The sequence below is a fragment of the Kosakonia sp. S57 genome (assembly GCF_016516575.1).
GTDB classification, from domain to species: Bacteria; Pseudomonadota; Gammaproteobacteria; order Enterobacterales; family Enterobacteriaceae; genus Kosakonia; species Kosakonia cowanii.
Window position 1 is genome coordinate 57,524 of record NZ_JACVUL010000004.1, and the last position, 54,896, is coordinate 112,419.

Sequence of the window (54,896 nt, forward strand, 5' to 3'; positions counted from 1 at the left end):
GACAATCCCGCCGTTCGCGCGGGATTTTGCTATCTGCCCCGCAATTTTGACCTCTCCTTTTGATGCAAAAGAAACGCTGTTTTATAAATCAGTGAAGCGAGTATTGGCACTCTTTGCATTTTTGCCAGATGGCGCACGTTGATGGCAGAAACAGAAAGGTTTCCCCTTGCGCATCCCCTTACTTTAGCCGTGTAAGAAATTCCTTTGACTCAGCCGGATCGTCAAAGGTCCCCCAAAATGAACAGGGTTGACGGCAATGAAAACACAAAAAATTGGACTGGCTAATTACCTGGCCTACGGGTCGGGCGATTTTCTGGGTGCAGGCACGACGGCGCTTACCGCCGCATGGTTACTCTACTTCTACACCACCTTTTGCGGCCTGACGCCGATTGAAGCGACCTTTATCTTCGCCGCCGCAAGGGTGCTGGATGCGGTGGTCAGCCCGCTGATGGGCTTCCTCACCGATAACTTTGGCTCGACCCGCTTAGGCAAGCGCTTTGGTCGGCGTAAGTTCTTTATTCTGCTCGGTATTCCCTGCGTATTTAGCTACTCAATCATGTGGGTAGGGGATATGAGTTTCTGGTACTACCTGCTCACCTATCTGCTGTTTGACGTGGTCTACACCATGATCCTGGTGCCCTATGAGACGCTGGTGCCGGAGATGACCGATGATTTCAAACAGAAAACCAAATTCTCCGGTGCCCGCATCTCTATGGCGCAGATGTCGGCGATCCTCGCCTCGTTCCTGCCTGGCGTACTGCTGACGCATTTTGGTAAAGACAACGCCGTCTCCTTCTTCTATGCCAGCCTGGTCTTCTCGGTGCTGTGCGCCATTATGCTCACTTTTGTCTGGATCTTTACCTGGGAGCGCCCGCGTGAAGAGTGGACGGAAGCGGCGCTGCGCGCTGAAGAGGAGAAGAAGAGTTTGACGCTCGGGCAGAGTCTGCGCCGTCTGGTGGTGGAACTGAGCTCGACGCTGCGTATTAAGATTTTCCGCCAGCACCTTGGCATGTATCTCGGCGGCTATATCGCCCAGGATGTGTTTAACGCCGTCTTCACCTACTACGTGGTGTTTGTGCTGATGCAGGAGGCGTCATTAGCCTCGAACCTGCTCGGCACGATGGCGATTTTCCAGTTCATCGCGGTGATCGCCATGATCCCGCTCTGTATCCGCTTCGGACCGGCCCCTTCCTACCGCATGGTGGTGGTGCTGTTTGGCCTGAGTGCCGTCTCCTACGCGGTGCTCTACTACGCGGGCTTAAGCGATGTCTACTCGCTGCTACTGCTGATCTCTGCCGTGGCGGGTCTGGGACGCGGGGGCATCAACTATGTGCCATGGAATACCTACACCTATATTGCCGATATCGATGAAGTGGTCACCGGCCAGCGCCGCGAGGGGATCTTCGCCGGGATCATGACGCTGACCCGTAAAGCCTCGCAGGCGGGGGCAGTGATGCTGGTGGGCATTGTGATGCAGGCCTCCGGTTTTGTCTCCGGGCAGAAAACCCAGTTGCCGGAAGTGAGCCACACCATTTTGATGGTTATGTGTTTCGGCACCGTCGCCGTGCTCTGCTGTGGTTTCCTCGTCTCCCTGCGCTTTAAGCTCAACCTGAAAACCCACAGCGTGCTGCGTGCTGAGACGGCAAAAATGCGCCAGAACGGCCGCGCAATGCCGGAGAACATCACGCCAGAGGCGCGTGAAACGGTCGAAATGCTGGCGGGGATGCCGTATGAGTCCCTGTGGGGTAATAACAACATTGGTTTCCTGAATCGCAATAAACCGGCTGCGCCCACGCTGGAAGAGGCGCATCTGAAATCGACTTATAACTGAGGTTAATACTATGAAGGTTTGGCCTGTCAAACAGAGCCCGTTACTGCGTCAGCCAGAGCGTTTTATCGCCCGTGATGAACTGAAAGCGTTGATCCGCAAGGTGACGCACAATCTCGTCAACATTCACGATGATAGCGGCGAATTTTTACTCCGTCTCGACGATGGTCGTGTGATTGACACTAAAGGCTGGGCCGGATGGGAGTGGACCCACGGCGTCGGGCTGTACGGGATGTATCAGTATTATCGCCAGACCGGCGATGAGTACATTCTTGGCGTGATTGATAGCTGGTTTGCCGATCGCTTTGCCGAGGGGGCAACCACCAAAAACGTCAATACCATGGCACCGTTCCTGACGCTGGCGTACCGCTATGAAGAGACGCGCAACCCGGCGTTTCTACCCTGGCTGGAGAGTTGGGCAGAGTGGGCGATGAGTGAGATGCCGCGCACCGATCACGGCGGCATGCAGCACATCACGCTGGCGGAAGAGAACCACCAGCAGATGTGGGACGACACGCTGATGATGACGGTGCTGCCGCTGGCGAAGATCGGCAAATTGCTCAACAAACCGGAGTATGTGGAAGAGGCGGTCTACCAGTTCCTGCTGCATGTGCAGAATCTGATGGATCGCGAAACGGGGTTGTGGTTCCACGGCTGGAACTACGAGGGGAAGCACAACTTCGCGAAAGCGCGCTGGGCGCGGGGCAACAGCTGGCTGACAATTGTCATCCCTGATTTTCTCGAGCTGGTGGATCTGCCGGAAAACAACGCGGTGCGCCGTTATCTGGTGCAGGTGCTGAATGCGCAGATAGCGGCGCTGGCGAAATGCCAGCATCAGAGCGGCCTGTGGCATACGCTGCTGGACGATCCCGACTCCTATCTGGAAGCCTCCGCCACCGCCGGGTTTGCCTATGGCATGCTGAAGGCGTTGCGCAAGCGTTATATCAGTGCCGATTACGCGCCGGTTGCGGAGCGGGCGGTGAAGGCGATTGTCGAAAATATCTCACCGGAAGGGGAGTTGTTGCAGGTCTCATTCGGTACAGGAATGGGCAGCGATCTCGAGTTTTATCGCCAGATCCCGTTAACCTCCATGCCTTATGGCCAGGCGATGGCGATGCTCTGTTTGACCGAGTATCTACGCAAATATTTTTGAGTGTGATGAAAAAGAAAACCCCGGCAAGCCGGGGTTTTTTATTGGGGATGTATTCCGGGCGTTATTGCCTGATGGCGCTTCGCTTATCAGGCCTACGGGCTATGAGGTCTGAAAGATCGCGTAGGCCGGATAAGGCGCAGCCGCCATCCGGCAATTACATACGCTCGACGGTTTCGATGCCCAGCGTCTCCAGACCCAGCTTCAGGGTTTTCGACGTCAGCAGCGCCAGCTTCAGGCGGCTGAGGCGAATCTCATCGCTTTCGGCGGTGAGGATCGGGCAGTGCTCGTAAAAGCCGGAGAAGAGACCAGCGACATCATAGAGATAAGCGCACATCACGTGCGGCGTACCTTCACGGGCAACCACGCTCAGGGTCTCTTCAAACTGCAGCAGACGCGCGGCCAGCTGCGCTTCACGCTCTTCGCGGATCGCCACCTGCGCGTTTTCCAGCACCTGCTCCTCAATGCCCGCTTTGCGGAACACCGACAGCACGCGGGTGTAGGCATACTGCATATACGGCGCGGTGTTACCCTCAAACGCCAGCATATTGTCCCAGTCGAAGACGTAATCGGTGGTGCGGTTTTTCGACAGGTCGGCATATTTCACCGCGCCAATACCAACAGCATTCGCCAGCTTCTCCAGCTCGTCCGCTGGCATCTCCGGGTTCTTCTCCGCCACCAGGCGACGGGCGCGCTCCAGCGCTTCGTCCAGCAGATCGGAGAGTTTCACCGTCCCACCCGCGCGGGTTTTAAACGGCTTGCCATCTTTGCCCAGCATCATGCCGAACATGTGGTGCTCCAGCGGTACCGACTCCGGCACATAGCCCGCTTTACGCACGATGGTCCATGCCTGCATCAGATGCTGGTGCTGGCGGGAGTCGATGTAGTAGAGCACGCGATCGGCATGCAGGGTTTCATAACGGTACTTGGCGCAGGCGATATCCGTGGTGGTGTAGAGGTAGCCGCCATCCTTCTTCTGGATGATGACGCCCATCGGTTCGCCCTCTTTATTTTTGTATTCGTCGAGGAAGACCACGGTGGCGCCTTCGCTCTCGACTGCTAGCCCTTTGGCTTTCAGATCGGCGACGATGCCCGGCAGCATCGGGTTGTAGAGGCTTTCACCCATCACATCGTTGCGCGTCAGGGTAACGTTCAGGCGCTCATAGGCCTGCTGGTTCTGGCTCATGGTGATATCGACCAGCTTGCGCCACATTTCGCGGCAATACTCATCGCCACCCTGCAGCTTAACCACATAGCTGCGCGCGCGCTCGGCAAAGGCGGCATCTTCGTCGTAGTGTTTTTTCGCTTCGCGGTAGAACCCTTCCAGGTCCGCCAGCGCCATTTCACCCGCGTTCTCCTGCTGCTTGAGTTCGAGGAAGGCGATCAGCATGCCGAACTGGGTGCCCCAGTCGCCGACATGGTTTGCGCGAATCACATTGTGACCGAGGAACTCAAGGGTGCGCACGGCGGCATCGCCGATGATGGTGGAGCGCAGGTGGCCAACGTGCATCTCTTTCGCCACGTTCGGCGCGGAGTAGTCCACCACAATGGTCTGCGGCTGCGGAACAGAGACCCCAAGGCGATCGGATTTCAGCGCCCGGTCAACGTTTTCAGCGAGAAACTCCGGCGCGAGGAAGATATTGATAAAGCCAGGACCCGCGATCTCGACTTTGTGGGCGATGCCGTCGAGTGAGAGGTGAGTCAGAACTTGCTCAGCGAGTTGTCGCGGGGCCATACCCAGTTTTTTGGCAACTGCCATCACGCCGTTAGCCTGATAGTCGCCGAACTGAACTTTTGCTGACTGCCGGACCTGCGCTTCGCACTCTGCGGGGGCGCCTGCCGCAATCATGGCCTGACTGACTTTTTCTGAGAGAAGTGCCTGAATATTCACCGGGATACCTTACATTTGCGACGCCGCGAAAGAGGGCGGCGTCCGGGTGTTTATGAAAGGCGGGAGTATACTGCAAATGCCCGGTGGCGTCAGCACCGCATAACACGGTAGATTATGCGCTTTGTTATGAGTTGCGAGCACTGTTATGCGCCATTGGCAAACTATCGAAGAGTTGCAGGATATCGTGGAAGATCTGCCGCGTTTTACCACGGATCTGCAAAATTTCACTTCCCGTCTTGGGCTCTCTATCGCACCCTTAGATGCCGACCATATCTCCCTGCGTTGCCATCAGAACGCCACGGCGGAACGCTGGCGGCGCGGGTTTGAGCAGTGCGGTGAACTGCTGTCGGAAAATATCATCAATGGCCGCCCCATCTGCCTGTTCAAGCTGCACGAGCCGGTCTGCGTTGAGCACTGGCAGTTCAGCGTGGTGGAGCTGCCATGGCCGGGTGAGAAGCGCTATCCCCATGAGGGGTGGGAGCACATTGAAATCGTCCTGCAGGGCGAGGTGGAAACGCTGAATGCCCGGGCGCTGGCGCTGCTGGGCGATGAAGGGCTGAGCCAGCCTGGGATTGCGGTGAAAACCAGCGCGCCAAAAGGCGAGCGCGAGCGGCTGCCCAACCCGACGCTGGCGGTGACGGATGGCAAAGTGACGGTGAAGTTTCACCCGTGGAGCATTGAAGCGATTGTTGCCAGCGAGCAGTAAAGGCACGAGGTGAGGCCACTCTGCCGGGCGATAAGAGGAGAAGGAGACGTGATGACATTACTGGAGATCTGCTGTTACAGCGTTGAGGATGCGCTTATCGCCGGGCAGCACGGCGCCGATCGAATTGAGTTTTGCGCCGCACCGAAAGAGGGCGGTCTGACGCCATCGTTTGGCGCGTTGCAGGCGGTGCGTGAGGCGGTGACCATTCCCGTTCACCCGATTGTGAGACCACGCGGCGGCGATTTTTGCTATCGCGATGATGAGTTTCGCGTGCTGCTGGCAGATATCGAGCGGGTGCGCGAGCTTGGCTTTCCGGGCGTGGTGACTGGCGTGCTGAATGAGGACGGTGAAGTCGATGTGGCGAGAATGGCGCAGATAATGCGCGTCGCAGAGGGGATGGCGGTGACATTTCATCGCGCCTTCGATATGTGCGCCGATCCGCACCAGGCCGTTGAAATATTGGCACAATCGGGCGTGGCGCGCATTCTGACGTCCGGGCAGCAGGCGACGGCGGAAAAAGGAGTTTCACTTATTACGGAACTAAATGCCCTTCCCGGTGTTCCAATCATTATGGCTGGCGCAGGCGTGCGTCCTGACAATCTTGAACTGTTTCTTCGCGCCGGAGTGAAAGAGGTGCATAGCTCGGCAGGACGCTGGACGGCGTCGCCGATGCGCTATCGCAATAGCGGATTATCGATGTCATCCGACGCGAGCGCTGATGAATATGCCCGCTACGGTGTCGACAAAGAGGCCGTCGCAGAGATGAAAGCGCTGATTGTTCACCACCGCCAGTAACCGTTTTTACCGCCGCATCATGTCGCCCAATGTGATGCTTGCTTGTACCAGGCCCCTGCCATTAACAGGGGCCTTTTTTTGTCTACGGTTTACGGGCAATCAGCACCGCGCGCAGCGGCGCGGGGTAGCCTTCCACCGTTTTAGTGCGATCGTTCGGATCGAGGAAGTCGGCCAGCGATTCGGTCACCATCCACGACGTGCGGCGCTGCTCGTCGCAGCTTGTCACATTGGCATCAACAATGCGCACATCGACAAAGCCGCACTTCTCCAGCCAGTTTTTCAGCGCCAGCGCGGAGGGGATAAAGTAGACGTTGCGCATCTGCGCGTAGCGGTCGCCCGGCACCAGCACGGTGTTTTCGTCACCTTCCACCACCAGCGTTTCCAGCACCAGTTCACCCTCTTTAACCAGCTGATCTTTCAACTGCCAGAGATGCTCCAGCGGCGAGCGGCGATGGTAGAGCACGCCCATGGAAAAGACCGTGTCGAAGGCATTCAGCGCAGGCAGTTGCTCAATGCCGAGCGGCAGCAGATGCGCGCGTCGATCGTCGCCTAACAACTTGCGCACCGCTTCAAACTGGCAGAGGAAAAGCTGCGTCGGGTCGATACCGACCGCCAGCTGCGCGCCCGCGCCAATCATGCGCCACAGGTGATACCCGCTGCCGCAGCCGACATCGAGAATAGTGCGTCCACGCAGGTCAGAAAGGTGCGGCAGAACGCGATCCCACTTCCAGTCCGAGCGCCATTCGGTGTCGATATCAAGACCGTAGAGTGAAAACGGCCCTTTACGCCACGGCATCAGGTTACGCAGCAGCGTCTCCATCCCCTTTAACTGCCCGGCGCTTAACGGTTCGGCGCTACGCGCGGTGACGCCATTGACGAAATCGATCGAGTCCGGCGTCAGGCTGGGCAGGAATTCCACGGCGTTGTTCCACTGCTTGAACTGCCCGTGCAGAGTCTCGCGCTGCCAGGCGGCAATTTGCGCCGGTAAGGTCTCCAGCCAGTGGGCGAGGGGCCCGGTGGCGATCTGCTGATAGAAACGGCCAAACTCGATCATGACTGCACCGCCTTCAGTGCCACCAGTGAACCGAAGTTAAAGCACTGGAACCACAATTCGCTGTGCTCAAAACCCGCGGTGCGCAGGCGCGCTTTGTGGGCCTCAACGGAGTCCGTCAGCATCACATTTTCCAGCATGCTGCGCTTCTGGCTAATCTCCAGCTCGCTGTAACCATTGGCGCGTTTAAAGTCGTGGTGCATGTTGAACAGCAGTTCGCCGACGGTGTGATCTTCAAAACTGAATTTCTCCGACAACACCAGTGCGCCGCCCGGGTTCAGCCCCTGGTAAACTTTTTGCAGCAGCTTCAGACGGTCGTCGGGTTCGAGAAATTGCAGGGTGAAGTTGAGCACCACCAGCGAGGCGTTGTTAATCTCAATATCGCGAATATCGCCCTCAATCACCTCAACCGGCGTTGGCGCTTTATAGGCATCAATATGACGGCGGCAGCGTTCAACCATCGCAGGCGAGTTGTCGACGGCAATAATTTTGCAATTTTCATGATGAATATTGCGGCGCACCGAGAGCGTGGCGGCGCCCAGCGAGCAGCCGAGATCGTAAACCTGCGTGCCGGGCTGCACGAAGCGCTCCGCCAGCATGCCGATCATCGAAATAATATTGGAGTAACCCGGAACGGAACGCTGGATCATATCCGGGAAGACTTCAGCTACCCGTTCATCGAAGGTCCAGTCGCCGAGGCGGGCGATAGGCGCGGAAAAAAGCGTGTCGCGGTGAGACATAGTGTAAATATCCGGGAAAACAAAGGGGCGTATTGTGCGCTAACGCAGGGAGAAAACCAACTCCCAGGGCATGTACCACACATTCGCCAGCACCATCAGCAGCAGGGAGCAGAGCGTTGCGCCCATCCCGTAACGCCGCCAGTAGGCCAGCCGGTGATGCAAACCGTAATAGTGCATCAGGCGGCCAACAATAAGCATCATGCCGCAGAGATGTACCATCCAGTTTTGCGCGCCGTTCATCTCCATAAACAGCAGCAGGATCATGGCAATGGGAATGTACTCAACGGCGTTGCCGTGAATACGCATCGCGTTCTGCAACTCACTAAACCCGCCGTCGCCAAAGCTCACACGGTACTGCATACGCAGACGAATCACATCAGAAGCAAATTTAACCAGTAATAACGCACCCAGCACGGCATACAACGCGCTTACCATACAAACTCCCTTTAAGGTTACGGCGATGGCTCATCAATGATAGGTGCTGCGCTTAAAAAAGAGAAGATTGTAACGGCAGGGAGGGGGCTTCACCGACGATCGGCATCGCAGTGCGAAGATCCTGCCACAGCGTCTCGACCAGCTCGGGAGCATGGGCAATATCAGGCGTGTGCAGAAACAGATAGGGCGTGGTGGTCTGCTCCCAGATGGGCAGCTTGTTTAACCAGACGGCGAAGAGTTCGCGGTTCTGCGCCATATCGTCACTGCCGATAAAACGCACCATCGGATGCTCAGCTGTGACCAGCGCGTGCACCGGCACTTTCGGCTTCTTTCGCTGGGCTTCGCGCACCGCTTCGCTGTGTGGTTTCGCGCTGTGCACCGGGCGGCTGTCGAGCATTACGCGGTTAACTTTACGGGCGTGCAGCCCCTGGTTAAGGGCTTTCTCCTCTTCGCCTTTTTCAAAGAAGGCGGGGTGGCGCACCTCGACACCGTAAGTAAAGCCTGCGGGCAGCGCATCAAGAAAAGACCACAGCGCAGGGAGATCGCGCGGGCCAAAGGTCGCTGGCAACTGGAGCCAGTACTGCCCAATCCTGCCCGCGAGCGGCGACATGCGGCTAAAAAATTCGTGGGTGAGATCATCACAGTTACGCAGCGCCGCCTGATGGGAGATGGTAGCGGGAAACTTAAAGCAGAAGCGGAAATCATCGCTGGTCTGATCGTGCCAGCGCGCGACAATCTCCGCTTTCGGTAGCGCATAAAGCGTGGTGTTGCCCTCGACACAATTGAAGTGACGGGCATACTCCTCAAGGGAGGTGATCCCAAGGCGCACCCATTTCGGGTGCGACCACTGCGGCAGGCCGATATAGATCATAACGCGGCGATAATCTCCTCGCTGCTGCGCACGCGACCGATACGCGGGAAGATGTTTTTCATGCTGCCCTGATGCTGCTCGGCATCGGCGGCACTGCAGGCATCTTCAGCGATGACCAGCGAAAAGCCCATCTCCCAGGCGTTGCGGGCGGTGGATTCGACGCCGATATTGGTCGAAATGCCGCACAGCACGATGGTGTCGATACCGCGACGGCGCAGCTGCATTTCCAGATCGGTGCCATAAAAAGCGCCCCACTGGCGTTTTGTTACCTCAATATCGCTCGCCTGTTTGCCAAGCGCTGCCGGGTAATCCCACCAGTTTTCCGGCAGGCCGTGACCGCCCATCGCGGCATCCACCGGTTGTTTCAGCGCTTCGGCAAAATCCGCCGACCAGCCGACACGCACCAGCACCACCGGCGCGCCGTTAGCACGAAACTTCTCCGCCAGCCGCGCCGAGCGCGCTACGACGTCCTGCGCAGTGTGTGGGCCACCAGCAAAGGGCAGAATGCCTTCCTGAAGATCGATAACCACCAGTGCCGTTTTCGCTGTGTTGAGTTCCAGCATGTTCACTCCTGAAAAAATAATCGCATTGGGGCGTTACTTTACGCGCTCTTTCTGCGCGCCGGGTTTACAATTTTTGTTAAATTTTGTGAGAATGCGCAATAAGCGCGCAGCAAACGTGCGTACAGTCGGTAGCGGGCTTATCGTGGGTCATTATTTCCAGTATAATAGCCCCCTTTTTTCATCCAGATGTGACATACGAAAATAGCTGCCCCCAGCGCGCCTGCGCCGCAGGTGGTGGGTGATGCGCAGCTAATTAAGGGATATCTCATGCGTACAGTATATTGCGGGCAGCTCAATCAGTCCCATGTCGGACAGCAAGTAACGCTTTGTGGGTGGGTCAACCGCCGTCGTGACCTCGGTAGCCTTATCTTTATCGATATGCGCGATCGCGAAGGCATCGTGCAGGTGTTTTTCGACCCGGACCGTCAGGATGCGTTCCAGCTCGCCTCTGAACTGCGTAATGAGTTCTGCATTCAAATTACCGGTACTGTTCGCGCCCGCGAAGGCAAAAATGCCAACAAAGAGATGGCCACCGGTGAAGTGGAAGTTTTCGCCACCGAACTGACCATCATCAACCGCGCTGACGCGCTGCCGCTCGATTCTAACCACGTCAACACCGAAGAAGCGCGCCTGAAGTACCGCTACCTCGACCTGCGCCGCCCAGAGATGGCGCAGCGCCTGAAGACCCGTGCGAAAATCACCAGCTTCGTGCGCCGCTTTATGGATGACCACGGTTTCCTCGACATCGAAACGCCGATGCTGACCAAAGCGACGCCGGAAGGCGCGCGCGATTACCTGGTGCCGAGCCGCGTGCATAAAGGCAAATTTTACGCGCTGCCGCAGTCCCCACAGCTTTTCAAACAGCTGCTGATGATGTCCGGCTTCGACCGTTACTACCAGATCGTCAAATGCTTCCGTGATGAAGATCTGCGCGCTGACCGCCAGCCGGAATTTACCCAGATCGATGTGGAAACTTCCTTTATGACCGCACCGCAGGTGCGTGAAGTGATGGAAGCGCTGGTTCGCCAGCTGTGGCAGGAAGTGAAAGGCGTCGATCTCGGTGAGTTCCCAATCATGACCTTTGCCGAAGCCGAGCGTCGTTACGGCTCCGATAAACCGGATCTGCGTAACCCGATGGAGCTGGTGGACGTTGCCGACCTGCTGAAAGCGGTCGAGTTCAAAGTCTTCTCTGGCCCGGCCAACGATGCCAAAGGCCGCGTTGCCGCACTGCGTGTGCCGGGCGGCGCGCAGCTTAGCCGTAAGCAGATTGATGACTACGGTAAGTTCGTCGAAATTTACGGCGCGAAAGGGCTGGCCTATATCAAAGTTAACGAAGCGGCGAAAGGCCTTGAGGGCATCACCAGCCCGGTGGCGAAATTCCTCAACGCTGAGATCGTCAGCGAAATTCTGTCGCGCACCGGCGCGCAGGATGGCGACATGATCTTCTTCGGCGCTGACAACAAGAAAGTGGTTGCCGATGCGCTGGGCGCGCTGCGTCTGAAGCTGGGTAAAGACCTCAGCCTGACCGACGAAAACAAATGGGCGCCGCTGTGGGTTATCGACTTCCCGATGTTTGAAGATGACGGCGAAGGCGGCCTGACGGCGATGCACCACCCGTTCACCGCGCCGCGCGACATGAGCCCGGCTGAGCTGAAAGCGGCACCGGAAACGGCGATCGCTAACGCCTACGATATGGTTATCAACGGCTACGAAGTGGGCGGTGGTTCCGTACGTATCCATAACGGCGAAATGCAGCAGACGGTGTTTGGCATTCTTGGTATCAATGAGCAGGAGCAGCGCGAGAAGTTCGGCTTCCTGCTCGACGCCCTCAAATATGGCACGCCGCCGCACGCGGGCCTGGCGTTTGGTCTTGACCGCCTGACCATGCTGCTGACCGGCACCGACAACATCCGTGACGTCATCGCATTCCCGAAAACCACGGCTGCGGCCTGCCTGATGACCGAAGCGCCGAGCTTTGGCAATCCGACCGCGCTGGCGGAACTCGGTATCTCTGTTATTAAAAAAGAGACGCCGGAGAATAAATAAGATGTCCTTTAAGCATCCCGTTTCTGTGCTGGTGGTGATTTATGCCGAAGAGACAAAACGGGTGCTGATGTTGCAGCGACGCGACGATCCCGAGTTCTGGCAGTCGGTTACCGGCAGCCTGGAGCCGGGTGAAAGCGCGTTGCAGGCCGCCGCGCGCGAAGTCATGGAAGAGGTCAATATCGATGTCGGCGCAGCGCCGCATCGTCTGATTGACTGCCAGCGCACGGTGGAATTTGAAATTTTTAGTCATTTACGTCATCGCTACGCGCCGGGTGTGACACACAACACCGAATCCTGGTTTTGTTTAGCGCTGCCCCACGAATGCCCGATTGTGTTTACCGAACATCTGGCGTACCGCTGGCTCGATGCGCCCGCTGCGGCGGCATTGACCAAGTCGTGGAGCAACCGGCAGGCGATTGAAGAATTTGTTATTAACGCCGCCTGAACGGCGGTTTTTTCTGGAGAATTTTTTATGGCAGGTCACAGTAAATGGGCCAACACCAAACACCGCAAAGCGGCACAGGATGCCAAACGCGGTAAGATCTTCACCAAAATTATTCGTGAGCTGGTAACAGCAGCACGTCTGGGCGGCGGCGATATCGCTTCTAACCCGCGTCTGCGCGCGGCGGTCGATAAAGCGCTCTCCAACAACATGACCCGTGACACCCTGAACCGCGCCATCGCACGCGGCGTCGGCGGCGATGACGACGCGAACATGGAAACCATCATTTATGAAGGTTACGGCCCTGGCGGCACCGCGGTGATGGTCGAGTGTCTGAGTGACAACCGTAACCGTACCGTTGCTGAAGTGCGTCACGCCTTCAGCAAGTGCGGCGGCAACCTGGGTACCGACGGCTCGGTGGCCTACCTGTTCAGCAAGAAAGGGGTGATCTCTTTCGAAGCGGGCGACGAAGACACCATTATGGAAGCAGCGCTGGAAGCGGGTGCTGAAGACGTTGTGACCTACGACGACGGCGCGATTGACGTTTACACCGCCTGGGAAGAGATGGGTGCCGTGCGCGATGCGCTGGAAGCCGCCGGTCTGAAAGCGGACAACGCTGAAGTGTCGATGATCCCCTCCACCAAAGCGGATATGGATGCGGAAACCGCGCCGAAACTGCTGCGCCTGATCGATATGCTGGAAGATTGCGACGATGTGCAGGAGGTTTACCACAACGGTGAGATCTCCGACGAAGTAGCGGCAACCCTGTAATCGCTGGCAGCTTACAGCCCGCAGGTCGTTGGCTCGCCTCGCGCCCCGGTCACAAGGTTAACCTGTGTGGCCGGGAACGCACTGAATTGTCTCCTTCCTGCGAACTGTTTTGAGTGTTTGGCATCATCAGGATTATTGCGTTAAGCGGAGAGAAATAATGGCGATTATTCTCGGGATCGACCCGGGTTCACGTATCACCGGTTATGGTGTGATTCGCCAGACAGGCCGCCAGCTGACCTACCTTGGCAGCGGCTGTATCCGCACGAAAGTTGACGATCTGCCGTCGCGCCTGAAGCTGATTTACGCGGGCGTGTCGGAGATCATCACTCAGTTTCAGCCGGACTTTTTTGCCATCGAACAGGTGTTTATGGCGAAAAACGCCGACTCGGCGCTGAAACTGGGGCAGGCGCGCGGCGTGGCGATTGTCGCCGCCGTCAATCAGGACTTACCGGTCTTTGAGTATGCCGCCCGTCAGGTTAAGCAGACGGTGGTCGGCATTGGTAGCGCGGAGAAGAGCCAGGTGCAGCACATGGTGCGCACGCTGCTGAAACTCCCCGCTAACCCGCAGGCAGATGCCGCCGATGCGCTGGCGATTGCCATTACCCACTGTCATGTCAGCCAGAATGCGTTACAGGTGAGCAGCACAAGGCTCAACCTGGCACGCGGACGGTTACGTTAAAAAGCGCCGGTTGCGGCGCTTTTTTATCGCTTCTGCTGTAACAGCAAGCGTATTTTATCCGCATCTTCCTCGCCCGAGGGGCTATAGACCACCAGCGTCAAATCGGGCTGTCCTTCAACGGAAAAACTGGAGTACTCCAGCGAGAGCCGACCTGCACTGGCGTGGAAAATTACTTTTGTGCCTTCCCCCATCACCTCGACATCATTGGTTTGCCACAGCCGGGCAAACTCCGGCGAGGCCGCGCTCAATTCATCGACCAGCGGCTGGACTTCAAGTGACGCACCGGCCCGCGTCGTTTCTGCGCGGAACGCCGCGACCAGAAAGCGCGTCAGACCCTGCCAGTCGGCCTGCGAAGCACGCGCCTGTGGGTTAAGAAAGATGCGGCGCAGGATGTTGCGCTCCTGCGCGGGAAGAGTGGCGTAATCGGCCAGCACCGCCGTGGCAGCCGCGTTCCAGGCAAGCACATCCCAACTGGCATTGCGGATCATCGCCGGGCTGTAGGGCATACTCCCCAGCACTTTCTGTAACCGGCCGGAGACCGCTGCGGCTGGCGCATACGCCACGCCCGGTGCTCGCCCCAGTGCCAGATGGAACACATACTCGCGCTCACGCCCGCTCAGGCAAAGCGCCTGGCAAATCCGCTCCAGTACCTCTTCTGAGGGCATCCCGCCGCGCCCCTGTTCAAGCCAGGTGTACCAGGTCGCGCTGATACAGGCCAGATGTGCAACCTCTTCACGCCTCAGCCCTGGCGTGCGGCGGCATGCGGTGTGAAAACCCAGTGTCTGCGGGTCGAGCTGCGCCCGGCGGGACTTCAGATAACTGCCCAGATCTTTTGCGCTCTGCATCCTGTTAGTCCTTATACCACGATAACGTCACTACTTTTCCCCATCGCGGATATTCAGCAGGATAGCGGCGCGAGTCAACATAAGGAGACACAGATGCATGTTTTTCTGACGGGCGCGACCGGGTGGGTCGGCGCAAAAGTAGCCGAGGTGTTATTAGCCGCAGGCCATCAGGTGAGCGGCCTGGCGCGTAATGAGGAGAAAGCCCGGGCGTTTATCGCCGCAGGGGGAAAGGCGGTTTATGGCACGCTTGATGACAGCCAGCTGCTATTTGATGCGGCGGCAAAGGCCGATGCGGTGATCCATACCGCGTTTAATCATGATTTCTCCCGCTTTGCAGAAAATTGCGCTCAGGATGAGCGCGCCATTACCGTGATGGGTGATGCGCTGCGCGGAAGTTCGCGTCCCTTATTGGTAACGTCCGGCCTTGCGCGGCTGGTAGCAAGACGCCCGGCGACAGAAGAGGACGCGCCCGCCAGCGGGCCGGATTACCTGCGCCGCTCAGAGCAGGCCGCGCTGGCGCTGGCGCAACAAGGTGTAAAGGCCGCCTGCGTGCGGCTGGCGCCAACGGTACATGGCGTGGGCGATCGGGGCTTTATTCCTTTCCTGATTGCGCTCGCGAAACAGAGTGGCGTTTCTGCCTGGCAGGAGGACGGGAGCAACCGCTGGGCGGCGGTACACCGCAATGACGCGGCAACGGTCTACCGGCTGGCGCTGGAGAGCGGTGTGACGCAACTGGTGTATCATGCGGTGGCGGAAGAGGGTATCGCGATGCGTGAGATTGCCATCGCAATCGGCAAGATGCTCGGGGTGCCCGCAGAGCCGCGCGAGGCGTCGCATTTTGGCTGGTTTGCTGGCTTCGCCGGTATGGAGATGTCGGCCGCAAGTGAACAGACGCGCAGGACGCTGGGATGGCAACCTGCGGGGCGTGATTTATTAACCGATCTGCACGATCCGGACTATTACGTGAATTCCTGAAGCGGGTTCGCGCTTTTTCCTGCATTATCGGCTGGATATTTATCCAGCCTTTTTTTATGATACAGCATTACTTTTTTAGCACTTAGCGCAGGAGCGTCACGTGATAGGCAGACTCAGAGGCATTATCGTCGAAAAACAACCCCCGCTGGTCCTGCTTGAGGTCGGTGGGGTAGGGTATGAAGTTCATATGCCGATGACCTGCTTCTACGAATTGCCGGATGCCGGCAAAGAGGCGACCGTCTTTACGCAGTTTGTGGTGCGCGAAGATGCGCAACTGCTGTACGGCTTTAACAACAAGCAGGAGCGCACCCTGTTCCGTGAGTTGATCAAAACCAACGGCGTTGGGCCGAAGCTGGCACTGGCGATCCTCTCCGGCATGTCGGCGCAGCAGTTTGTGAATGCCGTTGAGCGTGAAGATCCCGCCGCGCTGGTGAAACTGCCGGGCATTGGTAAGAAGACCGCTGAGCGCCTGATTGTCGAGATGAAAGACCGCTTTAAAGGGCTGCATGGCGATCTCTTTACTCCGGCGGCAGATTTGGTGCTGGCGTCGCCAGCAAGCCCCTCTACGGATGATGCTGAGCAAGAAGCCGTTGCCGCGCTGGTGTCGCTGGGCTATAAACCGCAGGAAGCGAGCCGGATGATCAGCAAAATCGCGCGTCCGGACGCCAACAGTGAAACCCTGATCCGTGAAGCGCTGCGTGCGGCGTTGTGAGGTAGAGGATGATTGAAGCAGACCGCCTGGTTGCCGCCGCCAGTACAATTGTAGAAGAAGTTGCGGATCGGGCGATTCGACCAAAGCTGCTGGCTGAGTATATCGGTCAGCCGCAGGTGCGCTCGCAAATGGAGATCTTTATCCAGGCGGCGAAACTGCGCGGTGACGCGCTGGATCATCTGCTGATTTTCGGCCCGCCGGGGCTGGGTAAAACAACGCTGGCAAATATCGTGGCGAACGAGATGGGCGTGAATCTGCGCACCACCTCCGGCCCGGTGCTGGAAAAGGCGGGCGATCTGGCCGCCATGCTCACCAACCTTGAACCCCATGACGTGCTGTTTATCGATGAAATTCATCGTCTGTCGCCGGTGGTGGAAGAGGTGCTCTACCCGGCGATGGAGGATTACCAGCTCGATATCATGATTGGTGAAGGCCCGGCTGCGCGCTCAATCAAAATCGATCTGCCGCCCTTTACGCTGATTGGCGCAACGACCCGCGCCGGTTCGCTGACCTCACCGCTGCGCGATCGCTTTGGCATTGTCCAGCGCCTGGAGTTTTATCAGGTGGCTGACCTGCAGCATATCGTTGGGCGCAGCGCGCGGTTTATGGGGCTTGAGCTGAGCGAAGAGGGGGCGCTGGAAGTGGCACGCCGCTCCCGCGGCACACCGCGTATTGCAAACCGTCTGCTGCGCCGCGTGCGCGATTTCGCGGAAGTGAAGCACGATGGCGATATCGACGCGGAGATTGCCGCCCAGGCGCTCGATATGCTCAATGTCGATGCCCAGGGCTTCGACTATATGGACCGTAAACTGCTGCTGGCGGTGATTGATAAATTCTTTGGCGGTCCGGTGGGGCTGGATAACCTTGCTGCGGCGATTGGTGAAGAGCGCGAGACCATTGAAGATGTGCTGGAGCCTTATCTGATTCAGCAGGGCTTTTTACAGCGTACGCCGCGCGGCCGCATGGCAACGCCGCGCGCCTGGGATCACTTCGGCATTACGCCGCCGGAAATGCCCTGACAGGCAGTGCCAGCGCCGGGCGGCGCTGGCAGAGGATGAGTATTTAGCTGGCGCTCTTTTTCAACATGCTGAAGATAAAAAGCACCGCAGCGCAGAGCACCACAGAGGGGCCAGCTGGCGTGTCGTAGAAGGCGGAGAAGGTTAGCCCGCCGGTGACGGCAATTATCCCGACGCCGACAGCTACTGCTGCCATCTGCTCCGGGGTGCGGGCAAAGCGCCGCGCCGTGGCAGCCGGGATGATCAGCAGGGAGGTGATAATCAGCGCGCCGACAAATTTCATCGCCACGCCAATGGTCAGGGCGGTGACCAGCATCAGTAGCAGCTTCACGCGCTGTAACTTCACGCCATCGACAAAGGCCAGCTCCGGGCTAATAGTCATCGACAGCAGGTTGCGCCACTGCCAGAGCAAGATCCCAACTACCAGCACCACGCCAAGGGCGATAACAATCAGATCCTCGGGCGTAACGGCCAGCAGGTCACCGAAGAGATACGCCATCAAATCCACGCGGATGTTGGACATCAGGCTGACCACCACCAGGCCAAGCGAGAGCGCGCTGTGCGCCATAATCCCGAGCAGCGTGTCGATCGCCAGATGGGGACGCTTCTCCAGCCAAACCAGGCCTGCGGCTAACAGTAACGTGACGGCAATTACCGCGTAAAACGGGTTAACATCCAGCAGCAAACCAAAGGCAACACCGAGCAGAGACGCGTGTGCCAGCGTATCGCCGAAGTAAGACATGCGTCGCCAGACGACAAAGGAGCCAAGCGGCCCGGCGGCGCAGGCGAGCATAACCCCGGCCAGCCAGCCGGGCAGTAAAAGTTCAATCATGAGTGTCCGTTACCCTGGCGTAAAATAATGCGGCCCTGAAGATCGTGGCGGTGATTGTGGTTGTGGCGGTAAATGCCAAGCTGCTCGGCGCCGCGATGGCCAAACATAGAGATAAATTCCGGATGCATGGAGACCACTTCCGGCGTACCGGAGCAGCAGATATGGTGGTTGAGGCAGAGCACCTCATCGGTCTTGGCCATCACAAGATGTAGATCATGCGAGACCATCAGCACCGCGCAATCCAGCTCTTTGCGCAACTCATCGATTAAATTGTAGAGCGAGACCTGGCCATTAACGTCAACGCCCTGGGTTGGCTCGTCCAGCACCAGCAGCTGGGGCTGATTGAGCAGGGCGCGGGCAAGCAGCACGCGCTGCGTTTCACCGCCGGAGAGTTTCTGCATCGGGGCATCGATCAGGTGGGCTGCCTGTACGCGTTTCAGTGCAGGGATGAGATCCTCTTTGCGCGTGCCTGGGCGCAGACGCATAAAGCGGCCTACAGTAAGAGGCAGCGTAGCGTCGAGCTGCAGTTTTTGCGGCACATAGCCGATGCGCAACGCTTTATCGCGCTTGATAACCCCCGCGTCGGGTGCTACCAGGCCAAGTACAACGCGCACCAGCGTCGATTTACCCGCGCCGTTAGGTCCGAGCAGCGTCAGAATTTTACCTGGACGCAAATTTAAAGAGATGTCAGAGAGCACGCGGCGTTGACCGAAAGCGACGCTGACATTTTCAAGCGTTATAAGATTCGTCATAGCATTTAAGGGGTTGCAGAAGTTGTCGAATGTTATAATATCACATTCCACACACTCATTACGATGAATAGACGCATTATGTTACATAAAAATACGCTTCTTTGCGCAGCGCTTTCCGCTGCGTTTCTCACCCTAACAGCACAATCCGCTAACGCCGCCGTCGTCACTTCGCTTAAGCCGCTGGGCTTTATTGCATCCGCCATTACAGATGGCGTGACCACCACCGAAGTTATCCTGCCAGACGGTGCCTCCGAGCATGATTATTCTCTGCGTCCTTCTGATGTAAAACGCTTGCAAAACGCGGACTTACTTTTTTGGGTTGGGCCGGAAATGGAAGCCTTCATGGTGCGATCTGCTCAGCAGGTACCTGCGCAAAAACAGGTGGTGATGGCGCAACTCGACGGCGTGAAATCGCAGCTGATGAAAGGCGCGGATGAAGATGAGCATGGGGGTCATGAAGGTCACGATCACGACGAAAATAGTGAGCATCATCACCATCATGGCGAATACAACATGCATTTGTGGTTAAGCCCAGAGATTGCACGGCTTTCGGCGGTTGCAATCCACGATAAATTAGTGGAAGTTATGCCGCAAAGTCGAGCCAAGCTGGACGCCAACCTGAAGGCATTTGAGGCATCATTAGCCCAGGCCGATAAGCAGGTCGGTAACGAGCTGGCACCGCTGAAAGGGAAGGGGTATTTCGTTTTTCATGACGCCTACGGCTACTTTGAAAAACAGTACGGTCTGACTCCGCTGGGTCACTTTACCGTCAACCCTGAAATTCAGCCTGGTGCGCAGCGTTTACATGAAATCAGAACACAGTTGGTTGAGCAAAAAGCGGTCTGCGTTTTTGCTGAGCCACAGTTCAGGCCAGCGGTCGTTGAAGCTGTTGCACGAGGAACCTCCGTTCGTATGGGAACGCTGGATCCACTCGGCATCGGTATCAAGTTGGGTAAAGAGAGCTATCCCCAGTTCCTTACACAACTCTCTTCCCAGTATGCGAGCTGCCTGAAAGGAGAATAACGAGGAAGTGAACACGTGCAACAGATAGCCCGCTCTGTCGCCTTGGCATTTAACAATTTGCCGCGACCCCATCGCGTGATGCTGGGGTCGCTCACCGTACTGACCCTCACGGTCGCCGTCTGGCGGCCCTACGTTTATCACCCCGAAAATAACGCGCCGATTGTCAAAGCCATCGAGCTGCCTAAAAGCGAAATCCGCTCGCTGCTGCCTGAAGCCAGTGAACCTATCGACCAGTCCACGGCGGATGACGTTGACGATATTCCGCAAGATGAGCTGGACGAGAAAACCGCCAACGAAGCTGGCGTACACGAATATGTTGTCTCGACCGGCGATACGCTCAGCAGCATTCTGAACCAGTACGGCATTGATATGGGCAACATCAGCCAGCTTGCCGCTGCGGATAAAGAGCTGCGTAATCTGAAAATCGGCCAACAGCTCTCCTGGACACTGACTGATGATGGTGATTTACAGCGTCTGACGTGGGAGATGTCGCGCCGCGAAACCCGCACTTATGACCGCACCGAAAACGGCTTCAAGATGTCCAGCGAGATGCAGCAGGGCGACTGGGTCAATAAGATGATGAACGGCACCGTTGGCGGCAGTTTTGTGGCCAGTGCGAAAGAGGCCGGCATGAGCAGCGGCGAAATCAGCGCCGTCATCAAAGCGATGCAGTGGCAAATGGATTTCCGCAAACTGAAAAAAGGCGATAAATTTTCAGTATTGATGTCCCGTGAGATGCTTGATGGTAAGCAGGAGCAGAGCCAGTTGCTCGGCGTGCGTTTGCGCTCTGACGGTAAAGATTACTACGCGTTCCGCGCCGAAGATGGCAAATTCTACGATCGTAACGGCACCGGCCTTGCGAAAGGGTTTATGCGTTTCCCGACCGCGAAGCAGTTCCGCGTCTCCTCTAACTTCAACCCGCGTCGCCTTAATCCGGTCACCGGGCGCGTTGCACCGCACAAAGGCGTCGACTTTGCCCTGCCGCAGGGGACGCCGGTGCTGGCCGTCGGTGACGGTGAAGTGGTGATTGCGAAGCGCAGCGGCGCGGCGGGTAACTATGTTGCTATCCGTCACGGGCGTACCTACACCACGCGTTACATGCACCTGCGTAAACTGCTGGTGAAACCGGGGCAGAAAGTGAAGCGTGGCGATCGCATCGCGCTCTCGGGCAACACCGGGCGCTCCACCGGGCCACATCTGCACTATGAAGTATGGATCAACCAGCAGGCCGTGAACCCGCTGACCGCTAAACTGCCAAGAACGGAAGGGCTGAGCGGTTCGGATCGTAAGGATTACCTGGCGCAGGTGAGAGAGGTATTACCTCAGCTGCGGCTGGAGTAATTCGCGTAATAATCAGGCGTTCAAAGCCGGTGCTTGCTTAGCATCGGCTTTTACTTTTGTGCGAAAGATAACGCATCGCTACACTATCCCCCTATCTTGTTGAGATTTTTGACCAGCGGACGATGCATGGAAACCAAAAAAAATAATAGTGAATACATTCCTCAGTTTGAGGGCGAGTTTCGCCATCCGCTTCACTGGGGCGCCTGGCTTGGGGTGCTGGCTTTTGCCGGCGTCGCCCTGATCCCGCCCTCTGTTCGCGATCCGCTTCTGGCGAAACTGGGGCGTTTTGCCGGACGACGCGGTAAAAGTGCCCGTCGTCGTGCGCAGATCAACCTCTACTACTGCTTCCCTGAAAAGAGTGAAGCCGAGCGCGAAGCGATCATCGATCATATGTTTGCTACCGCACCGCAGGCGATGGTGCTGATGGCTGAAATGGCGCTGCGCGGCACGGAAAAAGTTGCCTCCCGTATTGAGTGGCAGGGCAAAGAGATTATCGACGAAATGCACCGCAACGATGAGCGAGTCATTTTCCTCGTGCCCCATGCCTGGGGTGTTGATATTCCTGCGATGCTGATGTCCTCTCAGGGCAAGCGCATCGCGGCGATGTTTCATAATCAGGGCAATAAAGTTTTCGACTATATGTGGAACAAGGTTCGCCTGCGTTTTGGTGGCCGCTTACATGCGCGCAATGACGGCATCAAGCCCTTTATCCACTCGATACGCAACGGCTTCTGGGGATATTACCTGCCGGATCAGGATCACGGCCCCGAGCAGAGCGAATTTGTCGACTTCTTCGCCACTTACAAAGCGACGCTGCCGGCGATTGGTCGCCTGATGAAAGTGTGCCGTGCCCGTGTGGTGCCGCTTTTCCCGGTTTACGATGCCGAAACGCACCGCCTGACGATTCTGGTGCGCCCGCCGATGGACGATCTGCTGACGGCGGATGACACCACCATCGCGCGGCGGATGAATGAAGAGGTGGAGAACTTTGTCGGCCCGCATCCGGAGCAGTACACCTGGATCCTGAAGCTGCTGAAAACGCGCAAGCCGGGTGAGATCGAGCCCTATAAGCGCAAAGAGCTCTACAAAAAGAAATAGCCAAAAAAAAGGCCTCTCACTGTGAGAGGCCTTTTACTTTCTGAGAATCCGTTATTCGACGGTCAGAATGCGCGTGGTGTTAGTGGTACCGATGGTGCTCATCACGTCACCCTGCGTCACAATCACCAGATCGCCGGAGAGCAGGTAGCCTTTATCACGCAGCAGGTTCACCGCGTCGTTGGCTGCGGCAACGCCGTCGTTATGGCTGTCGAAATAGACCGGCGTCACGCCGCGATAGAGCGCGGTCAGGTTAAGAGTGCGCTCGTGGCGGGAGAGGGCAAAAATCGGCAGACCGGAGCTGATACGCGAGGTCATCAGTGCGGTACGACCCGATTCGGTCATCGAGATGATCGCCGTAACGCCTTTCAGGTGGTTGGCGGCATACATCGCTGACATGGCGATCGCCTCTTCGACATTGTCGAACTGAATATCGAGGCGGTGCTTGGAGACGTTAATGCTTGGGATCTTCTCTGCGCCCAGGCAGACGCGCGCCATCGCGGCAACGGTTTCGGAAGGGTATTGCCCGGCTGCGGTTTCCGCGGAGAGCATTACCGCATCGGTGCCGTCGAGCACGGCGTTCGCCACATCCATCACTTCCGCGCGGGTCGGCATTGGGTTGGTGATCATCGACTCCATCATCTGCGTTGCGGTGATCACCGCACGGTTCAGCTGACGCGCGCGACGAATCAACGCTTTCTGGATGCCGACCAGTTCCGGGTCGCCAATTTCAACGCCGAGGTCGCCACGGGCAACCATCACTACGTCGGATGCGAGGATCACATCGTCCATCGCATCCTGGCTGCATACCGCTTCCGCACGCTCGACTTTGGCGACAATCTTCGCATCGCAACCTGCATCACGCGCCAGACGACGTGCATAGTTGAGATCTTCACCGCAGCGCGGGAAGGAGACGGCAAGATAATCGACGCCAATCAGCGCGGCGGTAACGATATCCGCTTTATCTTTATCGGTCAGCGCTTCTGCAGAGAGGCCGCCGCCCAGTTTGTTGATGCCTTTGTTGTTGGAGAGCGGGCCGCCGACAGTCACTTCGGTGAACACCTTCATGCCCTGAACTTCCAGCACTTTGAGCTGCACGCGGCCATCATCCAGCAGCAAGATGTCGCCCGGCACCACGTCAGCAGGCAGGCCTTTATAGTCGATACCGACTTTCTCTTTATCGCCTTCACCTTTGCCAAGGTTAGCGTCGAGCAGGAATTTGTCGCCGATGTTAAGGAAAACCTTACCTTCCTTAAAAGTCGAGACGCGAATCTTCGGTCCTTGTAGATCGCCAAGGATAGCAACATGACGTCCCAGTTTTGCCGCAATCTCACGCACTTTATCCGCGCGTAATTTATGATCTTCCGGTGTTCCGTGTGAGAAGTTCATCCGCACCACGTTAGCGCCAGCAGCGATAACCTTTTCGAGGTTGTTATCGCGGTCAGTGGCCGGACCTAAAGTGGTGACGATTTTGGTTCTGCGAAGCCTTCTGGACATGTAATACTCCGTTGACTGAAATAACGAGGTGTTGCGTGAACATGAATTCGGGTTACGCGCGCCGTGACAGGCAAGGCCGCTAACCGAATAGCGTAAGTAACTACCGTTTTTGTTATGGTCTCTTAATGATTATCGTCTTTGATAAGCAGTTCCTTATCAAAGCGCGATTCTTTGAGCGCTTCTTTGACTCGCTTCAAGTTATCCCGGAATTTTGCGCCGCGGCGTAATGTGAACCCGGTCGCCAGCACATCAATGACCGTCAGTTGCGCAAGACGGGACACCATCGGCATATAGATATCTGTATCTTCAGGGACATCCAGCGTGATAGCAAGGGTTGCTTCACGCGCCAGCGGCGTACCCGCCGAGGTCAGCGCGATCACCATGGCATCGTTTTCACGCGCCAGATGCGCCAGCTCCACCAGGCTTTTCGTGCGGCCGGTGTGGGAAATCAGCATAACGACGTCATCATCGCTACAATTCATACAGCTCATGCGTTGCAGCACAATGTCATCGGAGTAGACCACCGGCACGTTAAAGCGGAAAAACTTGTTCATCGCATCGTGGGCGACGGCCGCAGAGGAGCCCAGACCAAAGAAGGCGATTTTTTTCGCCTGGGTGAGCAGATCGACAGCGCGATTAACCGCTGCCATATCAAGAGACTGACGCACGTGATCGAGGCTCGCCATCGCCGACTCGAAGATTTTGCCGGTGTAGGCTTCTACACTGTCATCTTCATCGACATTTCGATTAACATAGGGCGTGCCGTTGGCGAGGCTTTGTGCCAGATGCAGTTTAAAGTCGGGAAAGCCGCGCGTGTCCAGGCTGCGGCAAAAGCGGTTTACCGTCGGTTCGCTGACCTCCGCTTGTTGCGCAAGCGCGGCGATGCTGGAGTGGATAGCCAGCTGCGGCGCGGTGAGGATCACTTCCGCGACTTTTCGTTCTGATTTGCTAAGGTGTTCCAGTCGGGACTGGATTTTTTCCAGCATATTCATAGGCGTTAATGCGCTCCTGGTGAAACGATTACACTGATTGCGCGAATCGTTACGCAGTTTGCGTCGATATTACGCCTGCGCAGGGTAGAAAGGTAAGTGATACGCTGAAATGTTGTTGTTTTTTTTCATAACATGATCAGAGTCGGATTTTCGCCAGCGGCTGGTGGGCAAATAAGCCGCGCAATCGGCGCAAATATGCGCATTTTTCATGACAACCCAATAACGCACTTCCTGACAAGGCCTGATAGTTTCGGGAATTACGTAAAAGCAGTACAGTGCAGTGTAATAAAATTACAACTGAAGCGGATGACAGCTTCAGGATAGCTAACTGAGGAGAGTGACATGGCGGTAGTCCAAACAGCCCAGGCGTGTGACCTGGTCATTTTCGGCGCGAAAGGCGATCTCGCACGCCGGAAATTGCTGCCTTCCCTGTACCAGCTGGAAAAGGCCGGTCAAATTCATGAGGAGACGCGGATTCTCGGGGTCGGCCGCGCCGACTGGGACAAAGCAGCCTATACCAAAGTGGTCCGTGAAGCGCTCGAAACCTTTATGAAAGAGAAGATCGACGAAAGCTTGTGGGACAAGCTGAGCGGTCGTCTCGATTTCTGCAATCTTGATGTAAACGACACGCCTGCCTTCAAACGCCTCGGCGCGATGCTGGATCAGAAAAACCGCACCACCATCAACTACTTCGCGATGCCGCCGGATACTTTTGGTGCCATCTGTAAAGGGTTGGGCGCTGCGAAGCTCAATGCCAAACCGGCTCGCGTCGTCATGGAAAAACCGCTCGGTAACTCTCTTGAGACCTCCCGTCAGATCAACGATCAGGTGGGCGAGTATTTTGAAGAGTGCCAGGTTTACCGTATCGACCACTATCTCGGTAAAGAGACGGTGCTCAACCTGCTGGCGCTGCGTTTTGCCAACTCCCTGTTCGTCAATAACTGGGATAACCGCACCATTGATCATGTCGAGATCACCGTGGCGGAAGAGGTGGGTATCGAAGGGCGCTGGGGCTATTTCGACCAGGCCGGGCAGATGCGCGATATGATCCAGAACCACCTGCTGCAGGTGCTCTGCATGATCGCGATGTCACCGCCGTCCGATCTCACTGCCGACAGCATTCGCGACGCGAAAGTAAAGGTGCTCAAATCCTTGCGTCGTATCGATCGCACCAATGTGCGGGAAAAAACCGTACGCGGTCAGTACACCGCCGGTTTCGCCCAGGGCAAGAAAGTGCCGGGCTACCTGGAAGAAGAGGGCGCGAACAAGTCGAGCCATACCGAAACATTTGTTGCGATCCGCGTTGATATCGACGACTGGCGCTGGGCCGGTGTGCCGTTCTACCTGCGTACCGGTAAACGTCTGCCAACCAAATGTTCTGAAGTCGTGGTCTACTTCAAAAACCCGGAACTCAATCTGTTTAAAGAGTCCTGGCAGGAGCTGCCCCAGAACAAGCTGACCATTCGCCTGCAGCCGGACGAAGGGGTGGATATCCAGATCCTCAACAAAGTGCCGGGGCTAGATCATAAACACAATCTTCAGACCACGAAGCTTGATCTGAGCTACTCCGAAACCTTCAACGAAACCCATCTGGCGGATGCCTACGAGCGCCTGCTGCTGGAGTCGATGCGCGGCATTCAAGCACTGTTTGTGCGCCGCGATGAAGTGGAAGAGGCGTGGAAATGGGTCGACTCCATTACCGAAGCCTGGGCTGCGGATAACGACTCACCGAAACCGTATCAGGCCGGTACCTGGGGTCCGGTAGCCTCGGTTGCAATGATCACCCGGGATGGCCGCTCCTGGAACGAATTCGAGTAACCATCGAGATGCATGTTGCGCAATTTTACCGGTAACATGATCTAACACAGCTCTGCGAACAATTTTTCTTTTTCAAAGCCCTGCTGGATTCACCCGCGGGGCTTTTTTTATTACACTGGCTGCAGTGATTTTGCCTTTGGGGCGCGGCGCTCAGGTGTTTTCAGCTTGTTACGCATAATGAAACGCACGGTTAGCACGCTCTCCCCGAACAGATAAATTTCAGGAGCCTCTATGAATCCAGTAATGTTACGCGTAACAAATCGCATTATTGAACGTTCACGCGAAACCCGCTCAGCCTACCTGGCGCGCATTGAGCAAGCCAAAAGCAATACCGTGCGTCGTTCGTCGCTGGCCTGCGGGAATCTGGCGCACGGTTTTGCCGCCTGCCAGCCCGACGATAAAGCCTCGCTCAAAAGCATGTTGCGCAACAACATCGCCATTATCACCTCCTATAACGACATGCTCTCCGCGCATCAGCCTTATGAAGTCTATCCCGACATTATTCGCAAAGCGCTGCACTCGGTGAATGCGGTCGGCCAGGTAGCGGGTGGCGTACCGGCAATGTGCGATGGCGTGACGCAGGGTCAGGATGGGATGGAGCTCTCGCTGCTGAGCCGCGAAGTGATCGCCATGTCCGCGGCGGTGGGGCTCTCTCACAATATGTTCGACGGTGCGCTCTATCTTGGCGTTTGCGACAAAATTGTCCCGGGGCTGGCGATGGCGGCGCTGTCGTTTGGTCACTTGCCCGCGCTGTTCGTGCCGTCAGGCCCGATGGCGAGCGGCCTGGCTAACAAAGAGAAGGTGCGTATTCGCCAGCTCTACGCGGAAGGCAAAGTCGATCGCATGGCGCTGCTGGAGTCGGAAGCTGCTTCCTATCACGCCCCAGGCACCTGTACTTTTTACGGCACCGCCAACACCAACCAGATGGTGATTGAGTTTATGGGCATGCAACTGCCTGGCTCCTCCTTTATTCACCCGGATGCGCCGCTGCGTAAAGCGCTGACCGAAGCCGCTGCCCGCCAAGTAACGCGTTTGACCGGTAATGGCAACGAGTGGATGCCGCTCGGCAAAATGATCGATGAAAAAGTGGTGGTTAACGGCATCGTCTCTCTGCTGGCAACCGGCGGCTCCACCAACCACACCATGCACCTGGTGGCGATGGCGCGCGCGGCGGGCATTATCATCAACTGGGATGACTTCTCCGAACTCTCTGAAGTGGTGCCGCTGCTCGCGCGCCTCTATCCAAACGGCCCGGCAGACATCAACCACTTCCAGGCGGCGGGCGGGGTGCCGGTATTGATGCGCGAACTGCTGAAGGGCGGTTTACTGCATGAAGAGGTGAATACGGTGGCCGGTTTCGGTCTGACGCGCTACACCCAGGAGCCGTGGCTGAATAATGGCGAACTCGACTGGCGTGAAGGCGCGGCGGCGTCGCTGGATGATTCGATTATCGCCACCATTGATAAGCCGTTCTCGCAACATGGCGGTACCAAAGTACTGAGCGGTAACCTTGGGCGCGCGGTGATGAAGACCTCCGCCGTGCCGGTAGAGAACCAGATCATTGAAGCGCCAGCGGTGGTGTTTGAGAGCCAGCATGACGTATTACCGGCCTTTGAGGCGGGTCTGCTGGATCGTGATTGTGTAGTCGTGGTGCGTCATCAGGGGCCGAAAGCCAACGGCATGCCAGAATTACATAAACTGATGCCGCCACTTGGTGTATTATTGGACCGCCGTTTCAAAATTGCCTTAGTTACCGATGGACGGCTGTCAGGGGCATCAGGTAAAGTGCCGTCGGCAATCCATGTGACACCTGAAGCTTACGACGGTGGGTTGCTGGCAAAAGTGCGTGATGGCGACATTATCCGGGTTAACGGGCAGACAGGTGAGTTGACCCTGCTGGTTGCTGACAAAGAACTTGCCGCACGTCAGCCGCATATTCCTGACCTTAGCGCAATGCGCGTGGGCACAGGCCGTGAAATGTTCGGCGCGCTGCGAGAGAAGCTCTCCGGCGCAGAGCAGGGCGCAACCTGTATCACTTTTTAAGACGACAAGATTTCATTCTGGCGAGAGAAAAGATTGATGAAAAACTGGAAAACAAGTGCAGAAGCCATCCTGAAAACCGGCCCGGTTGTACCGGTGATCGTGGTAAACAAACTGGAGCACGCTGTTCCGATGGCGAAAGCGCTGGTTGCAGGTGGCGTTCGCGTACTGGAAGTGACGCTGCGCACCCCATGCGCGATTGACGCTATCCGCGCCATTGCAAAAGAAGTCCCTGACGCCATTATCGGCGCTGGCACCGTGTTGAATCCGCAGCAGCTGGCGGACGTTACCGAAGCGGGCGCGCAGTTCGCCATCAGCCCGGGTCTGACCGAGCCGCTGCTGAAAGCTGCCACCGAAGGCACCATCCCGCTGATCCCGGGCATCAGCACCGTTTCTGAACTGATGCTGGGCATGGATTACGGCCTGAAAGAGTTCAAATTCTTCCCGGCGGAAGCGAATGGCGGCACCAAAGCGCTGCAGGCGATTGCCGGTCCCTTCTCCCAGGTGCGTTTCTGCCCGACTGGCGGCATCTCTCCGGCTAACTACCGCGATTACCTGGCGCTGAAAAGCGTGCTCTGTATCGGCGGGTCGTGGCTGGTTCCGGCCGACGCGCTGGAAGCAGGCGATTACGATCGCATCACCACACTGGCACGCGAAGCCGTTGAAGGTGCGAAGCAGTAATCAGCAGGCAGGTTGATAAAAAGCCCGGACGCACTGCGCACCGGGCTTTTTTTTATCCGTTGACCTGCACCGCGTTAGCTGAGGCCACCGCGCGGGCGACCGCACTCTCAACATCCTCGGCTATCGCCAGCGCCACGCCCAGACGGCGCGATCCTTCAATCTCCGGTTTACCGAACAAGCGCAGCTGCACGCCTGCGTCAACCGCGTGGTGGAGATTATCAAAGGTGACGTTCTGGCTGTGCAGCTGCGGCAAAATCACCGCCGAGGCGGCCGGGCCGTACTGGCGGATCGCGCCAATTGGCAGGCCTAAAAAGGCGCGCACATGCAGGGCAAACTCGGAGAGATCCTGCGAAACCAGCGTCACCATTCCCGTATCGTGCGGGCGCGGGGAGACTTCGCTGAAGATCACCTCATCGCCGCAGACAAAGAGTTCGACGCCGAAAAGACCATGTCCTCCGAGCGCCAGCACCACCTCACGGGCAATCTGCTGAGCGCGCTCAAGCGCTGCGGCCGACATCTGCTGCGGCTGCCAGGACTCACGATAATCACCATCCTCCTGGCGGTGGCCAACCGGTGCGCAGAAGTGAACGCCATCCACCGCGCTGATGGTCAAAAGGGTTATCTCAAAATCAAACTTCACCACGCCTTCGACAATCACGCGACCGGCACCGGCGCGACCACCCTGTTGCGCATAGGCCCACGCGCTGGCCAGCTGGTCGGCAGATTTGATAAAGCTCTGCCCTTTGCCCGAGGAGCTCATTACCGGCTTCACGATGCAGGGCAGGCCGATTTCGCTCACCGCCTGGCGGAAGCTCTCTTCGCTATCGGCAAAACGGTAGCTCGACGTGGGAAGCTGCAACTCCTCTGCCGCGAGGCGACGAATCCCTTCCCGGTTCATCGTCAGTTTTGTGGCGCGCGCGCAGGGAACCACACGCTGCCCGGCTGCTTCCAGCTCAATCAGCGCGTCGGTGGCGATAGCCTCAATCTCCGGCACAATAAAGTGCGGCTTCTCCTCGGCGACCAGCGCTTTTAACGCCTCGCCATCAAGCATGTTAATCACATGGGATCGGTGCGCGACCTGCATCGCGGGCGCGTCCGCATAGCGGTCAACCGCAATCACTTCGATACCGAGCCGCTGACATTCGATAGCCACTTCTTTGCCCAGCTCGCCTGAGCCTAATAACATCACACGCGTGGCTGCCGGACGCAGCGCAGTTCCTAAAAGAGTCATAGCGAAGTACCATTAGAAAAAAAGTGGGCGCAGTATAACGAAAACGTTTGCGTCTGTCTTTTTCACTTGCGGTGGTTTTTTCATCGCGCTATTATACTGTACAAATACACAGTAAAACGAGGCTGCATCATGGCGGTAGAAGTTAAATACGTAGTCATTCGCGAAGGTGAGGAAAAGATGTCTTTTGCCAGCAAAAAGGAAGCCGATGCTTACGACAAAATGCTCGACCTGGCGGAAGTGCTGGGCGACTGGTTAGGCACCGGTCCGGTAGCTCTGGAAGAAGAGACCCGTGAACGCATGGCGATGTGGCTCGCCGAGCAAAAAGATGCGCTCAACGGCATTCTGAAATCCGGCAAACTGCCCGGTACAGAGAGCGAAGAGGGCGCACCCTCGGCAAAAAGTGCTGAAGATGAATCTTCTGACGCGGTCGACATTAAAAGCGCCAGCAAGCGGGCGAAAGTTGCCTGATCTTGCACCGCCGGCAATTTGTACCATGCTTTGAATGGGTATTAACCAGGAGATAAGCATGAAAATAGCAGGGGTAGTAACCGGTCTGTTTTTGCTGGCGGGCAGTATAGCGGCTCATGCCGCCGCACAGAAGGTCGTGAAGTTTCCTTCCTGTGAAGGGCTTAACGCTGAGGGCATCGCCGCCAGCGTTAAGCGCGACTATCTGCAAAACCGCATTGTGCGTTGGGCAGACGATCAGAAAAAAATTGGTCAGGCGGATCCGGTGGTATGGGTTAATCCGCAAGAGGTGACTGGCAAAGGTGATAAGTGGACGGTGCCGCTCACCGTGCGCGGTAAAAGCGCCGATATTCACTACCGCGTAATGGTCGACTGCCCGGCGGGCAGCGCGGCGTACAAATCGCAGCCATAGCGCCGAAATTTTCCTGATCTTTCCAGATACAGACACTTCCTGACATCTCCCTCGCTTACTCTTGCCTGACGAAAGCGGTTAAGCGAGGGAAAATCATGAACTGGTTAAATCAATTACAGTCGCTGCTGGGTCAGAAAAGCGGTGCATCGACATCCTCCTCTTCCTCCTCAGAGGGCCAGGGCTTAAATAAGCTGCTGGTGCCGGGAGCACTGGGCGGTCTCGCCGGGCTGCTGGTTGCCAACAAATCATCACGCAAACTGCTCGCCAAATATGGCACTGGCGCGCTGCTGGTCGGCGGCGGGGCGGTTGCCGGTACGGTGCTGTGGAACAAATACAAAGACCGCATTCGCGAAACCCATCAGGATGAACCGCAGTTTGGCCAGCAGCAGTCGCCGCTGGACGTGCGCACCGAGCGTCTGATTCTGGCGCTGGTCTTTGCAGCGAAAAGCGACGGCCATATTGATGAGCAGGAACAGGCGGCAATTGAGTCTCAGTTGCGCGAGGCGGGCATCGAAACCCAGGGGCGTGAGCTGGTGGCGAAAGCGCTGGAGCAACCCCTCGATCCGGCGCGGCTGGCACAGGGTGTCAAAAATGAGGAGGAGGCGCTGGAGCTCTACTTCCTCAGCTGTGCGGTTATCGACATCGATCACTTTATGGAGCGCAGCTATCTTAACGCGCTGGGCGATGCGCTGAAGGTGCCGCAGGACGTCCGCGAGGGCATTGAACAGGATCTTCAGCAGCAAAAACGCGCCCTTACATCCTGAGCGCGATAACGTTTCGCTTGCAACGCGCGTTTGTTTTGCCACCCTTATAGGTATGGAAAACAGAAAAAAGATAAGTGCTATGTTGCCGAAAGCAAAACAGATCCCCCACGCCATGACCGTTCATGGCGATACCCGCGTCGATAATTACTACTGGCTGCGGGACGACACGCGCTCTCAGCCAGAGGTGCTTGATTATCTGCATCAGGAGAATGATTACGGGCGTGAAGTGATGGCCTCCCAGCAAGCGCTGCAGGATGACCTGTTGCAGGAGATCATCTCCCGCATTCCGCAGCGCGAAGTCTCCGCGCCCTATATTCGTAACGGCTATCGTTACCGGCACATTTATGAGCCGGGCAATGAGTACGCCATCTATCAGCGCCAGTCGGTGCTCAGCTCTGAATGGGACGACTGGATAACTCTTCTCGATGCCAACCAGCGCGCCTCGCACAGCGAGTTCTACACCATGGGCGGCCTCGACATCTCGCCCGACAACACCATTATGGCGCTGGCGGAGGATTTCCTCTCGAGGCGGCAGTATGGTCTGCGCTTCCGCAATCTGGAGACCGGCAACTGGTACCCGGAGGTGCTCGATAACGTCTCGCCAGATTTTGTCTGGGTGAATGACTCCGAGACCGTCTACTACGTGCGTAAACATGCCACCACGCTGCTGCCTTATCAGGTCTGGCGCCACACGGTCGGCTCGCCGACGCAGCAGGATGAACTGGTATACGAAGAGAAAGATGACACCTTTTACGTCGGGCTGAGCAAAACTACCTCGCAGCACTACATCACCATTCACCTTGCCAGCGCCACCACCAGCGAAGTGTTGCTACTCGATGCTGAACTGCCGGATGCGCAGCCGCTCTGCTTTTTGCCGCGGCGTAAAGAGCATGAGTACAGTCTCGATCACTACCAGCACACCTTCTATCTGCGCTCCAACCGCGATGGCAAAAACTTCGGCCTCTATCGCACCAAAGTGCGCGATGAGCGGCGCTGGGAGGCGTTAATTCCCGCCCGCGATCACATTATGCTGGAAGGCTTCACGCTCTTTACCGACTGGCTGGTGGTCGAAGAGCGGCAGCGTGGCCTGACAAGCCTGCGGCAGATCAACCGTAAGACGCGGGAAGTGGTCGGCATCGCTTTTGACGATCCGGCTTACGTCACCTGGCTTGCCTACAATCCCGAGCCGGAAACCTCGCGGCTGCGCTACGGTTACTCCTCAATGACCACGCCGGATACGCTGTTTGAGCTGGATATGGATACCGGCGAGCGGCGCGTGCTGAAGCAGACGGAAGTGGCGGGCTTTGACGCCAGCGACTATCGCAGTGAGCATCTTTGGGTGGTGGCACGTGACGGCGTTGAAGTGCCTGTCTCGCTGGTTTACAACCACAACCATTTTCGCAAAGGCGAGAATCCGCTGCTGGTCTACGGCTACGGCTCCTACGGGGCAAGTATCGATGCGGACTTCAGCAGCAGCCGACTGAGCCTGCTGGATCGCGGTTTTGTCTGCGCGATAGCGCATATTCGCGGCGGCGGCGAACTGGGTCATGCCTGGTACGAAGAGGGGAAATTCCTCAACAAGCAAAACACCTTCAATGACTTTATTGATGTCACCGACAGTTTGCTGGAGCAGGGCTACGGCTCGCCGCAATACTGTTATGCGATGGGCGGCAGCGCGGGCGGCATGCTGATGGGCGCGGTAATTAACATGCGTCCCTCTCTCTACCATGGCGTGATCGCCCAAGTGCCGTTTGTCGATGTGGTCACCACCATGCTTGATGAGTCGATCCCTTTAACAACCGGCGAGTTCGAGGAGTGGGGCAATCCGCAGGATGAGACCTATTACCACTATATGAAAGGCTACAGCCCGTACGACAACATTGGCGCACACCCCTATCCACATATGCTGGTGACCACCGGGTTGCACGATTCGCAGGTGCAGTACTGGGAGCCGGCGAAATGGGTGGCGAAACTGCGGGAGTATAAAACCGACGATAATCTGCTGCTGCTCTGCACCGATATGGATTCCGGGCACGGCGGTAAATCAGGGCGTTTTAAATCCTACGAAGGGGTGGCGCTGGAGTATGCGTTTCTGATCGCGCTGGCGCAGGGGACACTGCCCGGCAAAGGGTAATTACCCCTCGCCAAGGTAGTGTTTAAGCGTTAAACGCAGTTCCGGGCTCATGCTGTTGAGGTTGTTAAACAGCCAGCGCAGGTAGCCCGGATCGCGGTCAGCGATCTCGGCAACTGGTTTGCCGCGGTATTTACCAAAGGTAAAGGTGGTCATCAGCGCCGGGCGTCCGGTGATGGTGGCCATCTGCTCAGCGCTCCAGCCAGAGACCTGCATAATGTCAATCAGCAGGGCGGCGGTGATATAGCAATCATAGAGCGCGCGGTGGTGATGCAGACCGGCTGGCGTCTCTACGCTGAGCTTGCGGGAGTTATAGAGCGCCATATTGCTGTATTTGATCCCCGGCCATAAACGCCGCGCCAGCTTCATGGTGCAGATCCACTCGCCGGACATCTCTGGCAGCACGCGGCGGTCAAAGCTGGCGTTGTGCGCCACATACCACTCACTGCCGTGATAATAGGGGACAATCTCTTCGATCCACGGCTGATCCGCCACCATCGCTTCGGTAATGCGGTGGATGGCCATCGCCTGCGGGCTGATGGGACGGTCGGGGCGCACCAGGTGGCTCTGGGGATTAACGATTTGCCCGTCCACCACGTCCACCGAGGCAATCTCGACGATACCGCCCTGCAAATCGCAGGTTTCTGTATCGATAACACGTAACATAGTCGGCTCCATTATTTCATTTTCGGCTCATAGGGGAGGCGAGAGAGCGAGACGGAGGCGAGCCGGTGGGCAATCAGACGTTCACGAAACCAGCCGCGCAGATGTTCGGGCTGTTCGCGCTCAACCGCTTCGGCAATAACCGGCATATTGTAGCGCTCTTTGAAGGCAACGCCTGCGGCGGCCAGATCGACATTCACCTTATCCATCTCTTCTTGTTCGAGCTGCGCAAGATTGGTCATTATGAAATTCTCCTCAGTTCAGGCGGCAAAAGTTACTAAGGCTGTCGCAGAAAGACAAGCGTGGCGGCGATGAGACTCGACTCAACTATTGTACAGGTTTATCCTCTATATCGTATGCATAACAAAAAGGAATGCTTCTATGCTTATCTCCCCGACGCAACGCTTACGCACTTTAGCCCTCATTACCACCCTTTTTGTCACCCCGGCAGTGCTGGCGCATGCCCACCTCAAAGGCCAGTATCCGGCTGCGGATGCCGATGTGACGGCAGCGCCGCAGGCGCTGACGCTCAACTTTTCAGAAGGGATTGAGCCGGCGTTCAGCGGCATTAAGGTGACAGACGCGCAGCAGAAGGCGATCAAAACCGGGGCGGTTAAGCGCAATGAAAAGGATAAGACCCAGATGATTGTGCCGCTCGAACAGCCTCTGACAGCGGGCAAGTACACCGTTAGCTGGCATGTGGTCTCAGTCGACGGCCACAAAACTCACGGGCAGTACAGCTTTTCTGTGAAGTAATATGCTGTCATCGCTCTTTGTTGGGCTGCGATTTATTCATTTCGCCGCCTTGATGCTGTTATTTGGCAGCGCGCTGTTCAGCGCCTGGCTGGCACCGCGCGATCTGCGCCGGACACTCACCCAACACTTCCTGCCGCTGCAACGCGTGTGCCTGATCCTTACGGCATTGAGCGCGCTGTTGCTCTATGCGGTGCAGGGCGGGATGATGGCCGGTGGCTGGCCGGAAGTGTGGCAGCCCGCGATCTGGCGTGCGGTTGCCGGTACGCAAGCAGGTTCACTGCTGGCCTGGCAAATCATCCTCGCGCTGCTGACCCTCTTTGCCGGGCTGTTGCAGCCAGCGCAGCAAAGGAAGTTGCTGCTGCTGACGGCGCTGCAGTTTCTGTTGGCGGCGGGGCTTGGTCACGCAGCGATGCGCGAAGGGCTGCCCGGCGTGCTACAACACATCAACCATGCGCTGCATCTGCTGTGCGGGGCGATGTGGCTGGGCGGCCTGCTGCCGGTGCTGTTTTGTATGCAGCTTACGCGTGAGGGGAGCCACCCTGCGGCTATTGGCGCGATGATGCGCTTCTCCCGTTATGGTCACGTAGCGGTGGCAGGCGTTATCCTTACCGGCATGGTTAATGCGGTGTTGATTCAGGGGCTGGGGTGGCCGTGGCAGAGCGCCTGGGGGCGCATGCTGTTGCTCAAATGTGCGCTTGTCGCGCTGATGGTGGCAATCGCGCTTGTGAACCGGTATGTTCTGGTGCCACGCTTGAGCCTGGTCGATAACGGAGCGCGGCAGCGCTTCATAACGTTAACCCGGGCAGAATTGATAATCGGTGCGCTGGTGCTGGCGGCGGTAAGCCTGTTTGCCACCTGGGAGCCTTTTTGAATAAATCTGGTGAAAAGAATGAAAAAGAGTGTGATTGCAGTATTAATGCTGACCAGCTCAGCCGCCGCGCTGGCTGCGCCGCAGGTTATTACCGTCAGCCGTTTCGAGGTTGGCAAAGAGAAATGGGCCTTCAATCGCGAAGAGATAATGTTGACCTGCAGGCCGGGCAATGCGTTGTTCGCCATTAACCCGAGTACGCTGGTGCAGTATCCGCTCAATGATATCGCGCAGAAACAGGTCGACAGTGGGAAAAGCACCGGTCAGCCTGTCAGCATCATTCAGGTTGACGATCCAGCACATCCCGGGCAGAAAATGAGCCTCGCCCCCTTTATCGAGCGCGCGAAATCCCTCTGCACGGGCTGATGAAAATCACCTGATTCAGCATAAAAAAACGCAGGTCCGGTTAACACCGCCTGCGTTTTTTTATGATAAACGTGACAATTACCGGATTTTTCTGACCACATTTGTCGCGGACTGGAAAAGCTGGTGTCGTCATCTATTCTTAAGGTGCAAGGCGACTAAGCCTGCATTAATGCCAACTTTTAGCGCACGGCTCTCTCCCAAGAGCCATTTCCCTGGACCGAATACAGGAATCGTATTCGGTCTTTTTTTATATTATTGAATACTAAGGATTTTTTAGGCATTCACACTAAAATCCACCAAAATTCCACCAATTCCTTGTATTTAGTCTAAACCGTAACATACTCAGCCCCACGGGAGTCTAGGTATTTTTTGGTCATTGATAAATTTTTATGACCCAACAGCCGCTGCGCAAATTCTTCGCCTTTTTCCTTCTCATAAAGCCTACTGGACAGACTTCTAATTTCGTGAAAGGACGGCGGGTAAGGGCCAAATTTCAACACAGTGATATCACGGGTATCTGAAAATGCCTGGGTTAACCCATCTGGCGTCAGTGGTCCGGGCTTTCTTCCACCCCGACGCACCGGCGAGTAAAGCAGGAACTCAGATGGATTGTTCACTCTGCAACGTTCTATCACTTCTTTTAAATGAAGATCGGCTGCTTCCAGTTTCAGGTCTAAAGGGATGGCTAATTTATTCCCTGTTTTCTCCTGTATGACAAACAATCTGTCTTCCCGGATGTCAGTGAATTTCATCATGGCTATATCCTCGCGTCGCTGAGCCGTGACCAGCGCAAGATCAAATGCATTTGCCGCCCATACTGAATTAGCTGCTGCTGTTTCTCGTATCGTAAAATACGCTTCAAGCAGTAGACGTTCCCGCTTAACTTTTGGTGCCGGTGTGCGAGTGGGTTCTGCCGGGTTCCTTTCTATATGGCCTTCCACGAGCGCCTCTCTGAATACATCGAGTAGTACAGATCTCAGACCTGCAGCCATGCTTTTTTTATCGCAGGCAATGTATGTTTCCAAAAATTCCGCAATGTCTTTTGTTGTAACTGCGCTAAGAGCGATGGTGCCGAACTCTTTCCTGATCGTCTCCATCTGGTTCCTGCGAACTTTCATTGTGTTTGGTTTTAATTCCCTTCGCTCGAGAATAACGTCATACCTCTCCAGCCATTTAGCCATAGTCAGGGTGGGCGTTTCTTTTATGCGCTGAAGTAGACTGGAGGGGATATAGTTCTGATCAAGATAGCTGTTGGCTTCAATGGCCTGGGCTATCGCTTCCCTGCGATCAATGCGGCCCAGATAGATTACCTGGCCGGTTATTGGGTTGCGCCAGGAATAAAGCTTATCTCTCTTGCGAAAGGTCAGGTTACGGGGCAGGTTAGCGTCGTAACGGGCTGGCCTCTGCATTCTGTAATCTCTCCAGTAAAGTCCCTTTGGACGGAATTTTTAGATGCTGTGGTTTTAAGCGCAAATTCTTCTTGCTCGGATCAACATAGATAGCATCCGGGCGGAGCTTATACTCTTTACCGTGTAGCTCGGGGGCAGGATAGATCTTGCCTTCACGTACCCATCTGCGAAGAGTAGAAAGTGATGGCGGTGATGAATACACTTCAGCGGCCCATTCCTGCAAATTAAGAAGCTTTGCCATTCTGTTCTCCTGCGCCTACCACCCGATTATAGGGACGGAGGGCGCTGTTTGATGATAATTCGATATCAAGACATCCGGCCGGCGAGGGCACGCAGACGCCGAGCGCCCATGATCGCTGTGGCCACGTAGCTGGTGCTGCGGTTTTCTACCTCTACCGTTACCTTCATTCCGTCCACCAGCACTGTGTATACGCTGGTCATAGCCCGGCTGGCATAATCACCGAACCGTTCAACATGCTGGGCCAACGCTGCATCGCACGCCCTGCGGGCCATCGGGGAATCTTTCCTGCTTCGGTTAATAAGTCTCATTCGGCACGCTCCGGGTCAAACACGTCCCAGCAGTTTCGCTCGATATTCGCCAGCAGGCGGCGATCTTCTATCTCGGCCAGCGGGCGGCCGGTTAGCTCTGCCACTTGCTGGTTGTTATACGTCAGCAACATGTTCAGCTCTTCAACACTCCAGCGGGCTTGTTTCTCGCTCATCTCATTACCGAGAGGGTTGCCCCTCCCGCCTCCCTCATGCCACGTATTCGGGCTTCATATCGAGCAGGGTAACGGCAAACTGGTCATACAGCTCGTCGCCCAGATGGCGCTTCGCAGCAGCCAGTGCCTGCTCTGCTTTGGTGAACTGCTCTGCAGCATCCGGTTCGTCAGGCTGGGGCAGGGAGTTGATCGCCGCTTCCACCTTGTTGCGGGCGTCTACCAGGTAGTAGCGCCGTACGGCTTTGTTTTTCAGTTCAGTGAACAGCGCCGAACCGAGAGTAGTTTTGGCCGCTTCAATATCAACCCGCACGGCTTTGGCCTGGTCCACGGATTGAGCTGCTTCAATGCGATCGCGGAACTCGTCGGCCATGCCATCAATATTGGTACCGGACTCCTGCGCACTGTTAGTTGTCGATTCAGCCGGGATATCAGCAACGCTGACGCGCTGCTGCGGGGCTGGGTTGATTTCTTTTTCCTGACGATCTTCAAGCTCATCAGGTGTGTAAACGCCCAGGATCACATCCGGACAGAACAGACGCGCCCAGCGTTTTACTGCCAAATAGGCGAGTTGCTGGCGGGGATCATCAGCCCACAGTGTCGAATTACGGGTGCGGGCCTGAGCCAGCAGCAGATCCAGCTCACGGGGGTGATCTTCGCCTTTGAGCGTTGCGCGGATGATAATGCCGATACCTGCTTCGTCCGCCATGGTCCAGCCCGGAACCCGGTATTCGCCTTTTTCACCTTTGCGGATGTGAAATTTTCCGACCACTTTTTCCCATGGGCCGTACCACTCATACTCAAAGCGATTCGCCAGCACGCCGCTGCGTGAAATCACTGCGTTTACCAGCTGGGCCTCATATCCCAGCACGCCGTTAATCAGATGGGTTTTCTGCGCCACGGCGAAAGGGTTCATTTGCCACTGCGCCGCCTGCATTGCAACGGCCATACAGTCGGCTTGGTTGCCCTGAAGGTGTTTCGGTACTGTCGCCGCACCCTGCGCCATAATCTGGGCGAAAGTGCTGATGGCATTAAGGTACTGTGAATCGAACAGCGCGATGTTTGAGTTAACGACAGTGTTCTGGTCGGCTACTGCTACGTTTGTGTTCTGCATTCTTGTTCTCCTTAAGCCGCGCGCAGCGCTTCAAGTCGGCGCAGATCGTACTCGGTGAGTTCGTCGGTGTAGTCGGTGGTGATCGGCGCTGGCCACTCGCCGGTATCGAATGCGTTGGCAATGGCGCGCATAGTGGCGCGGTACTCCAGGATACCCAGCTCCACCAGCTCCTGCGAAGCCTCAACAATGGCAATCCAGTGATATCCCTCGTCCTTGTTGACGAAGATCCAGAAGAACTGGTCGAGGCTTGCCGTCTCCATGTACATACCGGCGCTCAGGTGGTAATCGCGATCGATGATTTCACGGTGCAGCTTCGCCCGCAGACCTGACTGCTTGATGTTCCACATAGAAATCGTTTTGAGGTCGGCACCGATGCGCACGCCATCTACGTCCAGCTCAAGGTCAGGGCGCACACGGATTTCGAGGCCGGTCTCTTCGTCGATGCCGAAATAGCTCGTCTCAACGGCGCGATCAGGATGCTGCAGCAGCTTTCCGGCGGTCGGGTGCGCATGCAGCGCTTTCTGGATAGCCAGCGCGGTTTCCAGCTGCTGGCGGGTCACCAGCACCTTGCCTTCCGGGTTCTCGCGCCAGGCATCCAGCAGCTCGTCGGCAAACACAGCATCTGGTTTGACTGCCTTGACGGCCTGAATCAGGTCGGCTTTCGTACCCGAAACTTTCAGGGGCTGTGGCTTCTGCGCTTCCTGCGCTACCAGGTCAGGATTAATGATTGCCAGCTGCTCCAGCAGCGCGTCACGGCTGCCGCTGGTTTTCACCGGAGCGGGCAGGGTGGCGTTGTACTCTTTTATGCAGGCTTTCATAGCTGCAGCGGTCTGCTTCTTATCAGCCTCGATGCGCTGGAACTCTTCCGGCAGCGCCATATAGCTTTCTGCGGTTTCGTCTACTGCTACACCCAGCGGCAGCGGCATGGGCAGGGTGGCGTTATGGGCCTCCAGCAGCGCTTTGATATCATCAGCGCTGAGCTGCGACGGCAGGCTGTCGTTGTACTCGTCAATACACTCGCGGATCGTCGCCGTGGTGGTGAGCGCACCTTCCGGGATCTCCGGCTCAATGCTGAACTCAGCGGCCAGCATCTCCGGCTGCAACGCAAGCGCATGCACCAGATTGCCCATGTCGAGAACCTTCGACCGCTCCTTCTGGATGGTCTTGGAGACGTGGCGCGCTTCGAAATACATCAGGGAGACACGGGCATCCTTCACCTGGGTGCTGCTGATGCCGTTCGCGGCATGGTAAACGTCGTTTGGCAGACCTTCATAACGGCCTGGCTCGAAGTAAGCTGGCCATTCCTTAGCAGCAGCCTCTGGCTCGGAAATATCCGCTACCGGTCCTATTTCTGTCGTTTCTGGTTCGGTTGGAGGTAATTCCGGCTCATCCTGGCTAAGAGCATCAATATTCTGGTCCAGATCGGCGGCAACGTTGCTCGTCAGTTCTGGTGTGGCAGCGGCGAGGATATCCGCCGGGCTTACGCTAATTGTTTGCGCAGCAACTTCATTAGCGACTTCGACTGCTGGTAACGCATTACCAGCTTCGACTTTGCTCGGGTCAGTCTCTTCCATCTGCACACTGCCAACGATCTCCACTTCCTGTTTTGCGACTTCGTTTGAGGGGGTAATGATGACCGGGTTTGCTTTTTCATCCAGCAGACCATCGATGGAGAACATGCCGCCGCCGAGGTTGGATACTTCTGGCTGAGGGGTGGCGACGAGCTGGTGTGACAGCTCGGTGCACTGAATGACTCCGGCATCCACGGCCGCGCTATCAATCTGACGCGCAGCGGCGAGGATTCTGGCCTCAGGTGTATCATGCTTGTATTCATTGAGAGTCGCGCTGATATAACCAGTCATGCGATCCGGGAATGTTGTTATGCCTGAGGACGCTTCGCGGATGAGCGCAAAAATTGCAGCGCGCGAGTAATCCAGGATACCTGCAGTTTTACGTAGTGCTGTGGACCACTCTTTCCAGGGACTTTCTCTTGCAGCAACAATGTCTTTAGCCCTGCGGTGAATAGAGCCGGGGATATTGTAGATATCAAAATCCATCGGCAGAGTTGCGCACGCGATCTCAATATCCAGTGTGTCCAACGTATGCTCATAGTCTGCATTACGGTCTGTTTTGATGCCGCCGCCCGCGTTCGTGCCGGTGTCGGTGCGCTGAATGGTTGAAACCCGGTTACCGTTAATCCATTCCTTAGCGAGCAGGCCGCGATCGATATAGTCCGTCGTTTTCCAGGCCTTCATGAACTGGAGCATCAGGGATAAATCAGGCGTCGCTTTGTCAGAAGGAAATACGCGCTTAACAGCATCGGTAAGCCTCCAGAACTCGAAGTCACGAAGATTTTTCATCCCCTCGACATTCTCGGCGGCCAGCAGCAGGTTTTGCACGTAGGAGTTATCGGTGTCCATTTCCAGCTGGCGCACAGTATTCAGTTGTTCATTGTCAATGTGGTACGCGTATTCCTTCTCGGTAATAAACTGTGCGAGGAGGCGGTGACGGAACGACAGCGTAGGAACAGCGTGCAGTTCAGTAATGTCCCTATCGCGGAATGCCTGTACCTGAGACTGGGCCTGGGCAACTTCTTCAGGCGTAGCTTCCTGCCGAACTATTTCACTGGAAGCAAGCGCATCTTCACCAGGTTCGCTGGCGTCGGCGAGTTCAGTGGCGGGCAGTTTGCCGCCGAGCCAGTCTTCGACCAGTTGGGCACGTTCGCCGACCTCTGCTTTAACCCAGCTCGACATGAAAGCAGCCAGCAGCGCGGGTTCGTGTTCTTTATCCTGCGAGAAAACGTCTTTGACAGCCTGCACCAGTTTCCACTCAGCGTGAAGGCTGAGTTCGCTCATATCAGGAACTTCATTTTTGGCCTGCAGCAGGTTCTGGAAATAAACATTTGCCTCATCCATAGCCAATTCGTTAGCGACGATCTGCTGTTCTTGGCTGATCTCCGAATGGTATTTGTCGCCCAGCAGATGGACGGCTAAGCGGACAGACGGGGTGCGATTTTCAAGCGGGGAGGTGTTGCCCGCATCAGCGGTATCCGTAGCCGTTACCAGCGCGGCAGGGAGATCTGCATCGTTGATGGTGCTGGCTTGGGCAAGGTCGGTTTCATCATGTGCCGCGGCGCCGGGGATCACGTTCCAGGTACGCTGGTCGTCAGCCAGTTGATAGCGATCGCACCAGGTGAAGTCGACGACGCCTTCTTCAGGCAGGTCGTTAACAATCGGAAAATCGGTGCGGATCGGTTTGGCATAGTCTTTACCGCGGCCAGTTTCGATACCAGCCTCTTCCAGCTCAACATCGAGCGTCAGGGCGGCGCGTGCTTCGCTTTTCGCAGTGAACCAAATCACTGCATCTTGCTTAGCGGATTTCTGAGTGGCCTTAACCACGTAGAAAAATTCCATGTCAGATCCTCATTTTTGGATGTAAGATCCCCGGGCCAGAGATAGCGCCCATTGGGTGAACTTTGGCTTTTTAAGTAGTTTTCCGGTGTAACTTTGGTCGGGAGCACCGGACGTACGGGCCGCCTTGCGCGGCTTTTACGTTATGCCTCGTGGGCCATTTGGTCGTACGAAGCACAACGTTCAGAGCAGTATTCTTTTTCTTTGCGCGCCAGCTGTGCGCCGTTGCGATAGAGAAGGGGACTTTTGACTACTTCCCCCGGTTCAACCGGCTTGCCGCAGTACCAGCATTTTGTTGAGTTACACATCTGGATTCCCCTTTTGCGCCAGCAGATAGCACAGGCGGCGAAGAATCACCTCGAAGAAGTTCAGCTTTACGGCCTGCTGCCGTCCTGGTTTGCGTGCGAAATCAATCATTCTCACCCTCGTTTGCCTTATCGCCGGCCAGCGGAACGTTTACACCTGATGCGCGTTATTAACTCCACCTCATCCGACTATTCGTATGCCGTCGGCGGCTACTTCGTGGGCTCCATGCCTGGGTGGTTCGTGGTGCGTCTTGGTGATAAAGATTAAACACAATGTTTAAACCAATGTCAACATAATGAGTATTTTTGATTAAACAAAAAGTTTATTTGTGGTTTTTTTGAGGGCGTTACGTGATAGGAGGCAAAAAAATCCCGACGCTATGGTCGGGATCAGGAAGTTCGATGCAGACGCCTGAAGGCGTGCAGGTGTGTGGCAGCATAAAAAAAACGGCTCGGTTGCCGGGTTATTTGGATTTTGAAAAATTGAAAATCTGTATGAGAAGCATACCTATATGTACTAATGAAGCAGCTGAGAGCCCAATGGCAAAAGATGGCAGCATAGGTATAGGGGTTTTGCTTGTTGCTAACAAAAATATGCCATTAAAAAAAATGATGCCGAGCTCAACGAATGTGAAAGCATACAATGTAATGACTGATGTCATGTATCCGTAAGCTTTTAATTTATAGATGTTTCTTCCACCTATGCCCATCATAAATGTTAGCGCTGCAATCAAAATTGCGATAGTTGTACCTGAATACGTTGCTATTGCAGCACCAAGAACATCGCGATGTTCGCTAAATGCAGTTCCGGGAAGCATGTAACGAAATAAGTAATAGCCCCCAACAATGAAGGGGAATGGCAAAAGAAATAAAATGATCGCAGGGGCTATCCTGTGCTGTTTTTTCATTAAGCCCTCCTAAAGTGTCAGAATGATAGCTCATCCCCGAACATTTTATTATAACTTTCAGCTATAATCGGTTTCATTTTTATGTAGCAGGTCGACATTTCACTTGCGAGTTCATCATTAGATGATTTGTACAAATTTGCACCAATGTGTCCTTTGCTCGAAAGATAAAAGTCAGTGAGTAAGTCTGCCGCTTCCTCTTTCCCTTTCAAAAGAATGCTCTCATGTTGCTCATCTACATTCTTAATAATTTCAGTGGCTAAGGATTTGATATTTTTTAATCGTTTTGGTTTTACTGTTATTTCTAATCCTTCAAGGAGTTCTTCATCAATCGTTTCAGCACCAAGAGCTCGTAATAATGGGCTAAATAATTTTGAATCGGTCTCCACTCTAACTGTAGTGCGACCAATGAACTGCATGTCTAATGCGTCATCTTTGGTGATGTCTCTCATTAATGGTTCAATGACTAACTTATAGCCAGAAGGGATATAGCATTTACCATTAATATATGAAGCTAAATCTCGAGTTCGTGGACCATACAGAGTATTAGCAAAACCAATAACATTATTCCGAACTTGAAGGAAAGATGGAAATCCTAAGGACTCATCAGAGCTTAGCGCATTACGCAATTCATCTACGGATAGAGTCTTGCGGTTGATCTTTTTCACGAGTTCCGAGTCAAAGGTTTTAGTGAGCAAGAAAGTGGCGTCAGAGATATGGTGGGCAAAAACAAAGTAGTCATCAATCTGTTGGGCATGATTTTTTGCGTCAATTACCTGAGTTCTGAACGCGGAAAAAAGATCAAGTGACACCTTGGATTGACTTTTACTATCCTGCAAATACACGGCATAAAAATTAAGTTTCATGTAGCCCCTAAAATTATTAGTTTAATTGAATAAACACTAGGCGCAGCGTTCTAGTTTCTACATTTAGGTGCTTGACCTCTCACTTTGCGGATCTTGTTTTTTTAAACCCTTGAGTTTAATACCTCAATCCTTCTGCGATCTGATCCGCCCCTTCATGTACCTCTCATACGGCTCATCCAACTCCTCCAGGCGAAGTGAGAGCTTGCGGAGCATGTTTTGTTGCTATTCTTCCGGCAGCTGGCGAACAATATACCTTTTATATCAACACCATCACTGTCACCACTACGAATGCTATCAACAGCATTGCCATAACGATGATCGCAAAAGTTGTCGAGTCCTTAAAGTAAGTCTTTTCCTGGCCACTTACAGGACCAACGAGCATGATCCAGATGAAAATGAAGGTAAAGCATAGAACAGCGATGGAAATTAAAAACGCGCCAGTTTTCAATCACGCCCCTCGTCATTTGCATCAGATGTTTCTTACTCAGCGTCACCCTTGATTCGTCTGCTCATGTATTTTTCATACAACTCATCCAGTTCCTTCAGGCGAAGCGCGAAGATGCGGAGCATGTTCTGTTGCTCTTCTTCCGGCAGCTGTCGATAGAGCTCGAGTAAGCGCTGTTCGTCAGTTTTAAGTCCACCTACCTCATCTACTTTTTGCCCTAAAAGCCAGGCAAGACTAACTCCAAGCGCATCCGCCAGTTTAATCGCAGAGCTTTTACCTATCGTCCCGCGCACGAACCAGTTGTTTACAGACTGGGAACTGACACCGCAAATACGCGCCATGTCAGCTTTAGAAATACCTTTTTGCTCAATGATTTCATTGAGTCTGCGCACTTGTGGGTGATCCGTCTGATGAGTTTTCTCTTTCATAACAAGATTCTAAACCATATGTTTATTTGCTCAACGCTCAAAAAGTTGACATTAATATAAACATAATGTTTAACTTCTATCACATCACCATTGGAGCTCAGATATGAATGCATTAGACAAAGCCATTGCCACCGCGGGCAGTGCGACAAAACTGGCTGAACTTTTATCGATTAGTGCCATGAATGTTAGTCACTGGAGAAATCGGAATGGGGGGCTGGTTCCCCAGGCTCGAGTACTTCCGATTTTTCATGTCACTGGTGTAACTCCCCACGAACTGCGCCCAGACCTCTACCCAAATCCAACTGACGGTTTACCAAAGTAGGAGTACTGACCATGCAAACGGCAGGTTTTCATGATGATAGCAGGGGGCTGCCCGCTCCGCTGAGATCTAATTATCAAGGCGTTCCGCGCAATAACTGTAAGCTCAACCATATTCGGGAAGCAGTGAAGGCGTGGAACAGGGCAACGCCCGGTTCTGCGCAGCTTCACATCTCGCAGCTGGTGGCTAAGGAGTGGATAGCGCGCGGGGGGCGCGGTCTGTTACTGGCAGGTTCTGAGCACAACACCAAGCAGAATTTTTTCCGGATGATTAACGATCCCGGCCCGAAGAACGACAAAAACCTGCTGCAGCTTATCCCGATCATCATCGATGTGATGGCGAGTGATAACGAGCAGGTAGCGCGCCGGTTTGGGCTAATCAGCGGAAAAACAAAGGCCGAGCTTATTGCTGAAGCGATGAAAGAGTGCGCCGAAGCAAAACAGGCCGTTCTGCTCAACGTACCAGAACATCAGAAGCTGAAAGAGGTGAGCGAGGGTATTGCGTCGCTGTTCCGGCTAATGCCAGAGCAGACAGGGACACTAATGACGATCGTCACTTCAATGCTGGGAGCAGTATGACAGGGCTAAAAATGGTGAAAGCCGCGCTGGTGAGACAGCAACGGCTTTCGGGTGCAACTACCGATAGCAACTGCGAGGTCATTATGACAAACGCTTATTTAAAACACCATGCGAAAGGGGCATAGCTATGTCAAATGTCGCTTACGCCGATTTTGCGGCACGTACTGCCGCCAGGAGCAACAGGATGGAGAACCAGAAGACCGGTTTCATCCCGTTGTACCGGAGTGTACTGAAGCAGTCCTGGGGGAAAGACGTATATCTTCGCACCCTGTGGGACAATCTGCTTCTTACCGCTGCGAGACAGCCATATACGGCCAACTTTAAGGGCCGTCAGTGGCCATTGCAGACCGGACAACTGGTAACCACCACAGCCGATCTGGGGCTGGCTCTATGCGACCGGAACGGGGAACCCACCAGCCGTCACGCAGTGGACCGTATGCTCGCTTTTTTTGAGAAAGAAGGGATGATTACCACCGCTGGTGAACGCCGGAAGGGCACGGTGATCACCATCACAAACTACGCGCTTTATGCTCAAAAAATGGACGATTTACCCGCGCATAACGCCGCGCATAACAGCGAGCATTACCCCGCGCATAACGAATCCAGTAACGGCGAGGCTTCGGAGTGTAGTGCCGCGCATAACCCCGAGCATAAGGGCGCGCTTAAGCCCGCGCATCATGAACAAGAAGTAATATTAAATACTAACGTATTTAATGATCGTCAGAAAAAATCCAAATCTCTTCCTGATGCTGCAGTTCAGACCCCCGCAGGTGACAAGTGGGGTACCGCTGAGGATCTGCAGTGCGCAGAGTGGATGCTCGCCCTGCGCAACATGACCAAGCCTTCGATGAAAAAACCGAACCTGACCTCCTGGGCGAATGACATCCGCATGATGCGCCAGCTCGACGGCCGCACGCATCGCGAAATTTGCCAGCTGTTCAAATGGGCTGCGCAGGATTCGTTCTGGCACAAAAACATTCTCTCGCCCGCGAAGCTGCGTAAACAGTGGGACACTCTGGATCTGCACCGCGAGGATGGCAGCCGTAAGCCCGTCAACGATGCACCGGCCAGTGACGCGCACTGGAACAGCCCTGAAGCATGGGAGGATTTCATATGAACCACGAATTGTTTCAGGCCGTACAAAGCCGCGATGGCGAAATGCTGGCACGCATGGCGGGCGGCAACCGGGATCAGGCCAAAGTCATCAACAGCGATGCCGAGCGTATGGTGGATCTCCTGTTCAGCCAGCTCAAGCAGGTCTTTCCGGCGTCCACGCAGACCAACCTGCGCAGCGAAGCGGATGAGCGTACGGCCAAGCAGCAGTGGATCGCCACGTTCGCCGAAAATGGTATCCGGAGCCGCGAGCAACTGGTGGCCGGAATGCAGAAAGCGCGTGCCAGCGTGTCACCTTTCTGGCCTTCGCCGGGGCAGTTTGTCGCCTGGTGCCGTGAAGGCAAGGGCCTCCTCGGTGTGAGCCCAGCTGACGTCATGACCGAATTCTGGAAGTGGCGGAAGCTCGTTTTCAAATACCCCACCAGCGAGCAATACCCGTGGCCACAACCGCTGCTGTATCACGTTTGCCTGGAGCTGCGCCGCCGGGGTGTTGATCGCCAGATGAACGAGAAAGAGCTGCTCAGTGAAGCCGGGCATCTGCTGGCGCACTGGGAAAAGCGTGTTGCCGAAGGTAAGCCGATCCCACCTGTTCGTCGCGCGCTGGCAGCGCCGCATAAGGATCGGGGGCCGACACCCGCAGAAATGCTGATTGCCGAGTACAAGCGCCGCCAGGCGCAGGGGAGGGTTTGACCGTGTGCAACCGCTTAAAACCAAAGCAAAAGGCCATCGTGGAGTTCATCGAGACAAACGGACCAGCAACGCCCCGTCAGATCCGTAAGCTGCTCGGCTGCGACATCCGTGAGGCCTACGATCGTCTCAAGCGCCTGGGTATGGCGGGGATTGTCAAAAATATCGGCAAACCGAAGCATCCGGAATACCAGTTGGTGCAGCGCTGGCAGGAAAAAATCAAGCAGCCGAAGCAGCGGCTACCAGCAGCGCCATCCGCCGCCGATGTCTGCCGCCAGAACTGGCAGGGCTACAAAATTCATAAAATTTTTGGGAGTGCACGGGCATGAGTGAATCACTGAACAACAAAGAGCTGGTCGCGGTTGGCCATGAGTTTGCGAAGGCGCTGAGCAGCGATACGCCGATTATCGACATCGCGAAAATGATGTCTCGCTTGGCCGAACGGCTAGACTGCACAACGGCTGTACTGCGCGAAACGGCTAAACAGCGTGATGCGCTGGCTGCCCTGCAGCAGCAAGATATCACCAAGGTGCTGGATGAATGCTCTGAATATCTCGACAGGGACTGCATCATGGAGTCGAACGGTATTAGCTACGAAGTTGCTGCTCAACGACAAGTAGGGGCAAAGGCTCTTCATGATGCATTAATTCGCAAAGGAGCAGCCCTATGAGCAAGTCACTTGAAGCACGCTGCATCCGCCGTTGGGAAGTTGAGTTCAAAGGCCGTTGCGATTCGAAACTAAGCCCCTGTTGGCGTAAGCACCACCTGCGCGGTTACATCCGCGAATGCGCTCTAACAACTGCTGACTGCATGATAGAGAACCTGGCTTATAACAACGCAGTGCATGATTTTTTTGCTGAAAACGGCGATGGCCGTGGCTGGTCTCCAGAGTTCTCGCTCTGGTACGACAGCAATCGTAGTGAGCAGTATCAAAAAGAAGCACAGAGCTACCTCAATGAAGAGGCCAGCAACGAGGAGATCGACGAAGAAATTCAGAACGAGCTGGAGGCCTGGAATGACTGAGCGAGGCATGATATTCGGCGGCAAAATGGTGCGCGCCATTCTCAACGGCGGGAAGAAGCAGACACAGCGGATTATGAAAAAACAGCCAGCAAAATTGCCATCGACAGATAACGTATTAATCCTCGACATGTACAGTGGCAACCATGCATCTTTTAGAAATAACCCAGGACAGAATAAACAATTAAGCTCTGCAGTTTCCCCCTACTAAAATTGGTTGGTTAAGTTAATGTAGCTAAAGAAAATCCCCTGCTTGCCGATGCCGGGTAAGGCATATTGCATTAGGGGATTATCATGTTTTCAAAGTTTATTTTTTTATTTGCCATTATCTTTGCTTCATCTATTAACGCTGCTTCGTTTGATTGCCAAAAAGCCACCTCTGTGTCAGAAAAAATTGTCTGCTCAAATTATGAACTAAATAAACTTGATGAAGTTCTGGGAAAGAATTATCAACTCATGCTGCGAGCTAAAGCTGATAAAGAAACTATCAGTGAAGGTCGTAGACAGCAGGTTTTATGGTTTAAAGAAAAAGAAAAATGTTCTGATGCACAATGCTTGCGGAGTGCTTATATTCAGAGAAACGATGAAATTTGCGAGTTTATTCTTGATAGAACAACTGGGCCTTTCGAATGCGTCAGTACTTCGTCTGCAATTCAGTCAATTCAAAAGCAAGAGTACGATGAGTCACACAGCAAGAGCCCAGACCAGGTAGTACAAGAAATTTATGCCCGGCATGCACAGCAGGTTGCTTCATTAGGCTTCTCTGAAAGAGAGCTGTCTTCTTGGCTTTATTTCACAGTTCAGGCGGGCGCACCGTATCGCAAGTTTTCAACTCTTGGACAGTATCTTGCCATGATGTATGAGCTCGACGGATTTAAGAGCATCTCAAAAGTTGATGACGGTGAGCATTTTGGTTTTAAGGTTAAAGTGTCTGGGCAACCTAGCTCTGGATTTGTATTCCATTTGGAAGATGATGAATATTATCTCACAGGCATAATACAGGGAGACGAAATTTACGTGGCCCCACAGAACATACAGATATCCAACCTGTTTTATAGCTACGGAGTGTATGCACTTGGCAAGAATGGAGCTGCTCTTTGACCGTAAAGCCCCGGCCAAATAGTGAACGATATTATTCACATAATATCGTTCACTAACTTGGTTGCCTGACCGAATAAATGACAACCTGCGGCAGGACTACGACGTGCTGGTGAAAATTTACAGATGAAGATTTTAATCTTGTTAACATCTGGATGCGCATACTGCCGCCTGTGGAACTTTATCGTGATCAGGGCTTACAGGATTTGTACATCATCGACCGCGACTACATGGACACTCGCCACGCCAAAAGACAAATAGGTTGCGCGCTGCGGTAACGCAGTGCCGCCGACGTTCGCTGAGGCGCTGTTACGCGCTAATCAGCCGGAAATGTGTCTGGCAGGGGGGAGGGCGGCCTAATTTGAATTACATTACAAGCGATATGGGGATTCTCATGTCGACAGGAGGGGCTTCTCCGGATGCCTTTTATACGCGGCGGCAGGGTGACTTAAATATGGTCGTTATTACCGACCGATAGGGTCTAATCGTTCTATTAGTTCGATTAATTAATAGGCGCATAGTAACAACAAACTACCTGCTTCATGCAGCAAAATAAGACACGGCCCACACTACATACGTCGACATAAGCGTCCAACAGTATGACGAGTGATTGCCGATCCGGTATTAACAATCAACATTTTTGACGCTGGCATCTATCCAATAGAAACGATCGCTCCTTAAGCGCTTTTTCCAAGAATAAACATTTAAATCAAAGACATAAGTTCATTTCTTTAAAATGTCTTTGTTGTGCACATTTGAGCCAAAATCATAAACACTGTTTATTCATACAGTAATTTAATGTAAGGTTATATCACGCCAGAAAAAATTTTCATTTTTCTTCCGGCGAACCTATTAGGAAATTTGCGCGATTTGTTATTTTGGCTTTATGGAATGGATTTCTCCTCGCCGAGAGGACGTATCTGTTGATAACAAAGAAGGGGGTTTTTGTGAAAAAAAGTCAGGGCCAAGGCGACTGGTACGATATTGTCAGGCGTTCAGACGGTAAGCTTATGGGGTCAATGCCGCTCGAAAGCCGCAACCTCCTCTACATCAAAAATGGCATGTTTTCATGTCGCCCTTTGATGGAGGATGAAGGTGTTTTCAATCTGTCGTCCGGAACACGTTTTCTTCGCCGCCTCGGCTACCGCCTCGAACAACCCTCTGATATTATGATATCAACGGACTGAACACCCGTTGACCTGATGCGCCACGGAGAATCCCATGGCGCAGTTACAACTCATTAAGCATTCTTCTAATATCCTGATCCCCGCCACGCCGGAGACCAGGGATTTTCTGCAATCAAAATGTAAGCTCGGCGCCGTGCTGGTGGCCGATTTCAAACAAGTCCGCAACCCGGCCTTTCACCGTCGTTTCTTCGCTCTGCTGAATCTCGGCTTCGAATACTGGGAGCCTACTGGCGGGGCGATCTCCTCAAATGAACGCAGGCTGGTTACCGGCTATGCCAAATACCTGGCAATGTTCGGTGGGAGCGAAACCGCGCTGCTGGATGCTGCTGAGCAGTACCTCGTTCGTATCGCCGATAAGCGCACGGGCAGCATCAGCGCCTGCAAATCCTTCGACGCCTATCGTGCCTGGGTGACTATCGAGTCCGGGCACTATGACGCCATTCAGCTGCCTGACGGAACCCTCCGGAAACATCCCCGCAGCATCGCCTTCGCCAATATGGACGAAACCGAGTTTCAGCAGCTCTACAAAGCTGCGCTCGATGTTCTGTGGCGCTGGATCCTGTCCAGGGCATTCAGAGACCAGCGCGAGGCTGAGAACGCAGCTGCGCAGCTGCTGAACTTCGGGGGCTGAGTCTATGAAAGAGACCTGGTTCTATCACATGGAATGCACCACGGAGCAGGCAGAAGAGCTGCTGGCGCAATACCGCCGGCGCGGCGTTAAAGTCGAGCGCAGCCTCAACCCTGATCTCATCACATGGACCGTCAGCGCCCAGCTGCCGGAGGGCAATCATCTGCCGCGCCCGAGCCGGGTATGGCAAAGCAAGGCGTGGGGTTGAGCATGGCTAAGAGACCACGTCGTAAATGCGCGAACCTGAGCTGCCGCCAGTGGTTCAACCCGGTCCGCGAAGGGCAGGTGGTTTGCAGCTTCGAGTGCGCCAGCGCCATCGGCAAAGAACAGACAGCAAAAGCCCGTGAAGCCGCTAGGCAGAAGGAACTACAGCGGCAGCGCACTGAAGAGAAGGCTGGTCGTCAGCGGCGCGCTGCGCGTCGTAAGGAGCTGAAGCCGATCCGTCACTGGGTGCAGATGACTCAGCGTGCATTCAATGACTGGCGGCGCGAAATGCTGCTGGCCGCCGGGCACGGATGCATCTCTTGCGGTACCAAAACCGCTTTTGCCTGGCATGCCGGGCACTACCGCACCACAGCCGCCGCACCGCAACTTCGGTTTAATCCGGACAATATATGGCTCCAGTGCTCTGCCTGTAACGTCCACAAATCAGGCAACATCGAGGCATACCGCGTCGCTCTGGTCGAGCTGATCGGCGAAGAACGCGTGCTGGCGCTCGAGTCCAACAACGAAACCCACCGATACACCCGGGAAGAACTGGACGGCATCCGCGCCAAGGCCAGGGCAGATCTTCGAGTACTGAAACAGTAGGAGGCCGCATGAAACTTGAATCTTCATTAAAACACTTCAGCCCTCAGGGTATGAATATCAGCGACAGTGTTAAAGGCACCTCTCCTGACAGGCTGACCGGTACAGATGTAATGGCCGCGATTGGCACCACCAGCATCCGCGCGCGCTTCGGTCTTGCTGCGTTCTTTGGAAAGGCCGGGATCAGCAAAACGGATGAGCAAATCGCAGTGCAGGCGCTGGTGCGGCACGCGGTGGAAGTTGCCCCGAAGAATGTGCGTAAAGCAGCTGGTGGCGAGTTTGGTTGGTGCATGCAGGTGCTGGCGCAGTTTGCCTTTGCTGAATATGCCCGTTCTGCAGCCAGCAGCAGCACCTGCACCACCTGCAGCGGTACGGGATTTATCTCAAGGCATGAGGATGTGATCAAACATCCGGGCATTTTTGATGTTGACGGTGTCAAGCTGGTCGCCCCAAAGATTAAGAATGAGCTGGTTAAGCATGCATGCACAGCCTGTGGCGGTAAGGGCATCATTTCTGCGCGTTGCCGCTGTGGCGGGAAAGGGGAAGTACTTGATCGCGTGGCAACGAAAGAGCGGGGCGCGCCGGTATTCAAAACCTGCGAGCGATGCTCAGGCA

62 protein-coding genes and 2 pseudogenes (1 of these 64 cut by a window edge) are annotated in these 54,896 nt (G+C 55.2%); 39 read left to right on the plus strand and 25 right to left on the minus strand.

Annotation, left to right across the window (positions count from 1 at the left end; all coding sequences use genetic code 11):
* The first annotated feature begins 256 nt into the window (after positions 1-256).
* Together IAE48_RS04975 and IAE48_RS04980 are read left to right on the plus strand one after the other, a co-directional pair.
* Positions 257-1,831: an MFS transporter gene (locus IAE48_RS04975; RefSeq protein ID WP_200133662.1), complete on the plus strand. Its 1,575-nt coding sequence runs from the start codon at positions 257-259 to the stop codon at positions 1,829-1,831.
* Positions 1,832-1,841: 10 nt separating this feature from the next.
* Complete coding sequence (locus IAE48_RS04980; protein ID WP_200133663.1) at positions 1,842-2,981, plus strand: glycoside hydrolase family 105 protein; 1,140 nt, start codon at positions 1,842-1,844, stop codon at positions 2,979-2,981.
* A 154-nt stretch (positions 2,982-3,135) separates the two neighbouring features.
* Here the strand turns inward: IAE48_RS04980 and argS are convergent, their stop codons facing one another.
* Positions 3,136-4,869, minus strand: a complete 1,734-nt coding sequence (argS, locus tag IAE48_RS04985; RefSeq protein ID WP_200133664.1) for an arginine--tRNA ligase — start codon at positions 4,867-4,869, stop codon at positions 3,136-3,138.
* Between the two features lie 145 nt (positions 4,870-5,014).
* Between argS and IAE48_RS04990 the strand changes: the two genes are divergently transcribed.
* The gene (locus tag IAE48_RS04990) at positions 5,015-5,575 is read left to right on the plus strand and encodes a VOC family protein (protein WP_200133665.1); all 561 of its coding nucleotides are present in this window, start codon (positions 5,015-5,017) and stop codon (positions 5,573-5,575) included.
* A 51-nt stretch (positions 5,576-5,626) separates the two neighbouring features.
* On the plus strand, positions 5,627-6,370 hold the full coding sequence (gene cutC / locus IAE48_RS04995; RefSeq protein WP_200133666.1) for a copper homeostasis protein CutC: 744 nt from the start codon (positions 5,627-5,629) through the stop codon (positions 6,368-6,370).
* 82 nt (positions 6,371-6,452) lie between these two features.
* Here cutC and cmoB read toward each other — a convergent pair whose 3' ends face one another.
* Genes cmoB through IAE48_RS05020 form a run of 5 tightly spaced genes read right to left on the minus strand, consistent with a single transcriptional unit; the run spans position 6,453 to position 10,030 of the window.
* Positions 6,453-7,424: a tRNA 5-methoxyuridine(34)/uridine 5-oxyacetic acid(34) synthase CmoB gene (gene cmoB / locus IAE48_RS05000; protein WP_042714255.1), complete on the minus strand. Its 972-nt coding sequence runs from the start codon at positions 7,422-7,424 to the stop codon at positions 6,453-6,455.
* Positions 7,421-8,161, minus strand: a complete 741-nt coding sequence (gene cmoA, locus IAE48_RS05005; protein WP_094420738.1) for a carboxy-S-adenosyl-L-methionine synthase CmoA — start codon at positions 8,159-8,161, stop codon at positions 7,421-7,423. Before cmoA ends, cmoB begins: the two co-directional genes overlap by 4 nt.
* Positions 8,162-8,200: 39 nt before the next feature.
* A complete protein-coding gene (locus tag IAE48_RS05010) occupies positions 8,201-8,596 on the minus strand; it encodes an MAPEG family protein (RefSeq protein WP_200133667.1) in 396 nt (131 codons plus the stop codon).
* Positions 8,597-8,648: 52 nt separating this feature from the next.
* Positions 8,649-9,467: a DUF72 domain-containing protein gene (locus tag IAE48_RS05015; protein WP_200133668.1), complete on the minus strand. Its 819-nt coding sequence runs from the start codon at positions 9,465-9,467 to the stop codon at positions 8,649-8,651.
* Entirely contained in the window at positions 9,464-10,030 is a 567-nt protein-coding gene (locus IAE48_RS05020; RefSeq protein WP_200133669.1) for a hydrolase, read from the minus strand. The genes IAE48_RS05015 and IAE48_RS05020 overlap by 4 nt, the downstream gene beginning before the upstream one ends.
* Positions 10,031-10,297: 267 nt before the next feature.
* On the opposite strand from IAE48_RS05020, the gene aspS reads away from it, so the two are divergent.
* The 4 genes from aspS to ruvC all read left to right on the plus strand — a co-directional run bounded on the left by aspS (position 10,298) and on the right by ruvC (position 13,968).
* A complete protein-coding gene (gene aspS / locus IAE48_RS05025; protein ID WP_023480034.1) occupies positions 10,298-12,076 on the plus strand; it encodes an aspartate--tRNA ligase in 1,779 nt (592 codons plus the stop codon).
* Between the two features lies 1 nt (position 12,077).
* Positions 12,078-12,521 carry a dihydroneopterin triphosphate diphosphatase gene (nudB, locus tag IAE48_RS05030; RefSeq protein ID WP_042714264.1) on the plus strand — a complete coding sequence of 148 codons (444 nt, stop codon included), beginning with the start codon at positions 12,078-12,080 and terminating at the stop codon, positions 12,519-12,521.
* 27 nt (positions 12,522-12,548) lie between these two features.
* Positions 12,549-13,289, plus strand: coding sequence for a YebC/PmpR family DNA-binding transcriptional regulator (locus tag IAE48_RS05035; RefSeq protein ID WP_023480072.1), 741 nt, complete (start codon positions 12,549-12,551; stop codon positions 13,287-13,289).
* Positions 13,290-13,446: 157 nt separating this feature from the next.
* Complete coding sequence (gene ruvC, locus IAE48_RS05040) at positions 13,447-13,968, plus strand: crossover junction endodeoxyribonuclease RuvC (protein WP_023480016.1); 522 nt, start codon at positions 13,447-13,449, stop codon at positions 13,966-13,968.
* 23 nt (positions 13,969-13,991) lie between these two features.
* Here ruvC and IAE48_RS05045 read toward each other — a convergent pair whose 3' ends face one another.
* Positions 13,992-14,813, minus strand: coding sequence for a helix-turn-helix transcriptional regulator (locus IAE48_RS05045; RefSeq protein WP_200133670.1), 822 nt, complete (start codon positions 14,811-14,813; stop codon positions 13,992-13,994).
* 93 nt (positions 14,814-14,906) lie between these two features.
* Here IAE48_RS05045 and IAE48_RS05050 point away from each other — a divergent pair, with 93 nt between their 5' ends.
* From IAE48_RS05050 to ruvB, 3 genes are all read left to right on the plus strand, one after another.
* On the plus strand, positions 14,907-15,788 hold the full coding sequence (locus IAE48_RS05050; RefSeq protein WP_200133671.1) for an SDR family oxidoreductase: 882 nt from the start codon (positions 14,907-14,909) through the stop codon (positions 15,786-15,788).
* 100 nt (positions 15,789-15,888) lie between these two features.
* A complete protein-coding gene (gene ruvA / locus IAE48_RS05055) occupies positions 15,889-16,500 on the plus strand; it encodes a Holliday junction branch migration protein RuvA (RefSeq protein WP_023480105.1) in 612 nt (203 codons plus the stop codon).
* Positions 16,501-16,508: 8 nt separating this feature from the next.
* On the plus strand, positions 16,509-17,519 hold the full coding sequence (gene ruvB, locus IAE48_RS05060; protein ID WP_094420727.1) for a Holliday junction branch migration DNA helicase RuvB: 1,011 nt from the start codon (positions 16,509-16,511) through the stop codon (positions 17,517-17,519).
* A 43-nt stretch (positions 17,520-17,562) separates the two neighbouring features.
* Here ruvB and znuB read toward each other — a convergent pair whose 3' ends face one another.
* Both znuB and znuC read right to left on the minus strand, forming a co-directional pair.
* Entirely contained in the window at positions 17,563-18,348 is a 786-nt protein-coding gene (gene znuB / locus IAE48_RS05065; RefSeq protein ID WP_023480094.1) for a zinc ABC transporter permease subunit ZnuB, read from the minus strand.
* The gene (gene znuC, locus IAE48_RS05070) at positions 18,345-19,100 is read right to left on the minus strand and encodes a zinc ABC transporter ATP-binding protein ZnuC (RefSeq protein WP_094420725.1); all 756 of its coding nucleotides are present in this window, start codon (positions 19,098-19,100) and stop codon (positions 18,345-18,347) included. The genes znuB and znuC overlap by 4 nt, the downstream gene beginning before the upstream one ends.
* Positions 19,101-19,178: 78 nt before the next feature.
* Between znuC and znuA the strand changes: the two genes are divergently transcribed.
* The 3 genes from znuA (at position 19,179) to lpxM (ending at position 22,562) form a co-directional block, all read left to right on the plus strand.
* The gene (znuA, locus tag IAE48_RS05075) at positions 19,179-20,123 is read left to right on the plus strand and encodes a zinc ABC transporter substrate-binding protein ZnuA (protein WP_200133672.1); all 945 of its coding nucleotides are present in this window, start codon (positions 19,179-19,181) and stop codon (positions 20,121-20,123) included.
* A gap of 15 nt (positions 20,124-20,138) precedes the next feature.
* The gene (gene mepM / locus IAE48_RS05080) at positions 20,139-21,464 is read left to right on the plus strand and encodes a murein DD-endopeptidase MepM (protein ID WP_094420723.1); all 1,326 of its coding nucleotides are present in this window, start codon (positions 20,139-20,141) and stop codon (positions 21,462-21,464) included.
* 126 nt (positions 21,465-21,590) lie between these two features.
* Positions 21,591-22,562 carry a lauroyl-Kdo(2)-lipid IV(A) myristoyltransferase gene (gene lpxM / locus IAE48_RS05085; RefSeq protein ID WP_200133673.1) on the plus strand — a complete coding sequence of 324 codons (972 nt, stop codon included), beginning with the start codon at positions 21,591-21,593 and terminating at the stop codon, positions 22,560-22,562.
* Positions 22,563-22,613: 51 nt separating this feature from the next.
* Here the strand turns inward: lpxM and pyk are convergent, their stop codons facing one another.
* Complete coding sequence (gene pyk / locus IAE48_RS05090; protein ID WP_094420719.1) at positions 22,614-24,056, minus strand: pyruvate kinase; 1,443 nt, start codon at positions 24,054-24,056, stop codon at positions 22,614-22,616.
* A 122-nt stretch (positions 24,057-24,178) separates the two neighbouring features.
* The gene (locus tag IAE48_RS05095) at positions 24,179-25,048 is read right to left on the minus strand and encodes a MurR/RpiR family transcriptional regulator (RefSeq protein ID WP_023480183.1); all 870 of its coding nucleotides are present in this window, start codon (positions 25,046-25,048) and stop codon (positions 24,179-24,181) included.
* A 342-nt stretch (positions 25,049-25,390) separates the two neighbouring features.
* On the opposite strand from IAE48_RS05095, the gene zwf reads away from it, so the two are divergent.
* The 3 genes from zwf to kdgA all read left to right on the plus strand — a co-directional run bounded on the left by zwf (position 25,391) and on the right by kdgA (position 29,587).
* Positions 25,391-26,866, plus strand: coding sequence for a glucose-6-phosphate dehydrogenase (zwf, locus tag IAE48_RS05100; protein WP_042713375.1), 1,476 nt, complete (start codon positions 25,391-25,393; stop codon positions 26,864-26,866).
* Positions 26,867-27,097: 231 nt separating this feature from the next.
* On the plus strand, positions 27,098-28,909 hold the full coding sequence (gene edd / locus IAE48_RS05105; protein WP_200133674.1) for a phosphogluconate dehydratase: 1,812 nt from the start codon (positions 27,098-27,100) through the stop codon (positions 28,907-28,909).
* A 36-nt stretch (positions 28,910-28,945) separates the two neighbouring features.
* Positions 28,946-29,587: a bifunctional 4-hydroxy-2-oxoglutarate aldolase/2-dehydro-3-deoxy-phosphogluconate aldolase gene (gene kdgA, locus IAE48_RS05110; protein ID WP_200133675.1), complete on the plus strand. Its 642-nt coding sequence runs from the start codon at positions 28,946-28,948 to the stop codon at positions 29,585-29,587.
* A gap of 52 nt (positions 29,588-29,639) precedes the next feature.
* Here the strand turns inward: kdgA and purT are convergent, their stop codons facing one another.
* Complete coding sequence (purT, locus tag IAE48_RS05115) at positions 29,640-30,818, minus strand: formate-dependent phosphoribosylglycinamide formyltransferase (RefSeq protein ID WP_200133676.1); 1,179 nt, start codon at positions 30,816-30,818, stop codon at positions 29,640-29,642.
* Between the two features lie 129 nt (positions 30,819-30,947).
* Between purT and IAE48_RS05120 the strand changes: the two genes are divergently transcribed.
* The 4 genes from IAE48_RS05120 (at position 30,948) to ptrB (ending at position 34,593) form a co-directional block, all read left to right on the plus strand.
* Positions 30,948-31,286, plus strand: coding sequence for a YebG family protein (locus tag IAE48_RS05120; RefSeq protein ID WP_023480125.1), 339 nt, complete (start codon positions 30,948-30,950; stop codon positions 31,284-31,286).
* Positions 31,287-31,344: 58 nt separating this feature from the next.
* On the plus strand, positions 31,345-31,695 hold the full coding sequence (gene yebF, locus IAE48_RS05125; RefSeq protein WP_200133677.1) for a protein YebF: 351 nt from the start codon (positions 31,345-31,347) through the stop codon (positions 31,693-31,695).
* A gap of 92 nt (positions 31,696-31,787) precedes the next feature.
* Positions 31,788-32,459 (plus strand): tellurite resistance TerB family protein, encoded by a 672-nt coding sequence (locus IAE48_RS05130; protein WP_200133796.1) that lies wholly within the window; start codon positions 31,788-31,790, stop codon positions 32,457-32,459.
* A 79-nt stretch (positions 32,460-32,538) separates the two neighbouring features.
* Positions 32,539-34,593, plus strand: a complete 2,055-nt coding sequence (ptrB, locus tag IAE48_RS05135) for an oligopeptidase B (RefSeq protein ID WP_200133678.1) — start codon at positions 32,539-32,541, stop codon at positions 34,591-34,593.
* Here ptrB and exoX read toward each other — a convergent pair whose 3' ends face one another.
* Positions 34,594-35,256 carry an exodeoxyribonuclease X gene (exoX, locus tag IAE48_RS05140; RefSeq protein WP_200133679.1) on the minus strand — a complete coding sequence of 221 codons (663 nt, stop codon included), beginning with the start codon at positions 35,254-35,256 and terminating at the stop codon, positions 34,594-34,596.
* Between the two features lie 11 nt (positions 35,257-35,267).
* Positions 35,268-35,498: a DNA polymerase III subunit theta gene (locus IAE48_RS05145; protein ID WP_042714382.1), complete on the minus strand. Its 231-nt coding sequence runs from the start codon at positions 35,496-35,498 to the stop codon at positions 35,268-35,270.
* A 136-nt stretch (positions 35,499-35,634) separates the two neighbouring features.
* On the opposite strand from IAE48_RS05145, the gene yobA reads away from it, so the two are divergent.
* From yobA to IAE48_RS05160, 3 genes are read left to right on the plus strand one after another with little or no spacing between them, the layout of a single operon-like run.
* The gene (gene yobA / locus IAE48_RS05150; protein WP_200133680.1) at positions 35,635-36,009 is read left to right on the plus strand and encodes a CopC domain-containing protein YobA; all 375 of its coding nucleotides are present in this window, start codon (positions 35,635-35,637) and stop codon (positions 36,007-36,009) included.
* A 1-nt stretch (position 36,010) separates the two neighbouring features.
* Positions 36,011-36,880 (plus strand): copper homeostasis membrane protein CopD, encoded by an 870-nt coding sequence (copD, locus tag IAE48_RS05155; RefSeq protein WP_200133681.1) that lies wholly within the window; start codon positions 36,011-36,013, stop codon positions 36,878-36,880.
* Between the two features lie 18 nt (positions 36,881-36,898).
* A complete protein-coding gene (locus IAE48_RS05160; RefSeq protein ID WP_200133682.1) occupies positions 36,899-37,243 on the plus strand; it encodes a YebY family protein in 345 nt (114 codons plus the stop codon).
* 326 nt (positions 37,244-37,569) lie between these two features.
* Here the strand turns inward: IAE48_RS05160 and IAE48_RS05165 are convergent, their stop codons facing one another.
* The 11 genes and pseudogenes from IAE48_RS05165 to IAE48_RS05215 form a co-directional block, all read right to left on the minus strand.
* On the minus strand, positions 37,570-38,652 hold the full coding sequence (locus IAE48_RS05165) for a tyrosine-type recombinase/integrase (protein ID WP_200133683.1): 1,083 nt from the start codon (positions 38,650-38,652) through the stop codon (positions 37,570-37,572).
* Positions 38,624-38,893 carry an excisionase gene (locus IAE48_RS05170; RefSeq protein WP_054803282.1) on the minus strand — a complete coding sequence of 90 codons (270 nt, stop codon included), beginning with the start codon at positions 38,891-38,893 and terminating at the stop codon, positions 38,624-38,626. Before IAE48_RS05170 ends, IAE48_RS05165 begins: the two co-directional genes overlap by 29 nt.
* Before the next feature lie 65 nt (positions 38,894-38,958).
* The gene (locus IAE48_RS05175; RefSeq protein WP_200133684.1) at positions 38,959-39,201 is read right to left on the minus strand and encodes a DUF4060 family protein; all 243 of its coding nucleotides are present in this window, start codon (positions 39,199-39,201) and stop codon (positions 38,959-38,961) included.
* The gene (locus IAE48_RS05180) at positions 39,198-39,374 is read right to left on the minus strand and encodes a hypothetical protein (protein ID WP_200133685.1); all 177 of its coding nucleotides are present in this window, start codon (positions 39,372-39,374) and stop codon (positions 39,198-39,200) included. Before IAE48_RS05180 ends, IAE48_RS05175 begins: the two co-directional genes overlap by 4 nt.
* Positions 39,375-39,408: 34 nt before the next feature.
* Positions 39,409-40,485 (minus strand): RecT family recombinase, encoded by a 1,077-nt coding sequence (locus IAE48_RS05185; RefSeq protein ID WP_200133686.1) that lies wholly within the window; start codon positions 40,483-40,485, stop codon positions 39,409-39,411.
* Positions 40,486-40,496: 11 nt separating this feature from the next.
* The gene (locus IAE48_RS05190; RefSeq protein ID WP_200133687.1) at positions 40,497-43,898 is read right to left on the minus strand and encodes a RecE family exodeoxyribonuclease; all 3,402 of its coding nucleotides are present in this window, start codon (positions 43,896-43,898) and stop codon (positions 40,497-40,499) included.
* Between the two features lie 140 nt (positions 43,899-44,038).
* Entirely contained in the window at positions 44,039-44,203 is a 165-nt protein-coding gene (locus tag IAE48_RS05195; protein WP_200133688.1) for a YdaE family protein, read from the minus strand.
* Positions 44,196-44,351, minus strand: a pseudogene (locus IAE48_RS24020) (hypothetical protein); the annotation flags it as partial. The gene IAE48_RS05195 and the pseudogene IAE48_RS24020, both read right to left, overlap by 8 nt.
* A 313-nt stretch (positions 44,352-44,664) precedes the next feature.
* A complete protein-coding gene (locus tag IAE48_RS05205) occupies positions 44,665-45,108 on the minus strand; it encodes a biopolymer transporter ExbB (RefSeq protein ID WP_200133689.1) in 444 nt (147 codons plus the stop codon).
* A gap of 17 nt (positions 45,109-45,125) precedes the next feature.
* The gene (locus tag IAE48_RS05210; RefSeq protein WP_200133690.1) at positions 45,126-45,971 is read right to left on the minus strand and encodes a protein rexA; all 846 of its coding nucleotides are present in this window, start codon (positions 45,969-45,971) and stop codon (positions 45,126-45,128) included.
* 480 nt (positions 45,972-46,451) lie between these two features.
* Positions 46,452-46,844: a helix-turn-helix domain-containing protein gene (locus IAE48_RS05215; protein WP_200133691.1), complete on the minus strand. Its 393-nt coding sequence runs from the start codon at positions 46,842-46,844 to the stop codon at positions 46,452-46,454.
* A 103-nt stretch (positions 46,845-46,947) separates the two neighbouring features.
* Here IAE48_RS05215 and IAE48_RS05220 point away from each other — a divergent pair, with 103 nt between their 5' ends.
* The 15 genes and pseudogenes from IAE48_RS05220 to IAE48_RS05285 form a co-directional block, all read left to right on the plus strand.
* Positions 46,948-47,166, plus strand: a complete 219-nt coding sequence (locus IAE48_RS05220; protein WP_200133692.1) for a YdaS family helix-turn-helix protein — start codon at positions 46,948-46,950, stop codon at positions 47,164-47,166.
* A gap of 11 nt (positions 47,167-47,177) precedes the next feature.
* Positions 47,178-47,741 (plus strand): toxin YdaT family protein, encoded by a 564-nt coding sequence (locus IAE48_RS05225; protein ID WP_200133693.1) that lies wholly within the window; start codon positions 47,178-47,180, stop codon positions 47,739-47,741.
* A gap of 184 nt (positions 47,742-47,925) precedes the next feature.
* On the plus strand, positions 47,926-48,858 hold the full coding sequence (locus IAE48_RS05230; RefSeq protein ID WP_200133694.1) for a replication protein: 933 nt from the start codon (positions 47,926-47,928) through the stop codon (positions 48,856-48,858).
* Entirely contained in the window at positions 48,855-49,544 is a 690-nt protein-coding gene (locus tag IAE48_RS05235) for a replication protein P (protein WP_200133695.1), read from the plus strand. Before IAE48_RS05230 ends, IAE48_RS05235 begins: the two co-directional genes overlap by 4 nt.
* 2 nt (positions 49,545-49,546) lie before the next feature.
* Entirely contained in the window at positions 49,547-49,870 is a 324-nt protein-coding gene (locus tag IAE48_RS05240) for a hypothetical protein (RefSeq protein WP_200133696.1), read from the plus strand.
* Complete coding sequence (locus IAE48_RS05245) at positions 49,867-50,211, plus strand: hypothetical protein (protein WP_200133697.1); 345 nt, start codon at positions 49,867-49,869, stop codon at positions 50,209-50,211. Before IAE48_RS05240 ends, IAE48_RS05245 begins: the two co-directional genes overlap by 4 nt.
* Positions 50,208-50,564, plus strand: a complete 357-nt coding sequence (locus tag IAE48_RS05250) for a hypothetical protein (protein WP_200133698.1) — start codon at positions 50,208-50,210, stop codon at positions 50,562-50,564. Before IAE48_RS05245 ends, IAE48_RS05250 begins: the two co-directional genes overlap by 4 nt.
* Positions 50,557-50,772, plus strand: coding sequence for a hypothetical protein (locus tag IAE48_RS05255; protein ID WP_200133805.1), 216 nt, complete (start codon positions 50,557-50,559; stop codon positions 50,770-50,772). Before IAE48_RS05250 ends, IAE48_RS05255 begins: the two co-directional genes overlap by 8 nt.
* A gap of 83 nt (positions 50,773-50,855) precedes the next feature.
* The gene (locus IAE48_RS05260; RefSeq protein ID WP_200133699.1) at positions 50,856-51,662 is read left to right on the plus strand and encodes a lysozyme inhibitor LprI family protein; all 807 of its coding nucleotides are present in this window, start codon (positions 50,856-50,858) and stop codon (positions 51,660-51,662) included.
* 131 nt (positions 51,663-51,793) lie between these two features.
* A pseudogene (locus IAE48_RS24030) lies at positions 51,794-52,019 on the plus strand (hypothetical protein); the annotation flags it as partial.
* A gap of 587 nt (positions 52,020-52,606) precedes the next feature.
* Complete coding sequence (locus tag IAE48_RS05265; protein ID WP_200133700.1) at positions 52,607-52,846, plus strand: hypothetical protein; 240 nt, start codon at positions 52,607-52,609, stop codon at positions 52,844-52,846.
* A gap of 34 nt (positions 52,847-52,880) precedes the next feature.
* Positions 52,881-53,477, plus strand: a complete 597-nt coding sequence (locus IAE48_RS05270; RefSeq protein ID WP_200133701.1) for a DUF1367 family protein — start codon at positions 52,881-52,883, stop codon at positions 53,475-53,477.
* Between the two features lie 4 nt (positions 53,478-53,481).
* A complete protein-coding gene (locus IAE48_RS05275) occupies positions 53,482-53,682 on the plus strand; it encodes a hypothetical protein (RefSeq protein ID WP_200133702.1) in 201 nt (66 codons plus the stop codon).
* A gap of 2 nt (positions 53,683-53,684) precedes the next feature.
* Positions 53,685-54,284 carry a recombination protein NinG gene (locus IAE48_RS05280; protein WP_200133703.1) on the plus strand — a complete coding sequence of 200 codons (600 nt, stop codon included), beginning with the start codon at positions 53,685-53,687 and terminating at the stop codon, positions 54,282-54,284.
* 8 nt (positions 54,285-54,292) lie between these two features.
* Positions 54,293-54,896: the 5' portion of an antitermination protein gene (locus tag IAE48_RS05285; RefSeq protein ID WP_200133704.1), read on the plus strand. It continues 200 nt past the right edge of the window; 604 of the gene's 804 nt are visible here — the first part of the coding sequence; it begins with the start codon at positions 54,293-54,295; the stop codon falls past the right edge of the window.

Coding starts and splice junctions, on each gene's coding strand:
- IAE48_RS05215 (WP_200133691.1), bottom strand. CDS start 46,844: ATGAAAGAGAAAACTCATCAGACGGATCACCCACAAGTGCGCAGACTC.
- aspS (WP_023480034.1), top strand. CDS start 10,298: ATGCGTACAGTATATTGCGGGCAGCTCAATCAGTCCCATGTCGGACAG.
- IAE48_RS05230 (WP_200133694.1), top strand. CDS start 47,926: ATGGAGAACCAGAAGACCGGTTTCATCCCGTTGTACCGGAGTGTACTG.
- lpxM (WP_200133673.1), top strand. CDS start 21,591: ATGGAAACCAAAAAAAATAATAGTGAATACATTCCTCAGTTTGAGGGC.
- IAE48_RS05010 (WP_200133667.1), bottom strand. CDS start 8,596: ATGGTAAGCGCGTTGTATGCCGTGCTGGGTGCGTTATTACTGGTTAAA.
- nudB (WP_042714264.1), top strand. CDS start 12,078: ATGTCCTTTAAGCATCCCGTTTCTGTGCTGGTGGTGATTTATGCCGAA.
- purT (WP_200133676.1), bottom strand. CDS start 30,818: ATGACTCTTTTAGGAACTGCGCTGCGTCCGGCAGCCACGCGTGTGATG.
- znuC (WP_094420725.1), bottom strand. CDS start 19,100: ATGACGAATCTTATAACGCTTGAAAATGTCAGCGTCGCTTTCGGTCAA.
- IAE48_RS05280 (WP_200133703.1), top strand. CDS start 53,685: ATGGCTAAGAGACCACGTCGTAAATGCGCGAACCTGAGCTGCCGCCAG.
- IAE48_RS05035 (WP_023480072.1), top strand. CDS start 12,549: ATGGCAGGTCACAGTAAATGGGCCAACACCAAACACCGCAAAGCGGCA.
- IAE48_RS05020 (WP_200133669.1), bottom strand. CDS start 10,030: ATGCTGGAACTCAACACAGCGAAAACGGCACTGGTGGTTATCGATCTT.
- IAE48_RS05045 (WP_200133670.1), bottom strand. CDS start 14,813: ATGCAGAGCGCAAAAGATCTGGGCAGTTATCTGAAGTCCCGCCGGGCG.
- IAE48_RS05180 (WP_200133685.1), bottom strand. CDS start 39,374: ATGAGCGAGAAACAAGCCCGCTGGAGTGTTGAAGAGCTGAACATGTTG.
- IAE48_RS05185 (WP_200133686.1), bottom strand. CDS start 40,485: ATGCAGAACACAAACGTAGCAGTAGCCGACCAGAACACTGTCGTTAAC.
- znuB (WP_023480094.1), bottom strand. CDS start 18,348: ATGATTGAACTTTTACTGCCCGGCTGGCTGGCCGGGGTTATGCTCGCC.
- IAE48_RS05195 (WP_200133688.1), bottom strand. CDS start 44,203: ATGTGTAACTCAACAAAATGCTGGTACTGCGGCAAGCCGGTTGAACCG.
- ptrB (WP_200133678.1), top strand. CDS start 32,539: ATGTTGCCGAAAGCAAAACAGATCCCCCACGCCATGACCGTTCATGGC.
- edd (WP_200133674.1), top strand. CDS start 27,098: ATGAATCCAGTAATGTTACGCGTAACAAATCGCATTATTGAACGTTCA.
- IAE48_RS05050 (WP_200133671.1), top strand. CDS start 14,907: ATGCATGTTTTTCTGACGGGCGCGACCGGGTGGGTCGGCGCAAAAGTA.
- ruvC (WP_023480016.1), top strand. CDS start 13,447: ATGGCGATTATTCTCGGGATCGACCCGGGTTCACGTATCACCGGTTAT.
- IAE48_RS05015 (WP_200133668.1), bottom strand. CDS start 9,467: ATGATCTATATCGGCCTGCCGCAGTGGTCGCACCCGAAATGGGTGCGC.
- IAE48_RS05270 (WP_200133701.1), top strand. CDS start 52,881: ATGGCGCAGTTACAACTCATTAAGCATTCTTCTAATATCCTGATCCCC.
- IAE48_RS05165 (WP_200133683.1), bottom strand. CDS start 38,652: ATGCAGAGGCCAGCCCGTTACGACGCTAACCTGCCCCGTAACCTGACC.
- yebF (WP_200133677.1), top strand. CDS start 31,345: ATGAAAATAGCAGGGGTAGTAACCGGTCTGTTTTTGCTGGCGGGCAGT.
- IAE48_RS05205 (WP_200133689.1), bottom strand. CDS start 45,108: ATGAAAAAACAGCACAGGATAGCCCCTGCGATCATTTTATTTCTTTTG.
- cutC (WP_200133666.1), top strand. CDS start 5,627: ATGACATTACTGGAGATCTGCTGTTACAGCGTTGAGGATGCGCTTATC.
- zwf (WP_042713375.1), top strand. CDS start 25,391: ATGGCGGTAGTCCAAACAGCCCAGGCGTGTGACCTGGTCATTTTCGGC.
- IAE48_RS04980 (WP_200133663.1), top strand. CDS start 1,842: ATGAAGGTTTGGCCTGTCAAACAGAGCCCGTTACTGCGTCAGCCAGAG.
- IAE48_RS05175 (WP_200133684.1), bottom strand. CDS start 39,201: ATGAGACTTATTAACCGAAGCAGGAAAGATTCCCCGATGGCCCGCAGG.
- yobA (WP_200133680.1), top strand. CDS start 35,635: ATGCTTATCTCCCCGACGCAACGCTTACGCACTTTAGCCCTCATTACC.
- kdgA (WP_200133675.1), top strand. CDS start 28,946: ATGAAAAACTGGAAAACAAGTGCAGAAGCCATCCTGAAAACCGGCCCG.
- IAE48_RS05250 (WP_200133698.1), top strand. CDS start 50,208: ATGAGCAAGTCACTTGAAGCACGCTGCATCCGCCGTTGGGAAGTTGAG.
- IAE48_RS04975 (WP_200133662.1), top strand. CDS start 257: ATGAAAACACAAAAAATTGGACTGGCTAATTACCTGGCCTACGGGTCG.
- znuA (WP_200133672.1), top strand. CDS start 19,179: ATGTTACATAAAAATACGCTTCTTTGCGCAGCGCTTTCCGCTGCGTTT.
- IAE48_RS05190 (WP_200133687.1), bottom strand. CDS start 43,898: ATGGAATTTTTCTACGTGGTTAAGGCCACTCAGAAATCCGCTAAGCAA.
- IAE48_RS05235 (WP_200133695.1), top strand. CDS start 48,855: ATGAACCACGAATTGTTTCAGGCCGTACAAAGCCGCGATGGCGAAATG.
- ruvB (WP_094420727.1), top strand. CDS start 16,509: ATGATTGAAGCAGACCGCCTGGTTGCCGCCGCCAGTACAATTGTAGAA.
- IAE48_RS05255 (WP_200133805.1), top strand. CDS start 50,557: ATGACTGAGCGAGGCATGATATTCGGCGGCAAAATGGTGCGCGCCATT.
- IAE48_RS05245 (WP_200133697.1), top strand. CDS start 49,867: ATGAGTGAATCACTGAACAACAAAGAGCTGGTCGCGGTTGGCCATGAG.
- copD (WP_200133681.1), top strand. CDS start 36,011: ATGCTGTCATCGCTCTTTGTTGGGCTGCGATTTATTCATTTCGCCGCC.
- IAE48_RS05220 (WP_200133692.1), top strand. CDS start 46,948: ATGAATGCATTAGACAAAGCCATTGCCACCGCGGGCAGTGCGACAAAA.
- IAE48_RS05095 (WP_023480183.1), bottom strand. CDS start 25,048: ATGAATATGCTGGAAAAAATCCAGTCCCGACTGGAACACCTTAGCAAA.
- IAE48_RS05275 (WP_200133702.1), top strand. CDS start 53,482: ATGAAAGAGACCTGGTTCTATCACATGGAATGCACCACGGAGCAGGCA.
- IAE48_RS05170 (WP_054803282.1), bottom strand. CDS start 38,893: ATGGCAAAGCTTCTTAATTTGCAGGAATGGGCCGCTGAAGTGTATTCA.
- cmoA (WP_094420738.1), bottom strand. CDS start 8,161: ATGTCTCACCGCGACACGCTTTTTTCCGCGCCTATCGCCCGCCTCGGC.
- exoX (WP_200133679.1), bottom strand. CDS start 35,256: ATGTTACGTGTTATCGATACAGAAACCTGCGATTTGCAGGGCGGTATC.
- IAE48_RS05160 (WP_200133682.1), top strand. CDS start 36,899: ATGAAAAAGAGTGTGATTGCAGTATTAATGCTGACCAGCTCAGCCGCC.
- cmoB (WP_042714255.1), bottom strand. CDS start 7,424: ATGATCGAGTTTGGCCGTTTCTATCAGCAGATCGCCACCGGGCCCCTC.
- pyk (WP_094420719.1), bottom strand. CDS start 24,056: ATGTCCAGAAGGCTTCGCAGAACCAAAATCGTCACCACTTTAGGTCCG.
- IAE48_RS05210 (WP_200133690.1), bottom strand. CDS start 45,971: ATGAAACTTAATTTTTATGCCGTGTATTTGCAGGATAGTAAAAGTCAA.
- IAE48_RS04990 (WP_200133665.1), top strand. CDS start 5,015: ATGCGCCATTGGCAAACTATCGAAGAGTTGCAGGATATCGTGGAAGAT.
- IAE48_RS05225 (WP_200133693.1), top strand. CDS start 47,178: ATGCAAACGGCAGGTTTTCATGATGATAGCAGGGGGCTGCCCGCTCCG.
- IAE48_RS05260 (WP_200133699.1), top strand. CDS start 50,856: ATGTTTTCAAAGTTTATTTTTTTATTTGCCATTATCTTTGCTTCATCT.
- IAE48_RS05120 (WP_023480125.1), top strand. CDS start 30,948: ATGGCGGTAGAAGTTAAATACGTAGTCATTCGCGAAGGTGAGGAAAAG.